Raw genomic sequence first — 57,671 nt, forward strand, 5'->3', positions numbered from 1 at the left:
CTTTTTTGAGAGAGAGTTGATTTATGCTTCCGTACGCGAAATTTCACGTGCGGAAGTTTTTTTGAAAAGAGATTCCGTAATTCGCTCAAAAAATTTGTCCTTGTATTGATAACGGCTATTCGGAAGATTTTTTAATTCCCTCACTTGGGAGGGGTGCGGTGGAAAGTGTTGTGGCGGGGAGGGGTTTGTAGGCTTTGCTAATGAATATGCATGGTGATTAACCCCTCCCTACACCCTCCAGAGGGAGGGAATCGCGCAATCCCCGTTTTAAATTTCTTTGAGTACCGATAATACTGTATTGATTTGAAAATAAAGTCCCCCAATAATAAATGAAAAAATTACTTCTCCTGGCGTTTGCCTTTTTACCGGCAGCACTTTCGGCACAAGAAAAGGTGCCGTCACCTGTCGATCTCATCAACCCGCTTATGGGTACACAATCAAAGCCGTCGTTATCCAACGGTAATACTTACCCGGCAGTAGCCCTGCCATGGGGTATGAACTTCTGGACTCCGCAAACCGGTAAAATGGGCGATGGGTGGCAGTACACTTATGATGCCGATAAGATCCTCGGTTTTAAACAAACCCATCAGCCATCGCCCTGGATGAATGATTATGGTATGTTTTCTGTGTTCCCCGAAACAGGTAAGTTAAAACTGGATGAAAAAGATCGCGCCAGCTGGTTCTCGCATAAAGCTGAAACAGCGAAACCATACTATTACAGCGTTTACCTGGCCGACTATGACGTAACAACTGAAATAACGCCAACCGAACGCGCTGCCAGCTTCCAATTCACTTTCCCTAAAAGTGACAACTCTCATATCGTGATCGACGCTTTTGACAAAGGCTCATACGTAAAGATCATGCCCGGCGAGCAAAAGATTATTGGCTACAGCACTAAAAATAGCGGCGCTGTACCTGCCAACTTCAAAAACTATTTTGTTATTTATGTAGATAAACCATTCGCGCTGGCCTCTGCATGGCACGATTGGAAACAGGATGCCGGGCAACTGGAATACACCGGCGATCATGCTGGTGCGGTGATCACACTGAAAACCGCTAAAGGTGAAAAAGTTCATCTTAAAGTAGCCTCATCATTCATCAGCATTGAGCAGGCCGAACTTAACCTGAAACGCGAGTTGGGCAACGATGATTTTGCTGCTACCTGCCAAAAAGCAAAAGATACCTGGAACAAAACGTTAAGTCGTTTAAATGTTGAAGGTGGTACTATTGACCAAACCCGTACTTTTTACAGCAGCCTTTACCGTATGCTGTTTTTCCCAAACAAGATGTATGAGGTTGATGCCAATGGGCAAAATGTACATTACAGCCCTTTCAACGGTAAAGTTGCACCGGGATACCTTTTTGCCGGTACAGGTTTCTGGGATACCTTCAGGGCATTGTATCCTTTCCTGAATTTGGTTTACCCATCTATCAACAAAGAAATGCAGGAAGGCCTCATCAATGATTACAAAGAAGGTGGCTGGCTGCCAGAGTGGTCGAGCCCGGGCTACGCTGATTGTATGATCGGTAATAACTCTGCGTCGGTAGTTTCTGAAGCTTATCTGAAAGGTTTGCGTGGTTATGATATCGAAACTTTGTATCAAGCTCTTAAACACGGTGCTAATAATGAAGGCCCGAATGCTACCGGTCGCCGGGGTGTGCAGTATTATAACACTTTAGGCTATGTGCCATACAACGTAAAGATCAACGAAAACGCAGCACGTACGTTAGAGTATGCTTATGACGATTTTGCTATTTACCAGTTGGGTAAGGCTTTGGGCAAACCTAAAAAGGAAATAGAGATCTACAAAAAACGCAGCCAGAACTACCGTAATATTTTTGATCCGCAAACTAAACTGATGCGCGGTAAAAATCAGGATGGCACTTTTGAAACACCATTCAATCCGTTTAAATGGGGCGATGCCTTTACCGAAGGTAACAGCTGGCACTATAGCTGGGGCGTGTTCCATGATATTCAGGGTTTAATAAACCTGATGGGCGGCAAGCAGCAATTTGCAGCCAAACTGGATTCCGTATTTGAAATGCCGCCGGTATTTGATGACAGCTACTATGGTGGTGTGATCCACGAGATCCGCGAAATGCAGATTGCAGGTATGGGCCAATACGCTCATGGTAACCAGCCTATCCAGCACATGATCTATCTTTACAATCACGCAAATCAACCATGGAAAACCCAGTACTGGGTTCGTGAAGCAATGAACAGGCTTTACCGGGCAACTCCTGATGGTTACTGCGGCGACGAGGATAACGGTCAAACATCTGCATGGTATATCTTCTCAGCAATGGGCTTTTACCCGGTAACCCCGGCCAGCGACCAGTATGTTTTAGGTGCCCCGCTGTTTAAAAAAGTAACTGTTAATTTAGAGAATGGCAAAACCATCACCATCAACGCGCCAAAAAACAGCGCAGATAACAAGTATGTAAACACACTTACAGTTGATGGCAAACCATACACTAATAACTGGTTAAGCCATAAAGGTTTACTAAATGGTGCAGTACTTGATTTTGATATGCAGGCCACTCCGAATAAAGACCGCGGTACCAAAGATGCCGATGTGCCTTATTCAATGAGTAACGAGAAATAAACACCCCTCCTTAAAAATTCCCTCTTGAGAGGGAGCGCGGCGGGAATGAGCGAGAGCAGGGGTGTGTTTGTGCGATTTGATTATCAAAGCAGAAACACACCCCTCCGCCCCTCTCAAGAGGGGAATCGCACATTCCCGTCCTTTTTTTATTTTTTGCAGAGACGCATCACATGCCGTCTCCCGCTATGCAGATCAAACATGCATGATGGGAGATGCGGGTTATGCGTTTTTTGTTTTAGATATGCCATCTAAAAGTTTTGTTTTACCTACATTTAGCAATCAACGCTAAACCATGAAATATCTTTTACTTTTCGTACTTATCACAACTACCTGTATTGTTAAAGCGCAGGATTTTGCGGCTTTAAAGGCGGGACAATCAAAGGCCGAACAGATCATATTGAATGATGAAGACGGGAAGGTGATGATGGCATTTTATGATCCCAGCGCCAACAAAACTCAAAATAAACTTATTGCCTCTGTGCAGGCCAACGCCAATAAACATATCCCTCCGGTATTATTTACTATGGCTATGGTTTTATTTGGGCAGGAAAAATATAGCGATGCCTGTTTTTGGTTTTATGTAGCGCAATTAAGATCAAGATACGATGTAAACCGCAGTGTAGATAAAACGGTATCGGCAGCCAACTGGAACGGCCCAATCGGGATGTCGATAAACCAATATGCCTTTGAGCATCTGGATACCTTAGAAAAGGTTGTTCCCCAGGTTGTAGCTTATGTAACTGCAAATGACGAGTTATATGATCAGCGATGGATCAACGTTTTAACAGCACATGATAAGGTAAAAGACGAAGACATAGATAGGTTAAGCGTTGATAAAAGCCTTTGGCCAGGTATCAAGAAAGAAACAATAGATTCTTATTATGCCGATTTTAAAGAGGTTGTGAATAAAGCCAGGCAAAAGCAATAAGAATATGGTTTTTAAGCAGATATTCGGGGTTGTTTACGTTTAATTGGTAATTTACTTTTATCTTTTTTGTAACTTGCCTTATCAATGAAAAGCCAAAAAACAAACGTTTCGGTCTTACTCGTATGTCTTTTGGCGCTGCCTGCGATATTAGCTTTTTCCCTACACCCCTCCGGCAAATACAACCTCGATTTTTTCACTACCCATAACCAATTTTACCTCTGCGATTCGGCCTTTACCGGTACCACCGGTGATACTACCTTTTGGAACACCGACGCCCAAAATGCGCGCTTAGGGACTACCGAAGATATCATCGGCATAAAAATAGCCAGCTATGGCCACGTACGGGCCGAACTTAATGTACTCAACACTGCAGATCCCGAAAAAGATTTCAGCAAATACGACCATGTTGTTGAGGGCAGCGTAAAACTAAGTTCGGGCATTATGGAGGTCCTGAATTTTCCGGATACTAAAATTATCTTAAAAGCCATTGTTACCCCGGCAAGATATCGCATACGCATTTATTCGTATGCTGTAAAAAACGTAAATCCCGATGAGGACGAAGGTACCGATCACTATAAGATTACCCTTTGGCCCGGGGAAGGCAGGGAAAGGAAAGTATTGAAAGCCTACAGGGCGGACTAATCCATTTATGCCCGCCCGAAACAAGGTACATTAATCACGCACTATTTATCGCTGATCATTATCGGGTTGCCTCCCTTTCCGCCGCCAATAATAATCACCTTGGCATTGGGCGAAAGCGCTATTTCCTTTTGTGCTTTTATGGCTTCGTATTGCAGTTGCTTATCCGATAACCCGGTTGAAAGGATACGCTGATAATCGGCAATACCCTGCGCTTCCACCCGCTTACGTTCGGCTTCCTGGCGTTCCTTTTGCAGTACGAACTCCATCTTCTGGGCATCCTGCTCGGCGTTGATCTTTGATTCAATGCTGGCCCGTACCGAGGCAGGCAGGGTGATGTTGCGCACCAGGATCTGCTGCAGTTCAAGTCCGCGTTTTTCAAAACTGGCGGTAATGTAACGGTTTATTTTATCCTGAAACTCCTGTCGTTTGGTCGAATACAGGTCGACGGCAGCATAAGCAACCGCGTTATCGCGGATGGCCGTGCGCGAAACCGGGCGAACGATCTTATCCACATAGTTTTCGCCGATGTTCTGCATAATGTAAGGGGCTTTGTCGGGCTTTACTTTGTATAGCACAGAAAGATCAATGGTAACCTCCAATCCATCTGATGAAAGCACGCGGATAGCATCATCGCCTTCCTTTTGGCCTTCATTATTAACCGCACTCATGGTATAGGTTTGGGTCTGCACATCGAAAGTTGTGATCTCTACAACAGGGTTTATAATGTGTAAACCACTTTCAAGCACCTGGTCCTGCACCTTGCCAAAAAGGGTTTGAACCCCCACTTTACCAGGTTCAATAACTTTAAAAATATTGAGTAACAGACCAAGTACAACCATGGCGATACCCACCGCGGTTACCACGCCGCTAAAGCGGCCGGCCGGTTCGGGCGAACGTTTGAGCACTATACCCACAATGAGTACAATCACTCCTAATACTGCTATAAACATGCAATGAAGTTAAGCTTTTTTTGCATGCTACAAGCTTATTATAAAAGAATGTTTTTTAGGGAATTAAGGCTGTTATTGCCGGGAATTAGATGGATGCGAAAGGGGGGTATTTTTTTTGCCGACTTAGCATAACGACACAAGTTAGCCGGCGCTTGTTCCCTTTACACAAAACTTGCGCCATTAGAAGTAGAGAAGACTTACGAAGTTTTGAAAACTTCGTAAGTCTGGAACCTAATTAATATCGGGTTACTTAGTCCCTTTGCCTTTTTTATTTTGCGGGGCTTGCTGGGTCTCTTTAACCTGTTTCAAAAGCCTCAGCTTCATGAAAATCACAACTACGCCAACAACCATGGCACCGGCCATGATCAGGTAGTTTTTTTCGGTAAACATTTTATAAGCTACAATAAAGCACAAAGCTACACCCATGGTGTAAAGCACATTGAGCACCAGTTTAAAGCCCATTATTAGTATACGTTTAATTCAGGGTCAATTTCGGCCTGCCATGCGAGGATCCCGCCCCTCAAATTTGACAGATTGGTGAAACCCTGCTGCTCCAGTTGCATAATAGCAGCCGCGCTGCGTTTACCGCTGCGGCACATTACTACTACCGGCTTGTCTTTACTTATCTTTTCCGATTCTATCAGCACTCCGCCAAGCGGTATAAGCTGCCCGCCAAGGTTTGAAGTTTCGTATTCGAAATCTTCCCTAACATCAATCAGTTGAAAGTCTTCGCCTTTGTCAATTTTCTCTTTTAGTTCCTGTACGGTTATCTCGTTCATGTTAAATGTAATTATAATTCAAAGGTAGTTTTTTTCTTAATCAAATATTTAGGCTTGTTATTTGTAACAATCAAAGTATATAAGCGTTTCATATATGTTTACACAATAATTACTTAATGAAAAAAGTTACACGCTTTTTCTGGTTCTGTTCAGGAGCACATATCGATACCCTAAAAAAGTACCCCATTGAGCATAATAAGTATGTTGGTATTGGGGCTACCATATTTTTTACGGCACTGTTCGCCGCATTATCCGGCGGTTATGCCATGTACTTTGTTTTTAATGGCGATGCCTTTGCTGTAGGTTTTGCTATACTATTCGGTTTACTATGGGGAACGGCCATTTTTAACATGGACCGCTACATTGTATCCAGTATCAACAAAGAAGGCACAACCAACCAGCAGATCCTGCAGGCATCGCCCCGTATTTTGCTGGCCATTATGATCGGTATCGTAATCTCGCGCCCGCTTGAACTCAAGATCTTTGATAAAGAAATTCGCCAGAAACTAAAAACTGCCTATTTAAAAGGGCAACGCAGTAAAATTGATACCCTCGAAAAAACCTACATGCAGAAGTATGCCATGGAACTGGGTAAAAACACCGATTTGAAAAAGGAAAAAGATTCATTGGAGCGGGATATCAACCGCTCACGTTACCAGCTTAACCAGGAAGTTTTCGGTGATAAAACCAACCAAACATCGGGCATTACCGGTTATGGCACTTATGCCAAGCAAAAGCAGGCCATACTGGAAGAAAAGGAAGCCCGGCTTAAATCCGTTACTGATAATTTAGGGCAGATGGACCAGTACCTGAGCGCCCGGAAAGATTATGAAGGCTTAAACAGTACGCGCTTGTTCACCGAGCATCAGCTGGACAGTTTGGCCAGCATTGCCGGCTTCTCCGACCGTAACTGGGCATTAGGCCAGCTCACCTACACCGAAAACGGTAAGCGCGACCTCGATACGTATCTCGCTATTTCGTTTATCGGCTACCTGTTTATTTTGTTTGAATGTTTGCCGGTATTTGTAAAGCTGATGTCGCCCAAAGGGCCTTATGATACGGCTATCGCCAAAACAGCCGAAGCCAATATCTACCTTGCCGAACGTGATAAAGAACGTGATATAGCGGTTACCGATAATATTTACGATCACAACCTGGATACGGATATCGAGCGGCGAAAAAAGATCATTACCTCGCAATCTGATTATGATTTTGAGCGGCATAGTTACGAGTAAAATGCTTTCCTATAGAGACGCATAATTTAATAAGCTAAAAGCATGGGAGTTGTGCGATTCCCCTCTTGAGAGGGGTGGAGGGGTGTGTTTCTGTTTGGGTATTCTAATCGCAGAAACACACCCCTGCTATCGCTCTTTCCTCCGCGCCCCCTCTCGAGAGGGGATTTTTAAAATCCTGTCACTTGATAGCTTAAGGGCTACGTTCTATATCCATAATTTGCAATTGCCAACACAATCTCCCATCTTGCAAAACATAATATCAACCTATGTTTGAGCAATTTTCACATTCAAACTTCCATACTATTTGCGATAAGCTCGCCGCGGGCGATCCGGAGCTGGCCCTGATCATCAAAAACCATGGTTATCCGCATTTATGGTCACGCCCAAATAGCTTTGAAACGCTGGTTCATATTATACTGGAACAGCAGGTATCGCTGGCTTCAGCATTATCGGCCTTAAATAAATTGCGCGAGCGGGTACAGCAAATTACCCCTGCACGGGTACTACTGCTTACCGATGAAGAATTTAGGGCATGTTATGTAAGTCGCCAAAAAACCATCTATATAAAATACCTTGCAGAAGCCATTGTAAGCGGGCAGATCAACCTCGCCGAAATGGAACAAATGCCGGATGATGTTATCCGTACCAAACTAACCGCCCTCAAAGGCATTGGCAACTGGACGGTTGATGTTTACCTGATGTTTGTACTGCAGCACACCGATGTTTTCCCTATCGGGGATCTGGCCGCAGTGAATGCCCTTAAACGGGTAAAAAATCTGCCAAAAGATATTACCAAAGAAGAGTTGTTAGCGGTGACCGAACAATGGGAACCATACCGTACGGTAGCCGCGATGATTTTGTGGCATTATTATCTGAGCCAAAGAGTACCGGCACTACCCAAACCCTCCAGGCAAGGCGTTAAAAAATAAAGATCTTCGGAGGCTCAAGTGATAACACCGAATACAAGCCGAATATTTTTATCAGATCCTTCGCGCAACCCTTTCATTTTATTAAATAATTGATATTCAGATTATTACACTTAAACATTCGAATTGTGTTAACCCTGTTAACCCCTGTTGGTGCTGTCCATGGTAGGTGTTATTACACTTGAACCTGCAAAAGCATATAAACAAAAAATGCGCTGGCTTAGCCAACGCATTAAAAATATGCTTATCAAAGGCAGCCACCTTTAGGGGCTGTCAAACATTAAATAGGCCATTCCTCTCCTGCTCCTGGTAATCCTGTACGGTTTCAATGGCATTATCAACCACATCGCTCAGGGCCGTAATGAATGTTCCGGGGCGGGCCAGGCTCATGGCGTGTTTAATAGCGTCAACTTCCTTAGGCACTACTTCAACCTGCTTGTTAGGATCAACTGATTCAATTCCCCCCCTGAGTAAACCAATAATATTTTCGGCGGTGCGGCCGCGCAGGTGTTTTTCCTGGCGCAGGATGATATAATCAAACATTTCGGCCGATATTTTACCCAGTTCGCGGATATCGTCATCCCTCCTGTCTCCCGTGCCGGCTATGATACCAATTTTAAGTGGCGAATCGATATGTCTTAAAAACTCCTTGATGCCAGTGTATCCATCCGGATTGTGGGCAAAATCAATCATGAAACGGAAATCTTTAAACTCAAAAATATTCATGCGGCCAGGCGTTTGTGAGGCCGATGGAATAAAAGTTTCGAGCGAGATCTTGATGTCTTCTGTTTTAAATCCCCATAAAAACGTAGCCAGTGTTGCGGCAAGCACATTCTCGATCATAAAGGGCACAGTACCGCCAAACGTAAGCGGGATCAGGATGGTACGCTGTACGCGGATCTTCCAGTCGCCTTTTAAAATGGTGATAAACCCGTTTTCACAGATAGCGGCAATGCCCCCTTTTTTGCAATGTGATTTAATGATTGGGTTATTTTCGTTCCGGCTGAAATAAGCGATATTACATTCGGCCTTTTTGCCAATGCGTACGCAATACTCGTTATCGGCATTTAAAACGCCCCAGCCATCCTTCTTAACCGAGTTAAGCACTACGCTTTTCACGCGTGAAAGGTCTTCCAATGAATGAATGTCCGATAAGCCAAGGTGATCTTCCTGGATATTGGTAACTACCCCTATATCGCAAAAGCCAAAACCGAGGCCCGAGCGCAGGATACCCCCGCGGGCTGTTTCCAATACCGCGAAATCAACTGTTGGGTCTTTCAGTATAAACTCCGAGCTTACCGGGCCGGTTGTATCGCCCTTCAGCATCATATTGTTTTGTACGTAAATCCCATCCGAGGTGGTGAAACCTACCCGGTGACCGTTATTTTTAACAATGTGTGCTATCAAACGGGTGGTAGTGGTTTTACCGTTAGTCCCGGTAATAGCTATGATAGGGATGCGGGCCGATTTACCGGCCGGGTAAAGCATATCAATCACATGTCCGGCTACGTTGCGGGGCAGGCCTTCGCTCGGCGCAATATGCATCCTGAAGCCCGGTGCGGCATTAACTTCCAGTATCACTCCACCTGTATCAGTAAGCGGCTCGGTAAGGTTTTGCGCCATGATGTCGATGCCGCAAATATCCAAACCAATGATTTTAGAGATACGTTCGCAAATAAAAATATTTTGGGGGTGCACATGGTCGGTAACATCAACAGAGGTGCCGCCGGTGCTTAGGTTAGCAGTTGACTTTACATAAACCACCTCATCTTTTTTGGGCACGGTTTCAAGCGTGTAGTCATTTTTTGCCAGCAGATCAAGAGTATCCCTATCTATTGTTATCTCTGTAAGCACATTTTCATGTCCATAGCCCCTGCGGGGGTCGGCGTTTTCCAGGTCTATCAATTCCTGGATATTTAGCTTGCCATCACCGGTAACATGGGCCGGTTTACGAAGGGCGGCAGCAACCATTTTATTATCGATCACCAACACCCTGAAGTCGAAGCCCGTAACATAACGCTCTACAATTACCCGGCGCGATATTTTGGCGGCGTGCTCATAGGCCTCAATAGCTTCTTCTTCGGTTTTTATGTTGATAGAAATGCCACGGCCGTGGTTGCCATCAAGCGGTTTAAACACCAGCGGGAAGCCCACTTTGCGGATAGCATCCGGCACAGCCGATGCTGATGAAATAGTTACGCCTTTTGCAACGGGGATGGCCTGCTCCTGTAAAAGTCGTTTGGTTTCTTCCTTGTTGCTGGCAATATCAACGGCAATACTGCTGGTTTTTTCGGTCATGGTAGCGCGGAAACGTACCTGGTTTTTGCCGTAACCTAATTGCACCAATGATTGGTTGTTAAGCCTGATCCATGGGATATCCCTCGCGATCGCTTCTTCTACAATTGACCCGGTACTTGGCCCCAGGCGGGTATTTTCCCTGATCTCGCGCATTTGCTGAATATCAGCATCCAGGTTGTAATCCTCACCTTTTATCAGCGCTTCGGTTATGCGCACGGCCGATTCGGCTGCAAAAACGCCAACTTTTTCTTCCAGGTAGGCAAATACTACGTTGTATACTCCTTTTGTTTTGGTTTCGCGGGTGCGGCCAAAGCCGGTATCCATACCTGCAAGGGTCTGGATCTCTAAGGCAATGTGCTCAACAACGTGTCCCATCCAGGTGCCGGCAATCACCCGCTGAAAAAAACCGCCGGGTACACCGGGCGAGCAGCGGTGGCTGTATAACGATGGCAACAGCTTTTCAAGCCGTTCGTAAAATCCATCTATTTCGTTGGAGGGGCGGTGCTCCATCTCCTGCAGATCAAGCCGCATTTGTATTAATTTTTTGCGTCTGATGCTCCAAATGTTGGGTCCGCGTAGTACCTGGATATTCTCGATCTTCATTATGTAGGATGCTATTTTTTTGTCAGTCTAATTTCCCCTTAAAACTATAAAACATAACACGGGAATAAAATTTTTGATGGCAAAAAGCCATTATTTATTATTAGTTCCTGTGTTTGTGCATGTTTTTATCGTAATTTGTATATAGTTGTATTAAGATAGTGTGAAATAATCATGATTGTCCCGAAAGGTAAGCTAATAATTATAGGCGGCGCGGTTGATATGGGGAGCAATGTTACCCTCCAGGAGCATATTTTGCAGCCCGATTATATCAAATTTTTTGAACAAGGCATATTAAGGCGCATAATTAACGAATCTGCTAAGCACGAAGGCTCACAAATTGAAGTGATCACCACCGCCTCTCAAATCCCCGAGCTTGTCGGCGCCGAGTATATCAAGGCGTTTGGCCAGCTCAACGTTACCAATGTTAACGTACTGCACATCAAAAGCCGCGAAGATGCGGGGAACAAGGCATACTTAGACAGGATCCGTAAAGCCGATGTAGTGATGTTCAGCGGCGGCGACCAGCTCAGGCTAACAGCCATTTTTGGCGGCACCGAATTTTTACAGATCCTTAAACAGCGTTACCAAAAAGAGAATTTCGTTATTGCCGGAACATCGGCAGGCGCTGCAGCGGCTTCAACACACATGATCTACCGCGGGCAAAGTAACGAAGCCCTGGTTAAAGGCGAAGTGCAGATAACCGCCGGCCTTGGCTTTATCGATTCGGTGATTGTTGATACTCACTTTGTACAGCGTGGCCGCATAGGCCGGTTAATGTATGCCGTGGCAACTAATCCTGGTATTTTAGGGATAGGTTTAGGCGAGGATACAGGTTTACTTATTACCGAAGGTTATATGATGGAAGCTATCGGCTCGGGCCTGATTATTTTGGTTGACGGACGCAACATCGTATCAACTAATATATACGATGTGGAGCTTGGTTCGCCAATATCTATCGAAAACCTGAGGGTACACGTCATGTCGATATTTGATAAGTACGATCTGGTGCAGCACCGTTTAATCATAAAAAAGAGCGTAAAAGTTGAAGAAGGTGTTTTTATAAATGCACCAGGCAGCAAAATTCTACAATAATTTAAACTGCATAAAGTTCTTATAAATAGCCTGGCCTTATTTATGCAGGGACATCTACTTTAATTTATAATTATGAAAATAATTATTCACGGCGGTTTTTTTAGCGAATCGCATACCAACCAGGAAGTAAAGCTGGCCAAACAGGAAGCCCTGAACGGCATAGTGCAGTTAGGATACAAACACCTGCAACATCACACTGCTGCCGAAACGGCCGTTTATACCGTAAGGCTGCTTGAAGATTGCGAACTTTTTAATGCCGGAACGGGATCACAGATCCAGAGCGATGGCAAGATCCGCCTCAGTGCCTCTTTGATGGATGGCAAAACCCAACGCTTTTCGGGCGTCATCAACATTGAAGATGTTAAAAACCCTATCTGTGTAGCCGAAAAACTTCAAGCCTATGATGATCGTGTATTGAGCGGCAAAGGAGCATGCGATTTTGCTATAGAAAACGGTCATAAATATTATAACCCCGAAATCCCGCAGCGCCGTCACGAATACGAACAGAAACTAAGCGATTCCATCAGGCTTGGCACCGTGGGCTGCGTTGCATTGGATGTGCATGGAAACCTGGCAGCCGCAACGAGTACCGGGGGCAAAGGTTTTGAAATTCCCGGCCGTGTTAGTGATTCGGCCACTACTGCAGGAAATTATGCCAATGAGTTTGCCGGCGTTTCATGTACCGGCGTAGGTGAAGATATTGTAAGTGGCTCGGTAGCTGTTAAAATTGTTACACGAGTAACCGATGGCATGCCCCTTATGGCCGCTACCGAAAAAACCCTCGATGAAATGAAACCTTACGATGGCTTTGCCGGTGTGATAGGCATTACTACTGATGGGCAGATCTATCACTCAGACACCCACCCTTACATGGTATGGGCCCTGCATGACGGAGATATTGAAGTTTTTAACTAAAACCTAAATTTATTTTTCCCGTAGAAAGGGTATAAGTTAAGCACCTGTAAAATAACGGTGGCCTTTAGGCGTTTACGTATTTACTGCTTTTTACAGGTATTGTTTTCCCGTTAACAAATAATTACATTTGTTAAGCTGATTAATTTAAAATAAACAGTTTAAACCCAGGAAAAGATTAAATGAGATATTTCCTACTTATTATTTTATGCGCTGTTGGGTTCGATGCATCAGCGCAATGGTATTACAAGCCATTCAATAAGCGTACCCGGTCTCCGCAAATGGCTTATGCACAAAGCCACTCTATTAAAAGGCTGCCCGCTCCTGCATTGGCTAAAGTAAAGATCCGCCCGTTTACTATTGAACATACCCCATATGTACTGGCCATGATCGAGGAATCGGTTATGAAAACCGCGCAGCACAATATGCGTTTTCATGTGTACAATGCCGCCAGCTACAACTTTAGCGACCTGGCCCAGATGTATATGAAACAAAACCGCCTGGCTGAGGCAAAATGGTTCCTGCTGCAAAGTATCACCATATCGCGCCAGCAAAACGACGACAGGCATACCATAGCCAACCTGCTTGACCTTGCGACTGTAAAAGCTGATTACGGCGATTATACACAGGCTAAACAAGACCTGGCCGAAGCCCGACAACTGGCTGTTGCCCGCGGTTTGACTTTTGACCTGGCTACTGTAGAGAAAAAAACGCGCTATTTACAGGACAATAAATTCAACACCCTGCATACCGAAACCCATTTTGCCGAAACCGCCGATGCCGGTACAAAAACAGTTAACAAATAATATTTTTTTGTAACAAAAACGTAAAATGGTGCTGCCTGCATACTATTAGTAAAACATAATCGTATTATTGTTATTAGTAATTAAGAGACAGCATATTGACTGTCTCTTTTTTATTTTACATTAGCAAATTAATAATAGGCACAAGTATTGATGTTTTACACCAACCCCGATTTAACTACAGTAAAAGATATGTTTAAGAAAGTATATTTGTTATTGGTGCTGGGCGCAGCCCTCGCCTGTAAAGCATCACCATCCAAACCTGTTAAAGTAGCAGGTTCAAATGATTTACAGCCCGATGAACAGCAAACCCTTGTTTGTAAGCAGGTAGCATCATTAATCTCTAACTACAACTATAAAAAAGTTCCGCTGAACGATTCAGTATCCGCCATCATTTACGACCGGTATATCAAATCGCTCGACGAGAACCACAGCTATTTTTTAGCATCTGATATCAAGGATTTTGAAAAATATAAAACCGTACTTGATGATGATATTAAAGCCGGCAACCTGGCCGATGCTTTTTATATCTTCAACGTTTTTCAGAAAAGATATATCGAGCATGTAAAATATTCGCTTGAGCAGATCAATAAAAATTTCGATTTCAATAAAACTGAAACCTTTGTTTATGATCGCGATAAACTGCCATGGATTGCTTCGCAAAGCGAAATGGATGCCATGTGGACCAAGCGCGTAAAATACGATTTGCTAAACCTGAAACTGGCCAATGCAGATATGGCCAAAAACAAGGAAACACTTAAGAAACGTTACGAAAACCTGTTAACACAAACCAACAAGCTATCAAACCAGGACGTTTTTCAATACTTTATGGACGCCTTTACAGAGGCTATCGATCCGCATACTAATTACTTTAACCCGTCAAACGCAGCTAATTTCAATATCGAAATGTCGCGCCAGGTTGAGGGGATCGGTGCTTCACTACAGGTGGAAAACGAGTATGTAACCATTAAAACCATTGTACCAGGCGGCCCTGCAGATAAAAGCCACCAGATAAGCGTCGATGACCGTATTGTTGCAGTAGCACAGGGTAAAACCGGCGAATTCCAGAACGTGGTGGGATGGCGTGTTGATAATGCCATCGCTATCATCCGCGGTACTAAAGGCACAACGGTAAGGCTTGAAATATTGCCTGCCGGTGCAAATGCATCAAGCAAACCCAAAGTGGTTGAAATGGTACGTGAGAAGATCATCCTGAAAGACCAATCGGCCAAAAAAGAGATCCGCACTTACAACAGCAATGGTAAAACGGTTAGGATAGGTGTAATATCTATCCCTGCCTTCTACATTGATTTTAATGATTATAAAGCAGGTAATCCTAACTATAAAAGCACCACTCACGATGTTAAGGCGATCCTTGACTCGTTAAAGAAAGAAAATGTAGACGGCCTGGTGATCGACCTGCGTGAAAACGGTGGTGGTTCATTGATGGAAGCTATTGAGCTTACCGGTCTGTTTATTAAAACCGGCCCTGTAGTACAGGTACGTGACACTAAAGACCAGGTGGAAATTGATAAAGACGAAGATGCGGACATCACCTATAGCGGCCCTATGGCGGTACTGGTTGACCGTTTCAGCGCTTCGGCCTCTGAAATCTTCTCAGGCGCTATCCAGGATTACGGCCGCGGGTTAATATTGGGAACCCAAACTTATGGTAAAGGCTCGGTACAAAGCGCTATCGATCTTGACAGGGTGATTGGTTCTTCACTTCGTGAAAAAATTGCAGGCGTTGTTGGCGGCGGTAAAAAAACAACCTCAACGGGCAGCCAAAGTACTTACGGACAACTTAATCTTACCATAGCTAAATTCTATCGTATCAGCGGTAATTCAACCCAGCACAAAGGGGTAACACCTGATATTTCATTCCCATCGGTTATTCCATTGGATAAATATGGCGAAGATACCGAACCATCAGCAATGCCTTTTGACATCATTGCCAAAACAGATTATACCAAAACAGGCGATTTTACCGGCGTACTGCCACAGCTAAAAAAACTGCACGACCAACGCATGGCCGGCAGCGACAGCTATAAATACCTGCTTGAAGATATTGCTGATTTCAAAAAACATGATGCCGATGACAGCGTATCGTTAAAAGAATCTGATTTGAAGAAACAACGTGACGATGATGAAGCGAAATCATTTGAGCGTAACAACCTGCGTCGGGTAGCATTAGGTTTGCCAGCCCTTAAAAAGGGTCAAACCAAACCTAAAAACGAAGACCTTGACTTTGTAAAACGCGAAGCCGGCCAAATCATGACCGATTATATCAGCCTTGATAATAAGTATACAAGCGTATCGCAACCGGCTAACTAAGCAAATTATTAATAATATTGAGCGCCCGGAATTGAAAGATGCCGGGCGTTTTTATTTATACACAAATGCATTACTGGTTAAGAAGGATTTTATCGAATTTCACGAATTGATATACTTAGATGCCTTACATCAAAAAATAAAATTCGTGTAATTCGATTTAATTCGGGGAATTAGTGTCATATTCTTAAAAATCACCTCCCTGTTATAAAACCCTGCCGGCTAATACCCCGGCATTTTGTAAATTTGGCCTCTTATAAAAATCGATACAACGTTGAAAAATAATATTCTTATTGTTGATGATGTGCATGCCATTTTCATGGAGATGGCCGAGGCCAAGGGTTACACCTGCGATTACCGTCCGCTGATTAAGCCTGACGAAGCCATGCAAATCATAGGCGACTATGCAGGGTTGGTGATCCGCTCAAAATTCAGGGTGGATAAAGCCGTGCTTGATGCAGCTACCAACCTACAATTCATAGCCCGCGCCGGCGCTGGTATGGATAATATTGATGAAGATTATGCTACTCAAAAAGGTATAAAACTCATCAACGCACCCGAAGGCAACTCAGATGCCGTAGGCGAACATGCCATAGGTTTACTGCTGTCATTAATGAACAACCTAAACCGCGGCGACGCCGAAATTCGCGGGGGGAAGTGGCTGCGCGAGGCTAACCGGGGTTACGAGCTAAAAGGTAAAACAGTAGGTATTATCGGCTACGGCCATATGGGCAGCAGCTTTGCCAGGAAACTTTCGGGCTTCCAGGTAAATGTTATTGCTTACGATAAATACAAAACCGGCTTCAGTGATAAATATGCGCGCGAGGTAAGCATGGAAGAAATTGTAAAGCACAGCGATGTACTGAGCCTGCATATCCCCCTAACTGCAGAAACCGACGGGCTGGTGGATGATGAATACCTGTTCCATTTTAAAAAACCTATCTTTTTCTTAAACACCTCACGCGGCAAAACTGCTAAAGTAAGTGCCGTGCTAAACGCCATACGCGAAGGCAAAATTTTAGGGGCAGGGTTGGATGTATTGGAGGTTGAAAAATTCCCGGCCCTTGCCGAGCAACAATGGTTTGAGGAATTAAAACGAAGCGGCAAAGTGCTGTTAAGCCCTCACGTTGCCGGCTGGACATTTGATTCATACCGGAAGATCAGCGAGGTAATGGCCGAAAAGCTGGCCGATTTGAAAGGATAGGCAGATTATCGGAACCACACATATCTTTAATAATTGCGACAGTGTAAGGAATGCCCCTTGTAAGTCACATGAAAGAGAAATCTCCTGCACCATGCATACTTTATAAGGCATGGTGCAGGAGATTTCTGTTTAGATACATTTCCGGGCCGGGTTGGCAGAAATGATAACTGATTTAATATATTCGTTATGCCGTTTCCTTGTACAATACCATGCCGGCATGGTAAAACACCCCGTCCCTGAAATCGCCTTCGGCAGTAAAGCCGGTATCGTCAAGATATTCAACGTGGTTCCCTAATACACTGTAGTAACCTGTGTAGGCATTTTGTTTGTCGCCTCGGGCCTCAGTGTAGCGCCCGTTAGGCAAAAATTCGTGACGTATAAACCCATCGCGGGTAACCCATACACCTATATAATGATGAGCATTTATTGTTGTATTGCTGTTGAAAGCGTTAGTTCTTTCCATGTTGCTAATTCGTTTTGAACGAAGGCAAGCTTCTTTTCAACCAGACCGTAAGCATCCTCGCCCAAAAATAAATTTAGCGGTGGGTTAGCTTCGTTAGTTATGCTGATCATAGCCTCGGCTGCTTTTTCAGGGTCGCCGGCTTGTTGCTTGTCCATGTCGTTTTGGTGAAAATTTACTGTATCGCGAACGTTTTGATAGTCGGCTATCTGGTTTTGAGGTACCGCCAATGAACCGGCCGACAGGAAATTGGTCCTGAAATAACCCGGCTGTACAATGGTAACCTTTATGCCAAACGGTGCAACTTCGGCCGATAGGGTTTCAGAAAAACCATTAACGGCAAACTTGGTGGCGCAATAAATACCTCCGCCTGCAAACGCGCCGGTGAAACCACCTATCGACGATACATTTAAAATATGACCTGATTTTTGAGCACGCAGATAAGGCAACGCCTTACGGATCACATTCAATGATCCAAATACGTTAACCTCAAAGTTATCACGGGCCTCGCGGTCGGTAAGCTCTTCAATACCGCCTAATAATCCGTAACCGGCGTTGTTGACAATAACGTCAATTTTTCCGAAGGTTTTTACCGTAAGCTCAACGGCTTCCTGCACACTGTCTTCGCTGGTCAAGTTAACGGCGAGGGGTAAAAACTGCTCGTTTTGCGAGTCAACTGCTTTGGTCAAATCGCTTAAATTGCGCGATGTAGCGGCTACTTTATAGCCTTCATTCAATAGTTTTTTTACTAAGGCAAGTCCCAGTCCTTTTGAGGCACCAGTTACAAACCATACTTTGTTGTTTTCCATATGTTGTATTTGATAGATTTTGATTTTACTTGTTACTATTTCAATGATTGTTTATGATTTTCACCTATTTTGTCTTTTGGGATTTCACCGATAGGCTATGATTCCACCGATTTATGATGAATTCAACCTGCTCTATCGTGTTTGTCCGAGCGGCCGTACCACCACCTCGTTAACGGAGATATTATCCGGCTGGCTTATAGCGTAAATCACCGCGTTGGCTATAGCCTCCTCATCAAGTTTTGGCATGTTGGCAAGGTTGCCGTACAAGCCCTTAATCTTAGGACTGGTAATATCATGTCCTAATTCGGATTTAGTCGCGCCGGGGTAAATGGTGGTTACCTTAATGTTTTGGGCAACTTCCTCGCGAAGGGTTTCCATAATAGCCTTAACCGCGAACTTGGTGCCGCTGTAAACGCCGATGCCCGGCGACGTTTTTAAACCACCAACCGATGACGTGGAGAGGATATGCCCCTGGCCGCGTTCAAGCATGTGGGGCAGCACAGCATTAATCCCGTACAATACACCCTTAATATTAATGTCGATCATTTTGTCCCATTCATCAACATGACCTTCTTCAAAAAAAGAGATGGGCATGATGCCCGCATTGTTCCACATTACGTCAACTCGGCCAAATTTGGCTATGGTCTGCAGAATGAGGTTATCCAGATCAGTTCGCCTGGCAACATCGGTTAGTACATAAATTGCATTTTCGCCAATTTCCTGTGCCAGGTTTTTCAATTGATCTTCCCGGCGGGCAGCCAAAACCACTTTAGCGCCAAGTTGTGCCAGTTTGCGGGCAGCAGATGCGCCGATGCCACTGCTGGCACCGGTTATTACAATCACTTTATCCTTGATACTTTCCATTTGGTGTTTATATAGGTAGATATAGGGTAAACGGAATAAAATTTAGAAATCAGTTGAGCAGGTGACATCCTCCCACTGCCTGATTTCATTGTGTAAAGTATCAAGCTTTGCCAAAGCGCGATTGTAGGCATCGCCACCTAATAAAAGGTACAATGGCGGGTTCTCTTCATAAACTGTGTTGATAATAGCAGTAGCAGCCTTTTCCGGGTCACCGGCTTGCTTGCCGTCCATTTTGAGGTATTTGTTATGAATGGCGCGCACTTCTGTATAATCATCAATTTGGTTGCCAGTAATTGAAAGCGATCCTGCAGTAAGAAAACTGGTGCGGAAAGCGCCGGGAGCAACCACGGTTACCTTAATGCCCAATTCCTTAACATCAGCAGCAAGCACTTCCGAAATACCGATCACCGCATATTTGGCCCCTGCATAAATTGCCCAGCCGGTATTAGCTGTAATACCTGCGATAGATGAAATATTGATGATATGGCCTGAGCGCTGTTTGCGCAGGTATGGCATTGCCGCACGGATCACGTTCAGCATACCAAATACGTTTACATCAAATGCCATACGGGTTTCGGCATCACTAAGTTCCTCAATAGCTCCACCAATGCCATAGCCGGCATTGTTGATCACTACATCGATACGGCCAAAAGCTTCATAGGTGTGTTGTAATGCAAGCGATACACTGCTATCGTTTACCAGATCGACTTGTAGGGGTAAAAAATTATTGCTTGTTATATTAACCGCAGCGGTTAATTCCTGTAAATTTCTGGAAGTAGCGGCAACAAGCTGTCCTGCATCCAGTAGTTGTTTTACTAAGCTGAGGCCAAAACCTTTCGAAGCCCCGGTAATAAACCATACTTTGTTGTTGTCCATAAAAATTGTTTGCTTTGTTTATTTGAGATAAAACAAAGTTACAGCAGCAACAAAGGGGCACATTACATTAATCAAACCAAAGGTTACAAAATTCAAACATTTCGGAACGAGCTTGGTGTTTGTTGGGTTTGTTTCTTGAAAAAGTTATTAAAATGTGTCGGCTCCTCAAAGCCCAGGCAATAACCAATTTCAGAAATGTTCCAGTCTGTATGCCTTAATAATGATTTGGCTTCGCTCAGCAGCCTGTCGGCAATATGATCGGTAGTGGTTTTGCCGGTAGTTTCGCGAATTGCCCTGTTCAGATGGTTTACATGCACCGAAAGCCGTTGTGCAAAATCATTGGCCGATCGCAATACAAACCGCTGTGAAGGGGTTTCAATAGGGAACTGCCTTTCAAGCAGCTCGGTAAATACTGATGTTATGCGCGATTTAGCGTCTACATGCTTATAAACATTTTCGGATGGTTCCGTTTTAAGCGCATAATAAATTACTTCCGTAACATAATTACGGAGCAGATCATATTTAAAAGCATACTCGGTATTAATCTCAGACAGCATTTTCTGAAAAAGAGCGGTTACATAAGCGTCCTGTTCATCATTTAAGGCATAAACCGGCTTGGCATTAAGCCCAAACATCGGAAACTCGCTTAAGCCTGTCCTGAATTTCTCCAGAAAAAACTCTTCGGTAAATATGCAGAAGAAACCAGTGCGGTCATCAGACATGTGCTCAAATGTATAAGGTACCATGGCACTGAAGAACATCAGCGTTGAACCCGAAAGCTTGATACTTTTATCGGCATAATGAATAATGTTATCGCCGCGCATCAGGCTGATCTTATAAAAAGTACGGCGGCTGTAGGTTACCTGCTTTGCATTAGGGCCAATACAATCCTCAATCCTGAACACATTAAAGTGACCGATGCTTTGCTGAAGGTTACCGGGCAACCAGTTAACCTTTCTTTGATAAAAATCTTGAAGTGTTTCTGCTTTCGACATAAAACAAAGTTACAAAAATCAAACCAAGGCTTCAAAACAGGGATAATTTAATATTTTGAGGTAAATAAAAAGCCTTTAAATCGCATGATTTAAAGGCTTTGAACATTTTTAAAATGTTTTTTAGCGGAATGGACGGGACATGAACTACGTTCACTAATCGCTCATTCTCAATATTTTACTAACTCTTATAAAAGCAACTCTCTTAAAACTCACTTTTATTTTTAAGCTGTTTGATTTCAAATGACTAATACAAAAGTAAGAAATGAGGAGGTTATTACAAAGGAAATAGGTTTCAATATTCTTCAAATAAACATTGTTTGTCAATCAACAGATAGATAATGTTCAGTTATCCTTTATCGATAGCAGAAAATGAAAAAACACTGAAGCGTTAATGTTGATAGCTATTATTTCGATATTTATTCGTGATCAGTCATGTCAGTATAGTCGGTAGCTGCTATTTGATCTGCAATACTTCCGGGGAGAATATTGTCGTATAAAATTTTAGAGATTATTCCCCCGTAAATCGTGATTTTAGTGCCGTCTTCTTTGGATACAGAAATTGCCCGGCCATTTACTTCAAAAAGCCCCTCAATGTTCTTATTGGTCTGTTTTAATTGCATAGTTTCTTTTTGCGAAAGCCACTTGGCGTTTAATCCGTATCTATAAAATTCGGCGATTAGTTCATCGCAATCCAAGCCTATAATAACTCTTACCCTGCCACTTAAAATATCGATAATAAAATCGGGAGAAAGAGGCTTTGAAAATAATGGCTCTGATAACTGATCAATGATGCTCTGCCAGTCGACTAATATATAATTTGGGGTTTTTTCTTTTACAATATGTTCAATCGCAAATTTAGCCATCAAAAGCGCGTCGTTCTTATAGATACCGATGTGCACCCCACCAGGTAGATATTGATAGACCCAATTCTTCGTTTTAAGCGATTCTTCCATCTCGGCTAACACATCATTGTAGTAAACAGCATCAATGGTTGGGGTTGGCATGTGTATGTATTCACCAGTCGCCGGGTCAATCCCTTTATCATTATTAACTACCTCTTCAAATTGCATTCCCCGCTTCCGCTGTCTAACATTTCTTTTAATTTGTTTTGCAGTATGCTTATCAAATTTTTCTGCTAATTCTGCATCGTCAAGCGTATCCTGTTTAATGTTGACATTTTCCAAGAAATCGGAAACTTCCTTATTAGTTTTACCCTCTTTCAGCTCCACGATTTTTACTTCCCCATTGGAAAAAACAAGTAAATCACCGATATGTATAAAACTGCTTAAATCGGAGATAAATGCAAAGTCATCAGGATTCTTATTGATCTGATCTACGATTGCCTTAGTGTGAGAAAAATTTGAAAATTCTAAAAAACTAGTGCCTTGTTTTCCGATATGTAATCTTCGCATTACATGTATTCGCCCGCCGAGCAATTGATAAGCTATACCGTCAGCAATATGCGACAGAGCAGATAGCCGGGTTTCAACTATTTGGAGATCATTTTCAAGTTTTTTCTGCTTCTCTTTGTCCCGTTCAGTCCGGCTAACTTTCAAATCTTGATTGAATGTGCGATAAAGGGATTGATAATACTGAATTTCCTCAATCAAAAGTTCTTGCGCCAATTTGAAACCTTCATGGCATTTTTGAAAGAATATTTTTTTGACTTTTGCACTCGCTGTCCTATTAGCAATTCTTAGCATTTTTTCGACGCCAACGAATTCCTGACCATATGAAAAGGCGTAGTCGCTTATCTTTTTTAATTGAATTCTATGTTCTTCAAGTGTTTTCAATCAGCGTAAATGGTATTCATTAAAATTAGGAAATATTATTATCGTGATCGCCGCGTAGGCTTTTTGCCAGGTAATCCGCTTTGCCTATCATAAAAATAGGCATCAATTTCCTGTAAGTAACTATTCAGCATAAACTTGTCAAGCTTCTTATGCCGCTGTTCAAAATTTAACTGGTCGCTAAGGAAGTGTCCAAGTAAATTAATTTCATCACCGGTGGAAAACTCTTTCCAGCTGTTGAGGTCAAGCCGGAGTTTCAGGTAATCCGTAAAGTCTTCTTCAGATTCAATGATCTCTGCAAAAATCATTAGGTCATAGATGTTAATAATCCAGGGGTATCCATTTTTTGTATCGATCAAAGCAGCATTCTCCAATACCGATGCGCCTGCCAGTAAGCCTGCAAAAGTGTCTAACGTAACAACTATGCGAAAAATTGGCAGTGATTTATCTATATGTATTTCCTTATCGCCCTCTTTGAAAACAGGGTCGGCATTGTCTTGAATATAATTTGTGCGCGATTGCTTTGAAAGTCTCCTTCAGAAACATTTCTTTTTAAGCGGTTCACCAGGCTATCAATGGCACCCCGTTTACCGGCAGCATTTAATTCACCAGCTTTGACCTCGATTAAGTAGGTATAGCTTTTTCCGACACCGAGTAAATCCAATTCGGTGTATTCGATGTTTTTCGCATTCGGTTTTTGATCCGGTAACGGATACGCTGTGTTTGGCGCGAACTGAACAGATAGTAAAAAATTCTTGAATAGACGCTCGACTTTTTCCTCTAAAAATCGATCCCGCGAACCTGAATGCTGCTTGTTTTGATAATATTTTTTAAAGTATTTTTTATCATCGTTTGGAGCATGTTCAAGCAAATATTGGCCAATGGTCAGATAATTTCTTGACAATAATGGTAATGCGAAATGATAAAAATGGTCATCCCCCGATTGCAGGAATAGCTTTACCCGCGTTCCGCTATCAGCTAGCATATGGGCATTTGCCGGCGGCAATAAATAAGCGGCATTGTCGCCAAACTTCATGGCCAGTGTGCGTACTACTTTTTCCTGCACTGGTTTTGTAAAACGAACTCGGAAAAGCCCTTCAAAATCTTTAGGGTCATTAGTGGCATAGGTTACTATCCGGCCATTCTCAACGACGTATTCGGGATGATCAATTTGAAATGCCGCAAGGTTAGCTTCATTCATAACGGGTAGACGCATTTTATTAAAGGCCCAATCGGCGAAAACCATCATCACATTAGGATGCGGAAAATCGCTATCAAATCCCAATCTTGCTTTCCAGGCATCTTCCAATTCCTTCTCGGTATTTACAATATCAGTTGCTGCAAACCCATAATGTTCCAGCATAAAGGCATCATGCCCTGAAAATAGTTCGAGGAACAAATCACGTACATGGAAAAAGTAGCCATTGCCCCGGATGGCCAGTGTTTCCAACATGGCCTGGAAACGCAGTTCGATCATCTTATCATCTTCCGGACGTAAATTCCTGCTATTAACCGATTCTGCAATAACGCGTTGATGGTAAACCATTTTGAGGTTTCTTAAATTGAAGATCAATTCTTCAATATCCTCCCAACTGGGGAGTGGCTTACTTTTAACAGGTAATGCCGCGCAAATATTGATAGCATATTCCAATATGGTTTCAGCCATACCGTCATCATCTTTGTCTGTTTGATTTTCGTGATGATTTATGGCCAGCCCTCCTAATAACGCGATGTTATCAAATGCTTCAAAATAGGCGAGAATAGCTTCAGCACCTTCTTTTATACTCAGGTCTATTTCGGTTAAAATGGCCGGAAGGCTTTCTAGATACGCTTGATGCTCTGCTTCGGTACGCGTATTATGCAAATAAGTCACTTTACCCCGCCGCTCCATTCTCATTCCATCTCTTTCAAATACCTCGTCAGACGCTGGTTTCTGATGATGAACAGGCTTTGTTTTTTTATGTTTCTTCTTTCGTCCTTTGCTGACCGGCATATACTTAAATTATAGTTAAAGATAAGAAAATGTGTAAAGTCCGGCGCTTAAAGAATGTGTTGTGCATAACTAAAAGTAGCGATTTCGTTACTTTTAGTTATTTTTACGAATATGAAACCAACAAAAATAGAGGTGCAGATCAGGCATAACGGACAGGCTTATTTTGGCTTTTTCAGGTATGGAGAATATGGTGATGAAATTGCTGCGGAAAATATCAGCCGCCTGGATGAAAAGGTAAGGGCTGCCTGCAAAAAATATTGCAGTTTGGATAGTATTATTATTGAGCATACTTATGACGTGACCGCCGTTTTTGAAGAATTTGACTTTATCAATAAAACCGGCTTTGCACGGTTTATTGACCTTAACCCGAGCCTGATCCGACAGTATGCTTCAGGCGTTAAAAACCCGTCAAAGAAACAAATGAACAAAATACTCAACGGATTTTTTGCGGTTGCCAGCCAAATGAATAAGATCGCTTTAGCGGTTGATGGAAAGCCTTTAATTGATTAAAGATAACACTACGCAAATAGATTGCGCACTGCGTGAGTTTCTTTGTGAAAAAAGATAGTTATTAATGGGAACTACAAATGAAATTTTAAAAAATGAGGACCGCTCCATACCGGTAACGCTTTCCCACGAGTTTTGGTGCTGCAAACAACAGCTTCACCAATTTGGGTCAAGTGCCAGCTTGCTATTGATGGCAAATAATAATAAAGAAATGCGGCTGGCTGCATTTACAGCCTATGGAAATTTTATCCGCCACCTCTATGCTTTTTATGAAGGAGTAATCAAATACCGAAACGCAGATCAATTGGAGGGTGCAAAGGGCGCAGCAATTGGCCCGAAGATCAGCAATTTACTTTTTAAGGAAGTAAAGAAATTGATCCGAAACAAACGCATGGTATATAATGCCAGGCCGGAGCTGGACAAGAGGGAAATCCAGCACCTGATCGAAAGTGAAGTTCCGGCTGACTTCGGTAAAGATTTCCGGCAAATGCGAAATCGGTTTTCTCACCCTGCAATCAGTAGGGTCAATAAAAGCCAGATTACCTTGCAAGAGTTTTATGTTAGGTACCATAAATATATGCTGCTGCTTTATTATACCTGCGCATTTAGCTGGGATATCAAAAACCCCGATGTATACGATTGGCAGGAAATCGATTGCTTTTTTAATTATGTAAATAAAACAAGTTGTACCGCTATCTAAATAATCTGCTTATGGACTTTCCTTTATTGACAGACGCGAAAGCAATCATTGTAAAATACCTGAATAGCTTTGGGTTGGAGCCTGTGGGTAATGCTACACAGCAGATTTTACAAAGTTACTTCAATTTCAAGCATAAGTATATCAAGACCCGACCCAGAGCAGTAGTGATAAGCGCGGGTTTGGAAAAGAAAGCTCAACAGCTTGGATTAGAAATAGTGTTAAATATGATCAATCAGAAGTGTGTTGCGGGAGAGGATATTAATCCTTTTTTAAGCAAGGGCACTTTTCGGTTAGGCGTTCATGATCACCTGCTTAACGATTGGAAAATCCACCACTTGCACCTTAACCTCAATAAAGCCAAACCAACGGATTATTTTAATGACCGGTCAGCTTATTTGCTGTTTGCACATGTTACTGACGAAAGTATTTACTTCATTGATATCAGGCCGCATCAGGAAGATGATGTTTTTGCACAACGGGAGTTATTGAGAATTGTCCGGGATAACTGGCCGCAACTCGACCAGCAGTTTCGGGTGCAACAGGAGGAAATAGAAATATTCCCGAAATTCAATGAACAAGAGATTGCGATCATGCGAAAAAAAGGACATATGTTCTTGACCCAGGTGGACGATCACGTATACGCCCCTGGTTTAGGATCAGCGGTTAGCGGCTTTAGTTTAGAGGCGGGAATGGAAATGGATGAATTTTTAAGACAGCTCTATAAAATTCATAGCTATATTACAGATCATCACGATGATTTAAAAGCTAATTTATCGGCGAAGATCGGACGGCAGCTCTCCAAACTCCACTTTACATTAGCCTTTAAGGATTGGCTTTTTTATGTTTACGAAGTCAACAGCAATCAATTTGTCAATTTTGAATTATCGGGTTACCAACCGCGTTACCCGGATATGCAAACTCAACCTTTAACTTAAGATCGCCATGGAGCAAAGCTTAAATATAGTTGGAGAAACGTTGGAAACGTCCGTGGCAAAAGAAGATTTGCTGGAAATTGTCGGTGAGCTATCGGATTATACGATAGAACAATTAATGAATGTAGGCGAAAATATTCCGATCATTTCTCATTTGGTCAAAGGCATCAAAGCTACTCAAGCGATCCGGGACGCTATTTTCTTAGAAAAAGTCGTGGTCTTTTTGCAAACTATTGGTAAAACACCAAACGATAAAAGACAGCAGATGATCGCTAAAATACAGAGTGATGAAAAATACCGCACCAAGTTTGGCAAGTTCTCTATCAAAGCACTGGATAGGTATGATGATGAACAAAAAGCAAAATATCTTGCAATGGCGGCGCAATATTTGGCAAGGGAGGAAATTACCTTTGATTTCTACCAACGCTTTAGCCATATCATTGACAGTTTGACCGTTGCTGACCTGGAAAGCCTGACTGATAAAACGTTCCTCAACTTTGGCCGGAATACTTTTTATGCATTCGAATCGCTTGGTTTGATTTCCATTACTTTAAAACTACCCACGGAAAGCGATCGAAAACTAGCCTGGAAGCAAGACCCTAATATCATTCAGGTAAGCCATCGTCGTTTGACCGATTGGGGTGACACCGTTAAGAGTATATTGTTAAGCTTGCCCGTACCCGGAAAAATTTGAAGATCAGACTGATATGAAAGCAAAATTTCAATTACCGCCGCCGGAGGACTGGGCTATTTTTGAACAGATATGTTTACGCGCATTCGGTTTATTGTGGGAAATTCCGGATCAAATAGATTTTAACTCGACTAACGCACAAGGCCAGGACGGAGTTGATATTGTCGGTGTTCCCAAAGGGAAAGTAACGCCGTATGGGGTTCAGTGCAAAAACAAACGGCTGCATTTCAAAAGCGGGGCTTTCAATAAATTGGCAAAAACTGAAATTGATTCAGAAATTGAAAAGGCCATAAAATTTAGGCCAGCTTTGGGGCACCTGGTTATTGCAACATCATTGTATCGGGGCAAGGAAATTGAGGAATATGTTAGGGAATGTTCCCAGGCAAGTCAAGAAAAAGGTTTGTTCTCCATACAAATTTGTTTTTGGGAGTTTATTTCAGATGTGATACAGCAAAATTCATTGTTGCTCAATTGGTACCTGAATAACCAGGATTTGATAGGGCAATTTGCGGTCGCTGTAACGCTGGACAATGGCGAAACCTCCAAGGTATTTCATCCGGAATTTTTGATGGATGTGCAGATTCACAGACAACAAACCCCACAAGAGTACGAAGAGGAAACCGCAGGTTTTGGAGAGGCTTTTAGGAAAGCATATAAGGAAATTAATAAATCGTTACCCTTTTATCATCGGGTCAAGAACAACCTGCGGTCGCTGATCCCACAAAGGAATTTCAAAAAAGGTGATGTGACGATTTTAATCAACGGGCAGCCACCTAAGCTTTTTCCGCGAAAAAAAGAGATGGATAAAATGGATCTCTTTAACGAAACATACGATTACAAACCGGTGTGCCCCTTTAAGATCTTTATCAAAAACACTGGGGCAAAGGTAATTGAAAATTATAAATTGGAATTTGAACTTACAGGTTCTTTCCAGGACTTTGATATCGAAGGCCCCACCATTACACAAGGGATCAATAAAACTTACCAAACCCACAGCAGGAAAACCGGGACAAATAAGGGCAGAATAAAGTCGTTTGATGACACTTTGGTTCAGCAGGATAGCTTTGAATCCTATACTTTCTTTATTCATCCCCAAATGATCGGCGAATCTACAGTGACAATCAACTGGAGACTGATTGCGCGCGATTTCCACACTAAGGGTGAATTAATTATGGTTATACAACCGCACTATGAGAAAAAAGAATCAATATGGTATATCGCACCTGGCGATAAGGCAATGACCAGATGTGTGTTTACCTACATCAAACAAAAAGGGGGCTTTCATGTAAATATATAGTGCTAAATATTCCATAGTGCAGGATCGGCTATCCAGCTATTCAAAATTTCAATAATTCTTTCAAAGGACAACTTCCCCAAATCGCGGTTAAATGGTGATCCGTTTTTGTCAATTGCAATTATCAAGCTGTTGCTTTTTCCTCCAAAGTGTGCTTGAAATTGAAAAAAGAATGGGTTTTCTCCCGCCGCAAACCAATCATACATAAAGCTGCTATAAAAGTTCAATGTAAAATATACATTCTCCTCAGCGACTATCCTGTAGATGCGGGTTGTTTGCAACTGGTTATGGCCTTTCTGCCCGTTCTTGCATTTCGTAACAAATGGACCTGGCGTGAGACCATCGCTCTGCACTACAAAACTACTTAAGTTTACTTTTTTAAGTTCATTAAGTAATGATTGTATTACGGTAAGTAATTCATCATGAAATTTGATATATAACGTCGAATAACCATCAATCAACTGTAGCTTTTCTAATCGTTCAGTTGTGTCGTTGGCAGTTTTGATCGTGTGGTTTAATTTTACGTTTTCAACCGCAACCTTAATAGTATCCAGGTTCTCGGTGGATAGATTGTGTTTAGGGAAATAAAACAGGCTGTCGAGTAATTCAATAGCGTTTCCCGCAGCCTTGGGAGCGATGGACTCATCGGCACAACTACCTGTAAAAGCATACAGGGAGTTGATATATTGTGTTTCGATATTTGGCAGATACCTTACATACCTGTAATCCAACGGTCTTTGCCAGTTTTTTACCGGGTCTTGAGATAGCATCCAAATTAAAACCTGTGAAAGCTGGAATATATCTAACCACGGTGAGACTTCATCTAAACGGTACATCATACTGTCATGGCTAAATCTTCTATTACCAATGGCATCATCCGTATGCGTCAATCTGGTGTCATCAGGTAAAAACACGGTCCCAAAATCGATAAGTACTGGTTGCTTACCGATAACCACAATGTTACCGGGTTTAATATCACGGTGAACAATCGGGCTGGTCTTTGAGTGTAAATTTGTTAATCCATTTAAAATTTCTTTTACAATAAAAACCGCCCTATTTACCAACTCTCCAGGCTGATCGTTATGTTTTTGCTTAAAATCAACCCAATATTTATCTAATGGGATGCCTAGTTCTGATATATACCACAGGTTGTTGGGATCATCAGAATGAGCCAGAATTTTTACGATGTTTTGATGATGATATTTGCTATCTGATAAAAAGCCAATCTCTCTCATAAACCGCTGGCGACTTAAGTCATTGTCGGCTTTTAGCAATTTGAATACACCTTTTTGATCATCATGAGTATTGATGACTTCAAAAGTAAAGCCCTGCCCGCCAGGTTTTAATATCCGTGTTACTTTCCAAAACGGTGCACCTAATCTATTTAGCAATTTTTGAGCTTCGGAAGCTGATCTCATATTTTAACAATGACTTAACTGGTAATATCCGTAATTTGCAATATAAATAAAATGAGCAGTCACCAAAAATACTGGCCGGAGGATATAACGCATTGGGATAAAATATCTCAAAAGAGCGCAGAATTGACACTGGCACAAACAGAAAAGTTGCTTGTACATTCCATAGAATCGGCAAAATCTATCAGAGACAAAGCTGATAAACTTACTTCTCTATTAGTGCCTGTAATAACCGGCTTAGGGGTTTATATATTAACGGACCTGAAAAAGATCACGGATTTCCAGCATTTCACCGCCGTTTGCTGTTTGCTAACGCTTCTGACGGCATTCATTTTACTTTTTAAGAACTTGACCGCTTACACGATTAGAATTCCAGGTAATAACCCCGAGACGCTGATCAACAACAATATGATCAATGCGGAAGATTCTGCTGACGAACAATATCTTCAACTCATATTGCATATATGCAAAGAGAATAAAGTCCGCAGTGAAAAGAATGATACGTTAAACCTTAAAATGTCCGCCAGAAACCAGCGGGCATTAAAGATTACTGTAATCGGACTAATTTTATCCCCGACTATCGGATTCCTTCTGGACGTTTATGCGCACCATTCATAACTTTTACTACGTCAGTTACCGGCTGTGTCTTAATAGCTTTGACTTGTATATTCGCCGCAACGACTTTAGTTTGTTCCTTAGCCATAATCTCTTACAATTTAATATCAGGTATAAAGGTATCACCTCTTACATTCGTAATGTCTGTAGGTGGTTGTACCTTGATTGGTTTAGTAGTAGAAACAACTTGTGCCTTGACCACTTTCACCACATCTTTTACATTTATATTTTGGTTAGCCATTGTCTAATAATAATATAGGTAAAGATACGTACATATCGACTTTCAGAAAAAGCTATTTTTCCACATGGCAATGTCGAGTATAAAATGTGTATCTCATCAGTGACAGCCAACGAATATTTAAAACAATCCTACCTATACATTGCACGGATTAAGTTTTAGTAGCCGATTACTTAATTTAATAGGATATTAAAATTTCCCTTGTTTTTATAAATGCGCTTTCCTATTTTCGTTATAGGAATCGAGCGCCCCAGTTGTGAATGACTGAAACGCGAGGCCAATAAATTATTCACAAGTCAAAAGCAAATTTTTTGTTAACCATTGGCTTGGTTGTCTTTAAACATTCACGGTAGCCGTATGAGCCAAAATATTAACAAAAGTTGCTATGAAACTTGAGATCACAAAACTTTGCGCAGATTCGTTACGCGCTTTCACTCAAAACAATTACGGAATTCAGTTAAAATCGTCCCACGCGCATGAACTTGTGGCGGCGTACTTTGGCTATTCCTCTCGTGCCTCTTTACTGGCAGACAAAGATTGTTCAATGATTAACCTGAACGAGGCGGAGATCATCATTCTGAACCCTCCCACACTGTTCGTCGATGAACGGAGGAAAACCTTGGAAAACCTGCCACCGGAGCTCCCGGCCAGCAATGTACTTGCACAAGGTGTCTACGCGCCAATTGTCGCCGGTAAAGAGTTTGATGGTAAAATATGGCCAGGTTTTCACGAGGTGGCACTGGCCTTTGCAGAAAATCGCGCCTATGAAAATATTCGCATGATGGGAATGGACCCAAAAGAATTAACCTGGGTTATCGATGTAGACATCAAAACGACAGAGTTGGAGGTCTTGATGACTGTCATATTCGATTACCCGGCAGGCGCAAAAAAGCCCGTACGGCATTCCAAAGTCCAAATAAGGCTTCCGCGTGTTGCAGGTGATATCGGTTATAGCGAGCCAGAGGTGATGCCAACTTTTTATCACGGAGATATGACCGACCCGGACTTCCGGCTAAAACATGGTATCGATTGATTATCGTCGCGAGATTTAAACATTAACTACCTCCTTAAAGCCAAAATTTTTGGCTTTAAGGTTGGTCTTACACACTTATATCGTAGCGTATATTTACAGTTTATCTAAGCTTATCTAATGGATATAATAGCCCGTATTAAACCACTTTATGACGACCTTATCGCCATTGGATTTCCAGCCTTGATGGAGGATAGTGAATTTATTCGTATCGCTAACGACACCGGCTATTGATTTTTAATAAACAGAAATCACTCACCATTTTTACTTCGCTTGATATTGCCGCAAATACTTATAATCAAGTATATAAAATTTCAATTATTCTGAACATTAGATTGCTTTAACTTGCAAAAGTTGGAACTTAAGAATTCTGTCGAACATATTATTATAAGCCTTAAATTTTATAACTTTACTATAATCAATTTAGAATTCATTCAATGGTGTATTTATTTAATTCGGGGTATAGACTTGGTTATCAGGTTAATTTGCTAAATACCTTGTTTTATCCATCGGGGTGGATTAATGAGTACAGATACACTTATTCAGACACTGAGCATTACTTTGATGGGACTCAATTAGATACATACTTAAAATTGAAGAATGAAAAGGCTGTAATAATAGCTGTTGATCGTTTTTATGTGGCAGGCTATTCGTATCATCCTGTTCGCGAGGGAATTTTGAAAGGATGCTATCAAGATGGCAATAGATTATTGTTTATGGTTGAGTTAGGAAACTACATTTACCCAAAAGACAACAACAATTTCACTAATGAACTTATCAACAACTTTCCATTTAGGCCTAAGCTGACAAATGGCAATCCTGAATCTACAAATGATGGATTTTATGCCTTTGCTGGAAAAGATATTATAGGTGATAGCGGAAAGTTTATATATGGGGTAGAGGCATGGGAAAAAGTTACTGATCAACTTGCTTCGACGCATACTTATGTTGCGAAGCAGGGAGATGAAACAGTCTTCGCAAGAATAGAAATGGACGTTTCTCCAGCTATTCAAAATTCAGGCACAGCTGATCAACCAATTTATAAATCATATTACAAACTTGTCAAGGGTACAACCTACACGATCGATTTTAGCTTCAAATATCCTGGTCAAAAAGGAAATGCAACAGTTGAAACCATTTTAAAAGGCAAGGATTCATTACGTTTTGATTCTAACGATAGGATAGAATTGACTACAAGATCCGATTATCGGATTATCAAGTTCACCCCTAAGCGTTACACCGATGAGAAAACCGAAAACCTAGGCTTCGTATTCTCACGTATTACTACCTCACTCCCATTCAACTTTAACAGCCCGCGCATCAATATGGACTTAAAGCTTGAAGATGGTTCATATTTTTGGCTTCAAGTTGTCCTTACCACACTGCTGTGGGTTATATGCACGCTTTTGGTTGGCCTGGATTATTCCAAACTAAAGCAACAAAACTTACAACAGATAATATTTGCCATCACTTATTGGAAAATTGCGGCTGCTTTTTTAAATGCAGCTATTTTGATCTGGATATTCCGACTTTGGGGGGGGAAAAAGCCGTACTGATGTTAAAAAGCCACCAAAGGATTATTAGAGATAAGAAAGCAGAACAAGATATTGATTGTAAGCCATTTGATGATCTTGGAGATTGTTTTGTTCGTAGAATCACTCGAGACGAGTCGAAACGAATAATTTTAGAATACGAATGGTTAGGGACTATGGGCAGGGCTTTTGCTTGCTACGGACTTTTTAAGAACGGCGTTTTGCTTGGCGCGATTAACTTTGGTGTTCCCTCAAGTCATGAAAGCAGAAATATATGTGGTTTAGCATTATCACCAAAAAGTATTTGCTTGGAAAGGGGCGCATGTTCTCATCTAGCACCACCCAATGCGGCGAGTTTTTTTATTTCGAAGGCCGTAGCCATGGCACAAAAAGAATTTGGATGGGAAATATTTTATGCCTACTCTGATCCAGAAGCTGGCGAAATTGGAACAGTATATCAGGCATGTAATTGGTATTACATTGGACAAGGAGTTGGTAGGGAACCAGGAAGACTTAGAGAATATTTTGAAGACTTGGCAGGAAATGTTATTTCTGAACGATCTTTGAGAAGGCGAAAATTAAAGAAAAAAGATTTGGTTGCTCACGGATGGAAAGTTCACTATAGGCAACCCAAACATAAATATGTTTGGTTTCAAGGTTCTAAAAGTAGAAAAGCGAAATTAATTTCGCTTTGTCGTTACACAATTAGACCATATCCTAAAAGGGCAAATCCGTCTTTAGACCAAAATCAAACCGATCTCAATAACTTAAATATTGCATTTCAAAAGTCGAATATTAAACAAAAAGTTGCATAACCAGCAATTTCATTAGCAGGCAACTCACGGGTGATACAGACCGTTGAAAGGTGAAAAACTCTGTTAATTTTTCTCTTTCTTAACCCCTTCCTCAAAAGTCTTTTTAACAAAGAAAAAAGGATAAAAAAGAAAGCATCAGAAGCCAGGGAGGCAGGCCCGGAGCAACATAAGTCCCGCAGGTGGCCGGGAGGCCATTATGGTTGCGCAGGGGCTGCCGGACAGTAGTTTCGCTTTTCTTTTTTATCCTTTTTGCGAAAAGCCTGTTTTAAATGAGTGTGAAAGCAGGGGTATGGAGGGCGGTAAGCGCCAAAGTGCCTGGATGTAGCAACGCGAAATCGTGGCAGGGGTAAAGCGTGGGGTAACCGCCAGCCATACTCCCTGCTTTATTGTCGTACAGGTGGGTGAAGTAATGAATGAAGCGATAGCGTAATGAATGGATAAACCTGCCTGTACTAATCCGCCTTGCCGATCAGTAGCTAATCACAATAACAGATTTCATTGAACAGATTAAGTTATATTTATCAGGTAAAACATATGTTATTATGAAAGTGGTAGCGAGCACGATAAAAGATTGTTATTGGAAAATTTTATTAACAGAGTGGCGGCTTAAGGGAGGCGATGGGCTCACGATTCCCTTCCTTATTGGGGCGCAGAAATACTTTGCCAATTGTGAAAACCCACAGGAGATTAAAGACCTGATTGTAGATATTGCAACGAATAAGGATTTGGATGTGTATATCGGTTATTGCATGACTATCAAGGAATTGATTTTAGGTGTTCGATCCGGTTCAAAATTGAATATCGCTGGCAATCATGTCATCCTTGGTAATGGAACCGTTTCTTGCTTTTTCTTAACTAAATTTGTGGATGATCTCGGAACCTGTTTAAGTGAAATTACAAATACCTTAACCGAAAAATACCAGCCATTCATTGCGGCAAAACAGTATTCGGTCAATCAAACAATATGGGGTTCATATACTGCTGACGAATTGGATTTTATTCAAGATTGCTCAAATAAATAACAACTGTCTAATAATTTTAATCTTTGCGCGTTACGGATAGGAGCGGCATCCCGCGCAGCGGATATAGCGGATAGCCGGGCCCCGGCAGGAACCGGAGAACGCCCAACTATTAATTACGCTTTAATAAGCCCGCAAAGAAATTCTTTATTATTGTAAAGACACTAACTTTTTTCGGTGCCGGAGAAATCAAATAATTCGCCCGATGGCGCTCTGCAATCTCATGCACCCTCGTCAGCCCCTGCGTAGCTATATCTCCTAAACCTAACATCAACAAGTATTCACATTTATCATTACACACAAAAGGGAAATCGCTATCAATCGTACCAGAATTAAAATCAAATTCTTTAGGGCCATAATACTGCCCCCTGGGTTGCAGGCAAAAAGATAAAAATTGTTGCATCTCCATCGCTGCTACCCCTACGCTAAAAGCAAACACATTTTCACCCCGATGAACAAAGTGATCTTTAGGCAAAGACTTAATATAATTCTGATCTTCCAATAATCCCGATTGTTCCAAAGCAACATCTTCGGGCGAATACTGTCCCAAGCAGCACATACAACGGCGCTCAGGGCCGACTACATGAGTTTTCCATCTCGCCTGATCGAGATTGGTTACCGACTTATTTGGATTCGTATCTATGCCACCATCAATTACTGGGATCATATGGGCATACGCTATACAGTTAAGAATAAATCTTGGCCACGGTCGGTCTACGCAGGAAAATAAAATATCACAATCCAGCGCACTTAAAAAACCCTCGTTTTCGACTATGCTATACGGCAACGCCAGCACTTTTACATTCTGATCAACTTTCACCCGGTCTAAATGAGCCTTTAATTCATAGGCCTTGGCTTTACCTACTGAAGCCGGGCCTATACCTTGCAGCCGGTCAAGATTTTTCATTTCTACTGTATCGAAATCAATTAAAACAAGGTGCTGTATGCCTGTCTTTATCAAGGCTTCAGCGATGACAGAGCCAACACTACCACAGCCAATAATTCCAATTTTTAATCTTGCGATATTCGACTGTTTATTATCCCCCCAGGCTGATATTGTTCTTGAAAAGGCTTCGTTGAAATATGGTTTAGGTATTAACTTATCGTAATAAGTTAACCTCAACCCTTTACCAATCACCCGCACAGATTCACAAAAAAAACGATCATAGGTCTTTGGTGCTGATTTTATCCAAAAACGCGCGCTCCACGCCTCATCTGTACCTATTGTCATCCCAACTAAAGGTTTCCCTGTAACCGCTTTAACTCTCGGGGATAACATTTCTTCGGCTTTTATATCGTCATTACTCATAGGCTGCCAGCCGCTTGACGGGTGACTATGAATAAAAACGATACCACAGCCTCTTTTTAACGCTACTGAGCTGATGCGGTCAAAATATTCGGCATTGAAACTTACATTACCGTGTACGTTACGATCTCCAACATCGGGGAGTAAGACTTCGGTTATCAAAGCTGTGGTTCGCTCCAAACCGGTAGACAAATTAAACAAAGCAAAACACAGGTCTTCCTGGCCGTCAGCCCTTATCAAATGTCTTTTTAATTTAACTTGCAGTTCTTCACTTATTACTACACTGTATTTCATCAGAAATCAAATAAAGTTCTTAAAAAGCATATATAATCTTTAACCGTCTTACCCGATTCATTCCAACCGTGAAATGGCCTGCTCCAATATTGAAAATCATTTGTCGGCACCATGCGGGCATGAATGCCATCAAAAGGAGGTTGCGGCCCAAACGGTTTGATCGGCAGTAAATGTGGTTTAATATAGGGCCCCGAAGGTGGAATCATTGGAAATTGAGGCGCGTTTAACGCGACCTCAACCTCCTGGCCAATAAATCTACCGTGTGGCACCTTAAATTTGAACGACACAAAACCTCCAGGGTAATTGGGTGATTCGGGATAAATCTGAGGTTCATAGCCTAATTCGATAAGCTGCTGAACGATGTCCTGTATGCCCATCTTAATTACGAAACAGTGGTGTTAGCAATTTTACAGCTGCTGAATTTCATGCAATCAACGATACCAATAACGTGGTCAGGGTCATTTTTGTAGGTAATATCGGTATGCCCAATGATCTGTTTCAGGTAATGCTTCTGCGGGTCAAGGCCGGCAAGTACCATAATCTCCTTTGGGGTCATCAAAACTTCTGTCACCGGGTACTTTTCGTCATCCACTTCGATAGATACATGATGGTAAGGCTTAACTAAAAAAGCTTCTATCCCCGGTTTTTTCAAATCAACATCTTCTTTTAATTCAATTGGCTCAAACTCGCGGTCTGTCAGCTTCATTAGAATTTCGTAGTCAGTGGAATGGCGTAACCCCAGCAATTCCAGAACAAATTCGCCGTTGATAATTGCACGTTCTGTGCGGTACTGTTTACCATTAATGGTCAGATCAAAAACTTTATTTTCCATGATTTTTAAATTTATTTGTTTAAACTGGCCGGACATCCGGGCCCTCTGTAAGTAAATGCTAAGTCATAGAGTGTTTTTGCCATCAACGCTATGAAAAATAAATTTCATTCAGCACGGCAAAAAATGCGAAGTTTATAGCATAAGTATATATGAAGGACACAGAAAATACAGGGACAATTTCGAGTGAAGCTTTATTGGAGAGATTAAGGGGGGCAAATTGGGAGAAGCTTATCAAACTGCTACATCTTTATTCATTAAACAGGTTAAAAAGCTTTCCGCAGCTTGCTGAACGTTTTGATATTAAAAACCTGGCGTACCAGTTTGCTGATGAAGCGATACGACAATTATGGATGGAAGAACGGGTTTGGAACATTGTGGAATATCCCGACCTGTATGACTTTTTGAAAGGAGCAGTGGATAGTATCAGGTATAACTTCTTGAAAAAGAAAGAGGTTAACGCAACAACTTATATAGACGAAGTTATTGAAGATACAGTCCCTAACCAGTCGCCTGACCCGCAACAGTTATTAGAAGCGCAGGAACTGGAGGCACAAATAAAAGAGATATTCAGTGATGATCTGGAGGCCTATCAAATATTCGATTGCCTGCTGAATAAAATACCACCGAGAGATATAGCCGCTGAAATGAATATGCCGGTAAACCAGGTTTACAACACAACCAAGCGGATAGATAGAAAATTAACAGAATTACGGAAACAACTTAGCAATTAATATGGACAGGGTTAAAAAAATTCATGACTTATATCTGAAATCGATTTTAGATATAGGTGAAAATGATGAGGAAAGCGCCTCACAGCTATTGCAAAACGAGGGGATAAATCCAGACCGCCTGGTCAATGATACTTTAAGAAAAATAAATGGATATGAATTTGAATTAATGAAAAAGGCGGCGTCCCGTGAGCAGGAAAACCTATTCAATGCGGTAACTGAAAAAATCGCTTGGTTGATGCAAAAAGCACCGGAACGCATTATTACATTGGTTAATTCATTTGTGCAACAAAGAGTTCCAGCGTTCAATTTCAAAGGCACAACTGCCGATTCAGATATTGCCGCTATTTTCGATCAAATAGATGTCGTGGCCTTGTTGGAGCGGCTGGATGCTATAGAACGGGAACTTGCTTAAAAAGGCAAATTTTTTTTAAGACAGGCGCACTTTGTTGCGCCTTTTTTATTTATATTCGTTCTATACAAGTTATTAACAACGTTCTTTTTGGCATAACATCCTATTAATCAGAATTTTATTCTGATTTTTTATTTTGATGTTGGCAAAAATTTGTAATTATTTTTTAATATACTTGAACCTTTGTCGTGAATGATTGTTAAATTTATGTATCAAATTAATTAATGCTAACGTTAGTCTATGTTAAGATCACATAACCAGCAGTACGTTGAGCTTGATTTTTTTACCTCGTTTCTAAATCATGCGATCAATGGAAATCAAGCCTATTTCCGTATCGTGGAACCTATCATCCTTGATGCCGCCAGCTTAGCTCGTCATGAAAAGAATATCGCTGATATTGACCGCACTGGTTTAAATATTAAGTTATTCCTATTTGATTGGGGTTCGACCAACCTACAACCTATCAATGCCGATAATTTGAATGATAATTTGCCACTGATACTTAATATCATCAATGATCACCGAAATACGGTAATGGCATAAACGCTTTGTTCTTTCAATGGAATATACTCAATTATTAGATCTTCATCTATCGCAGTGCGAAATATTCCTGAATAAAGCCAAAAACAACAGCTACTCGGATACTGATAAACAGACTTATCAGAATACCTTGTTTACCCTTTTTGATGCTATAAAAGCCAGCATTCCTGATCCGCTGGATGATTCAGACTTGTTCGTTCTACAGGAACAACTGAATTTTATCGCAAAAAGCTTAGAGTTTCTGATGGATAGTACGTTGAATACAATCCCATTTGAGGTTGTATCATGTTTAAACCTGGCCATGGAAGACTGGATCGAAACAAAATCATTCATTATCGTTACCAGCCTGAACAACGATATAGATGCCTATAGTTTCGACGAAAAGCTGGCGAGTGAAGATTACATTTACAGCTCTATGCAGGCGAGTTATGGAATTACTTTTAATAAGCGCCTTGTTCAAATAAACCTACCCGAAATTTTAGCGAGGGATTATTTTTCCTCGGTAATACTTTACCATGAGTTAGGGCATTTTATAGACCTTTACTTTGGCATTTCGAAAAGGATGGCAACCGAAATGATCAAATATCAGCCGCTCGAATGGACGGCTATCCAGCCATTCTTCGACTTTTCGCAAAATCAAATACACGTAGAAAAATTGCGTAACCATTTATGCGAATATTTCTGTGATCTTTTTGCAGCACAATACATCGGGCAAACTTCAAATCATTACCTGAAATATCTCGAATCAAAAGGTGCTAACCGTACTTCGTATAGCCACCCGTCCAGCGAAAATCGTTTGAAAATTGTTAATGATTTTCTCGACGGCACGACAAACGCGTTGGGAGATAAAATAAAAACGTACACAAAGAACATTACCAAGCAAGAACTAATAAAGCGGTTTAAACCCATTAGTTCCGACGATTTTTACAATTTTCTTCCTTTGGAAATTGCTGATTCCGCTGAACTACATGGTGTTTTTCCATATGCCTGGAAAATTTGGCTTAAAGGGGCCGAAAGCTTCAAAACAAATGCTGGTATTGCAGGCGACTTGCCAAGTAAAGTGATCTATAAATCACTGAACAATCTTATTGAGAAATCGATTGGCAACTATTTTATATTAAAAGATTGGAAGGAGATGAGCGGTAGATGAGTGGTTTTGCCTCGAAAAAGAAAATAAAGGAACTTTTGGGCACTCAAAAAATGGTCATCAGGCCATTATTGGATGAAGCCCAAATCTCTCATATCGGGGTAGATTTTCGCCTCGGCTGTAATTTTTTAGTGTCAGTGCATGGGCGCGAAGCATTTATCAATACTTCATTAAATGAAGAAACGGGTACAGGCCAACGAGATGTAAGACTCTTTTTTCAGGAATCGCGCCGCCAAATCGGTGAAACATTTATTCTATACCCACATCAAACGGTACTTGCCAGCAGTCTTGAATATGTCAAGATGCCTAAAGATCATTTACTGACGCTTTATATGCGCAGTTCCTATTCAAGGTTAGGTTTAACCGTATCTACAATTGTGCAACCCGGTTATTGCGGCTGCTTGTCGATAGAGTTAACCAACAACAATAACAACCCCATCAAGCTTGTGGTAGGCGCACGGGTATTTCAAGGGGTTTTAGTTCCCTCGGATGAAGAAAGCGATTATTTCAGCAACCCGCGAAAATACGTTTGCAGCGTTCGCCCAGAACCTTCTGCGGCAATTTCAGATGAAGATATAAAAACGCTTTCCGAACTTTGGCGGCTTAAAAACAATCGATAGCATCTCATTGAACGAAAACGCTTACCGATAAATGCAATGCCTCTATCCTAAATTCAGATTTTCCAAAAACCCTTTGACTTCGGACGTGCTTTTGGCTTCGCCGACTTCTCCTACCCGAAAGTGCCAAATTGTATTGCAGGATTGCTATAGGAATTGTCCGACACGGTCAGATAAACTTAAGGGTATAGACGGTGTATTTCATAGTGGCAACGGCAGTTATGACTCCAACTTTGACGAATATCTGAATATTACAATCCGCCGACCAGCGATAGACGTGAAGTTTGTGCGATATTAGTAACATCAAATGCTACAAAATTGGTGCATCAAAGGTTTGAAAGTGACACATCTCCCTGATCGAAAATAAATTTTATCGCTGAGCAAGGGTCATTTACAGCCTGATCGGATTGGATGAACGTTACAGATTGGCAGGTATGGAAACGAAAAGGCAGATCGTGTGTTCGTTATTCCCCGGAAAACTCGTCTTCGATGGCGTTTCATATCGAACACCCCAACCCAATCTTACAGCAGAGGCTATCTTACTGATTAACAAAGAATTAGTAGGCAATAAAAAAGGAAAAGAAGCTTACTGTAAGCATCTTTCCCTTGTGGTAGCCCATAAAGGCATCGAAGACCTTTTATAGATTACTCCAATTCCGTCCAATAAGGCATAACACTGTCAATAAAAACCTAATTTTTAAGATACTGTATTATTTCGTTTTGGAAATGCGAATTTTACTTAAATTATTAACTTGTGGTTAAAGTCCAATCTATGCGAGAACAATATTTTAAACACCGGGCACCGTTCGATTTTAATAACGATTCTCTTGATATAGGCCGCCCATTTTTTTGGAATAAAAAAGTTGAGGATAACCACTTTCTTAACCTGCTTTACCGAAAGAGGGAACAGGAATTTGATGAACTATATAAGTACCATCTGCAATTCTTTTTATCCAAATACAATGATGCAACCGAGCAGGAGTTCTTCAGGTATGTGTGGGAAGTCATACAGGATGCTATTGCACAGTTAAGACAAAAAGATAGGTATACTTCAAGTCATGCCCAAAACTTTCGATACAAGTTTCACCTTAATCGGTTTGCAGAATATCTTCAAAGCATCGATGAGTGGAACCTTGGTCGTACCCAGGCGGAGATCATTGCAGAGAAGGAAGGCCAGATCAAAATACTCAAAGAACAAGTGCAACGCTTGATGGATGAGCGTAGAGAGGCTGAGAAATTGGATACCGACTATCCGATCAACATTGCCAGCGGTTATTTCCTCACCGTAGTTGACCTGTTCAAAAAGATCGAGGCACTAAAAGTAGGCGATAAGGAACTGGTATTCTCGCAGATGCCTATCACCTGGGCCAAACTGATCTGCCGGTACTTTCAGGAAGACGGTGAACCGATAAAGTTTGACCGTGTACGGCGCTATTATCCGCGTGACGCAGGTAACCCGAGCGGCAGGTCATCTGCTATCCCCGCCGAAAATCAGCATTTTAATATCACTCCGGCAAAACGCAGGGCAAATTAAGTTCGGGTTTTAAGTTCATTTTCTTTTTGCAGGCAAACGTTAACAATTGCTTCAAAACTATTCAGCAAGCTCTTTTTCAGCACTAAGCTTTGGCTGCCATTACCATGGCTTGGTTTATGGTAATGAATGATATCGCTTTGCTCACACCTTTGCTCGTACCCGTTATCGGCGGTACAAGTATTAAGTAATGATTTAACGAAGGAGGCGATTATGCAAGCAAGTGAACTGATCACTAAAGGCGATCTCAATGAATTTAAAAGCGAACTGTTAACAGAAATCAAAAGGCTGGTTCAACTGGATGGCCAGGGCCAGTCCAAAAAATGGCTTAAAAGTAACGAAGTACGAAAGCTGCTGAAAATATCACCAGGCACTTTACAGAATCTGCGAATCAACGGGACATTGAGTTATACCCGTATCGGCAGCATCATGTATTACAAGCTCGACGACATCAACAAGCTACTGGAAGGGGGACTGCAATGAGTGATCCTAAAATTGCGGCAAGTGAACTTGCCGGTTACAGTAAGCTGCTCAAACGCATGAGCACGGATGGGCGGCTGAATACGACACACATCAGCTTGTTCAGCGCATTATTTGTCCAATGGAAACGCGGTGCGTTCAAAAGCCCGTTTTCTGTCACCAGGAAAACGCTGATGGCTTTTAGCCGGATAGCGTCAATTGCAACGTATCACAAGTGTATTAAAGAACTCGACGAATATGGTTACATCCGTTATCAGCCGTCTTACCATCCCAAACTCGGCAGCCAGGTTTACTGGCCTGCCGATTGGGAAGTGTAGCCCGATAGTTTATATCGGCATAGTTGCATATCGGGCTATACTGATAGCTGCATATCTGAATAACTTGTTATTCAGATATAGGTAAAGAAAGATATCCAGCTATATAATCTATAAACCCGGTGCAGCCAATAGCTGCACCGGTAATGATTTGCTTCGCAAATCAGCAAGAAAAGCGGCGGTCGCTTCGCGAAAGCGGAGGGAGCAAGCGGAAGTTGGGCAGAGCCCTACTTTGCTTGCCCTCCGCTTCGCTACGGGGGATTTACGTATCCTCCGGGGATACTTTAAGGCGTTTCCGCTTGTGAAATAAAAGAAAACAGGATACTTGGGAGTATTCTGTATATAGAAATTATGGCATAACTGTATAAGAGCTATGCTATCAATATGGAATATATGAGTGTAGAAGATATTAATGTAAGATCAGTTCGATACCCGGTTGCCGTAGACCAAAAGTTCGAAAAGATCGCCCTTAAATTGGGCAGGACTAAGCGGCAGGTGTTTATTCAGATGGTAGATTACTTTTATAAAAGCAAGAAAGATCCACTGGACCTGAATGATGAATTATTAAAAAATGCTTTAATGAAGAATCACCAGCAGTATATCGGTTTTATCAGAAACCAGGAGAATATGTTGCTCATTCCGATCAAAACGGAAATGGACAGGATATTTGTGTCGCAAGGCAAGATCATAGAAAGTTTCAATACCCAGGTTCTCAAGGCAAATACTGATTTACTGAACAATCAGTATGCTTTGGCGCAAAAGCTAACTGGAATCGATGGGCTGATGGATACGATCTCGAAAAGCCAAAAAAGTAAGGAACATCTAAAAAAGCAGTTCCTGTTTATTCTGGACAGTTACATCAAAGCCAGGGATGCTTTCGGGATGATGACCTCTGGTCGGGAAAAAGATGAACTTATCGCTCTCTCCAGATCGCAGGTCAGTTTGCTTTAATCATTATCTACATTAATTCCTCTTAAGGGGACAAGGAGATGTTATGTTTATCAATATCACGGACAGCAAGGAAGCGGCAAATAAAGGCAGCAGCGCTGGGCTGGTAAATTACCTCGAAAAAGAAAACCGGATTCATCAAAAGCAGGAGCCTGAATACTGGTTCAATGGCCAGCAGATCAGGATTGAACCTTATCAGGTCATGCACAGTGTCGATGGCAATGTTGCCAAGTTGGGTAAAGATGATGCTAAGTTTTTCCTGGTCAATATCAGTCCGAGCCAGAAAGAGATCAGGTTTTTAAAAGAGCAGTATGGCGAACAGGGCGCTAAAGAACAGATGAAGGGATTCGCGGTCAGGGTTATGGATGCTTATGCAAAAAACTTTAACCGGGATGGTGTGCATAGTAATGAAGATTTATTATGGTTCGCCAAGCTGGAAAACTATCGGTACTACAGTCAAAATGATCCGGAAGTAAAACAGGGCTTGAAAGAGCGGGGTGACCGTAAGGAGGGAGAGCAGATGCATGTGCAGGTTATTGTCAGCCGTAAGGATATAATCAATAAGATCAAGCTTAGTCCGATGAACACTTCAAGAGGCAGAAACGCGGCGCATTCCAAAAAGATGGGCCAATTTGACCGTGTGGCATTTAAGCAAAGTGGGGAGTCTCTTTTTGACAGTATGTTTGGATTTGACAGGCAGCTTAAAGATACGATGGCATACGCTAACGTGCAGAAGAACGGGGAGTTATCACAGCGGGAACAGCTGGGCATGTTAGCAGAAGGTGCTTCGCAGAATTATGAAAGCAGGTCGGTAGCTAATGAGCTTGCTCAAAGGGTAGCTAATGGTATGTTTACTACGACGGGTGACATGTTCTCCGCAGTAGGGAAGACAGCAGCAAGCTTCCTGGAAGTAATGCTGGAACCAATGTATACAGGAGGAGTTAACAGTGTTTCAGAAAGTGAGATCGAGGAAAAGAAAAAACGAAAGAAGAAATCCAAGAGCAGACAGATTTCACGTTGACATAAGCATTATTATAAACAGATGATTTTATTTACCAGGTGATCGGCCATGCGGCTGCGGCAGGCGGCTTTATTACACCCTGCGCTTCGCTACGGTTTTCATTGCGCCGCCAGCCTCGCCGCCGCACGTGCAGGAGTGTATTCGTTCCTAATACACACCTGCCTTTCCCTGCCCGCAGAATAACGATTAGTCACAGCACCGCAGCCACAAAGGTAGCTACGCAGGAAAACAGTCAAGGGCATGTAAACCACGGCTATCGCCGTGGCCCTTGACAGTTTTCCTGCTAACAGCTCCGGTTGTTTAAGCGGTGATATGACTGGGTGTGCGCAGATGATATTTGCGTGTGAGATAAACTTCTGCTCAACAAGTCGTTACCATAGTTAAGCACCATTCGCCTCTTTCTTGTCTTGATCATCAAACAGAAATACGCTGCGTTGGTTCAAAGTGTTGCGGGAGGATTGGTTGGAGGTTCTTTATATTTCATGTATTTCAGAATGGCATAATCTTTCAAGTATTCAAATGGATTGACGTGTTCATACCAATGCGAATTACGAATGATTATTTTCCCGTTCTCTTCTTCTTCCACGAGTCCACCGATCCGCATCATCGCAATAGGCGGCAGAAAGGTAGAGTGATCACTAACTAGGAAAACCTGATAATGCTTGCCCTTGCCGTCTGACCTTGGTATAACTCTGGGTTTTAACAAGCCTTTTTTGATCCAGTCTTTGAGATCTTTCCCTTTTAAGCCAAAATAGTGGTCCAAGTTAAATTCAGTGTAAAACAAGCTATGATTGGAGACAATCTCACCAGAAACTATGCCTTTATTAACCGCGCTCTGGCAGGCCATACATTTCAAACCGAAGCGGTCATACCAGCGTTGATTCTCATCGCTGCCATTGCCGCAAAGTTGGCATGAATATTTTTTGCCTTTGATGGCAAAACCATTCGGATGATCTCGAAGTTTTTGCTGCCATTTAATCTCCCGCACGGCTATACTGATCGCGATCGGTGCCATTTTATAGATGAAATCCAATACTTTTTCTGCTTCCTCTTCATTTATTTCCGTCCCCTTCTTCTTCAAAATTGCTATGGCCTGTTTTGCGCTGATCTTACGCTTGGATCGGTCAAGGTCATATTTAGGGGGATAGTCATGCCCGTCATCTTCTTCACCGTCGGATATGGTAATAACTTCATGTACGAGATCATGCTTATTATCAGCTAAGGGCTCTGCTGGTTTTCCGGGTTCTTTTTCAGGATTAGATTTTAATTCATCTGGTTTGATCCCGTAAAACCGGCAAAGTTTTATCATTAGCTTTAATGGCAATTCGGAAATGCCATTTTCCATATCCGCGTAATTGGATACGGGTATTTCCAACATGAAAGCTACATCCTCGTATTCGAGATCATTTTGCTGCCGATAATAACGTAGTTGATCCTTCATAAACTTTAGTTGAGTGCATGAAGTAACAATGTGGTAACCAGAAAGCTTTAAATCAATTAAGTTACATTGCCTAAGAAAGTTTTATTGGCTATTAACCTTTGTTCTTAAGAATTTCAATCTTTTCTCGCTCACTCTCTAGCAGCCGTTCGTAAAGCTTCTTGTTTTCCTCAATAACTTCAAGCCATTTTTCGATAGGGTTAAAATTATAGATTCCATAATTGCCCATAAATGGACCGTGATTGACACTGGTATCGTTAAAAGTGTTAAAATATGTTACTGCTGCCTGCTCATCAAAATTTTTAATAGCTTCAACGGGCACTTTAAGTATAGCGGCTACTTGCGCAAGAATATCATCTTCTATAGTGTCCTTAGCTTCTAACAACGAAATACGCCTTTGACTCCAGTCTTCTCCTAATTCCAAAGCCAAAGCCTCCTGTTTGATACCCAACATTTCCCTGAAACGCTTGATGTTACGGCCGTGATGGATTTGAGTTGGTTTTTCGCTGGTAGTACTCATAGGATGTTGTTTTGGTCAAAAATAGCAAAATAATATATAGGTGCAGTTATGCTAAAATAGAAATAATAACTGGTAAAATATCGCTTGGCGTGTTTAAGATAAACCTTTTGCAGATGGTTTAGCATGTTATGCTTAATCAATTTTGTACTACCGGTCAATGTAGATCGGTATCAAATTGTATGCTTATGTATTGTGGTGTTTATGCTCCCTGGGACCATGCCCCGAAGTTCCTTCGTTTTTCAGAAGTGATGGATCCAATGATACCGGTGAAATATTTCTTTGATGCCGATGACGTAGAGGGGCACCAGGAAACCTTGAAAACCTGGCGTCACCATGTTGTTAATGATGGATTCTATAGTGATAAACGCTTTGGTCCCGGAGTTTTGTTCCATGATTATGAGCTTAATATTCGGCTTATAGAAGGACTTTACCTGCTTTTTTTAGAGCATCAGGAGTTTTCCTATGAGAAAAAGAAAGTTGATGTGGAGCAGCTTAGCGCAGAGAAAGAGGAATGGCTTTGGTTTCCTGCTGAGCTTTCGGAAAAAGAATTATTAAATCCATACGTCATACTTGAAGCTGCATTTGATGAGGTAAAGCCGCAAGAGTTTCGCGATCACCTTGTCGAATGGCTCGCTGCTGCATTGTCCACCCATGCCATCGATGAATCCATGTCGCCGGGAGAGATTATTACGGTATACGAACATCTCAAAAAAATGTACTCCGCAGCCTGGTTGATTTTTCAGCGGGATACAGAGCATGCATTTTTCAAGTTTAAAGCTACTAAGGTTAAACCTCAACAGGAGGATATTAACCATACAACCGAAACAGATACAAATACGGCACCCCCGGCGATAGAACAATCTCCGGCATCAAAACTTGCTCTGAAAGAAGTTGTAAAGGCAATCTTGAATATTGAGCCCGCCGTAAGGGCAATCATACAGATCGGCACATTGGAAAATCCGTTCGGTTATATACTATATATCATGATCGATGAACCACGACATGAATTGGACTACCTTGTCAATGAGTTGATCGAGAACAGCCTTAAACCATTAATTGATATTTCTACGATTGTTGCAAGTGTATCAAGTATTAAAAATGGAAATACTTCAGAAAGAAAATTTTTGACATGGGTACTTACTAACGGTATAATTATTTACGAGACGGATGGGCTTGGTTTAGATAACCTGAATGCCGGGAATAATAAATTAACCTTAAATACCCTGCAACATGAATCACGGCTCAAATTTGCAAGACTGTATTATACTGAAATAAGCTATCACTTTAGAAAAAAGGACTTTAGGGATGCACTTCAGGCCGTGCATAGGTCTATTGAGGCAACGTTAATGGAATATCTTGATGTTAAAGTTGGCTTTGAGACCACCATACCCAATCTTAACAGGTTGGTCACGATGACTTTGATTATCGATTCAAAGGTATCAGATTGGTTTCTTGAACTAAAGTCTGCGCGCCCGGAATTATATGATCTTTTGCAAAGCGTGTATCCCGAGACGATTAGAAACAGCTTAAACATTTCAGAACAAGAGATAATGGATCTGATGGGTAAAGCAGCAGATTTAATGATACTCATCCTCAGTCTTTTAAATGAATAACCCGGTCTTAAAAAGATTTAACAATGAAGAATAATCCCATTAAATTGACTGAATACCAAAATAAAGAATTGCAGGCAATAGCTGATGCATTAAACACTCAATACCAAATTGAAAAAATCATTTGTTTTGCCGCATTAAGTTCATATAGTTCGCATGAAACTGTCTTTTGTCCAGCACAAACTAATTCAACAAATGATTATTACTTACTGGTATTGACCACTGAAATCACACGCATTGAACATGTGATGCAAGATTATATCAGTAAGCTGTTTCCAGGTGTATTTGTAATCGCTCATGGACTTGAAACGGTAATGAACCTGGTATATAACTATGATACCTTTTTTCTGAATGCCTGTTTGAACGGAGTTCTCATTTATACATCCGATGGTTTTACAATGATCCCTGATTATGAAGAATCAAAAGCGAAAGAGGCAGTATTGAAAGACAATGAGGCGTTTGAAAGAATTTACAAACTTGCTTCTGGGTTTTTGGAGAGCGCCTTCATTTGCCTCGAAAACAACTTTGATAATAACGTTATTTTCTTACTTCATCAGGCAGTAGAACAGGGTTGCCGCGCGCTGATCCGGTTATTTACAGGTTACCGTTCCGATATTCATAATATTAGCCGTTTGATTGACTTTAGCAGATCCTTTTCGCCGGAGCCATCAGCGTTATTCCGAAGGCATTTTTCAAAGGAAAAACATCTTTTTCGTGTACTGTCTACAAGTTACTCAGACGCCCGCTATAAAGATAACTATCATGTAATTGACCATGAAGCTGACCTGCTGTGTACACAGGTAAAAGCTTTTCTTGATCTTGTTGCCGAACTGGCAAAAAAAGAGACCGCACAGGGCACCGCTAGGACCACAGTTGAAGTTCGGGCAGAGGTCGTGGATTATTCCCCGGCCCTGCCAGCTTCGCTGTGATGCCGTTTTGACTGTCGGTGAAAGACTTTTGCTTAATGAACGAAAAAATAAAAAATGATGCAATTGGCCTGCTATTCCAGCAGGCCTTGAATAAAAAGCTCGAATCCGATCTAAGCAAGCACCACAAAAACAATTTACGCTACGCTTTTAACCATTTTATGGAATTTCTCGGAGCAGAAGGACGTGAAATGTCGATCCGGGAATTGACCACCTCTAGGATCGAAGAGTTCTTACAGCTTTTCAGTTCCTCCGCAACGTATTATATGAACAGGCGGCGGGAGCTGAACATACTTTTTAACCTCGCTTCAAGAATGATCGACGAGGATTTGATGGCTGCGAAAAGAACAGAGTCCAGGAGAATCAAGGCAACACTCCATTTAGCTTACGAAAAAGAACAGTTAGAGCCTGTGTTTACTTTCCTGAAGGCTAACCATACAAATCTTTACCGGTGCTGCCTGATGACTTACGGTTGCTTATTACGCCCGCATGAAGAGATCAGGTTGTTAACCAAGAAACACTTCAGGAAAGACAATACAGAAATTCATTTGGATGGCTCAGAAAACAAAGGCGGCAAGATCCGTGTCGTTTACGTGCCAGATTACGTCAGGGAAGAACTGGATCCGGTATTACAGGCGTTAAAAAGGGAAGACAATATCTTTAGCGGTGTTAGCGAACCTTTTAATCAAACCTATTTCGGAAAGCAATGGAACCGCGAAAAAAAGAAAATGCTAAGCCACGGCCTGATCTATCCCAAACAAACCCTTTATTCTTTCCGGCATACTGCTGCAATTGACGTGTTTCGCCGAACAAAGGATGTTTATATGGTGCAAAAGATCATGGGACATTCCTCAGTGGTCATCACATTGAAATACTTGCGCAGCCTGGGTGAGTTCGATACGGAGGAATTAAAAGCAGCAGCCCCGGTATTATGATCACATTTACACGTGAAGAGTTGTACCGGCTTGTTTGGGAAACACCCATGACGCTGATCGCGAAGAAATATATCATATCTGATGTGGGCTTTCGTAAGTTATGTATCCGCATGGACGTTCCTGTTCCCAAGCGGGGACAATGGGCTAAGATCCAGGCAGGGCATAAACTGAAACAGCCTGTGCTGCCCGTAACCGGCAAAATCTATAAACCAGCTGTATTTGAAGAAAGACCCGCCGGTGCACCTGTGAAAAAGGCTTGTCAACTAAAAATTCATACCAGGAAAATAGCATCCGAAAAGCTGCCTTTCAGAGTGCCTGATCGTCTCGTCAGGCCCGAGCCGGTCACGCTCGCTGCCAGGGAGAGCTTGAAAAGGCTGACCGATCCGAATTTTCCGGGCATGGTAATCACGGCAAAGCGGGAACTGGATATCAAAGTCTCACCTGCTAACGTAGGGCGTGCACTCCGCTTTATGGATACGCTGATCAAATGCGTGAGGGTATGCGGCTATTTCTTTGAACTGCATGACGATGGGAATTATGTTGTGATACGCGATATCAGGTTAAAAGTGACATTTCGGGAGCGGACGACCAAGGTGAGGGTATATGATAAATCCTATCGTGATTATGAATGGCACCCGAACGGGAAAGTCGTTTTCAGAATTGATACGAGGCTAAAATCGGAATGGCAGGATCTCAAAGCTGTTTTGCTGGAAGAGCAATTACCCAAAATACTGGCAAAGTTGGAACTGGCTGCAAAAGAGGAAGAACTTTACCTGGAGAAAGCGCGGATCTGGCAGGCAAACTGGGAACGTGAAAGAAAAGAAAAAGCTGAATTTGAAGCCAGAAAGAAACAGGAAAAAGAAGCTTTTAAAGAATTGATGAGGGATGCCGAACGCTGGAAGCAGTCTCAGCTCATCCGGGAATATACATTGGCTATGCCGGATCCCGATCCGCAATGGTTTGCCTGGGCGAATGCTAAAGCAGACTGGCTGGATCCTTATAATCCGGCCAACGATGAATGGTTAAAAGATGCGGATAAGAATGATTTCTGAAGCTTGAGTGTGCCATCGTTAAATAAATACTAAATACATTTACAATTATGCAACTACAGATAGCCTCAGACCTTCACCTGGAGTTTCCGGAAAACCGGAATTATATGGCTTCAAACCCTTTGCAGGTAAATGGAGATATCCTTTTATTGGCGGGCGATATAATACCATTGAAAGATATTGACCGCCATAGCGATTTCTTTAGTTTACTTGCCGACAATTATGAGCATACGTATTGGGTTCCCGGCAATCACGAATTTTACCATTTCGATCTAGCTAACAGGTCAGGCGCTTTTCAGGAGTCGATAAAATCCAACGTGACGCTGCTTAATAATTCTACTATTGAATTGAACCGGGTCAAGATCCATTTTACGACACTATGGTCGAAAATATCGAAATATAAAGCCCGTTATATTGAACGCGGGATGATGGATTTCAGGGTGATCAGAGATGAGGGCAGGTTGTTCTCGGTCGAAAAATACAACCAAATGCATTCAGATTCCCTGGCATTTCTCGAAACTGCATTGAAGGCTGGAGCGGATAACCGGAATGAGGATGTCAGGACCATCGTTGTATCTCATCATGTGCCCACATTTCAGCATTATCCCAGGCAATATTTAGACAGCGTTTTAAATGAAGCTTTTGCTACAGATTTAGATGTTTTTATCGAAGACAGCGGTGCTGACTACTGGATATACGGCCATCATCACGACGGTACTCCTGAGTTTAATATCGGGAAAACTAAGCTGCTGACTAATCAACTCGGATATGTACACCAGGATGAGCATAGCAATTTTGATCGCGGCAAGACAATAACAATTGATGCACAGATAGCGTAAAGGATTCACTGGCATGGAATCCATGCCAGTGTTCCTGAAATACGTAGAGCTAAAATAGGATGCCTGTTTTTTAAAAGCTATCGGTATCCGGCATATAGCCGATTCTTTTTCTGTCCATTGGCTGCGATTTTTTTTCGATCAGTTCATCGAGATAGCCGAATAGCAAGTCAATATTTTTATCCTGGCTTTCCAGTTTTGTTCTGATACGTTCTATTTCCAGCTTCAACTCTGTGTTATCTAAGAGTATTTGGCGTAAGCGAATAAAAATTCGCATAATCCTGATGTTTACCTGAATTGCAGATGCACTGTTTAAAACACTTGAGAGCATGCTGATACCTAATTCAGTGAAAACCATCGGGGCATATTTAATATTATAACCTTGTTTCATGGTGCCATTTTGGCTCCTTGAAATTAAACTATACTCATCTGGTGTAAGTTCAAACATAAAATCTTCGCCTGGAAACCTTTCGATATTCCTTCTGACCTGTCTCTTCAATTGTTTAGTCTCTACCTGATAGAGCGTTGCCAGATCGCTGTCCAACATTACTTTTTGGCCTCTTATGTAGTAAATCTGTTTTACTACGATCTCCTCGGGTATTAAGTCATTATTTACCATTGTTATCTTCATTTTTAAATTACCAGAATCTTCTTATGAGTTAGGAAACACGGGATAGCAGACTATCCCGTATTCGATATAGATCAACTTGCAGCTAACTTTTGCTTCAGCAGACTCATATCCTCACTGATCTTATGATCCATCACCTTAGCATAGATTTGTGTGGTTTTGATATTGGTATGCCCCATCATTTTAGCAACGCTTTCTATCGGCACCCCATTATTCAGCGTGATGGTGGTGGCAAATGTGTGCCTGGCAATATGGAAAGTAAGTACTTTAGTGATCCCAGACAAATCGGCGATTTCTTTAAGATAGGCGTTCATCTTCTGATTGCTTAATACCGGCAATACCCTGTCATCGCATTGACATTGCGGGTTTTCCTGGTATCGTTCCATAATTTCGAGCGCAGCAGGGAGCAAGGGAATCCGGGATAATGTATCGGTTTTTTTCCTGTTCGTATATATCCAGTTTTCACCATCGATTCCCCTTAGTACTTCAGAACGTTTAAGCTTACTCACATCTACGTAAGCAAGACCGGTATAACAACTAAACAGAAAAATATCCTTAACCAGTTTCAGCCGCTCTACTGGCATTTCTCTCTCCAAAATGGCTTTGAGTTCGTCTTTCGTTAGTGCTACTCGGTTAACCTTTGAAGTTTTTGGTTTATAGTTGAGATAAGGGTCGACGGTTAACCATCCGTTACCAAGACAAATTCTAACAATCTTTCCAAAGTTTTTAATGTATTTGATAGCTGAGTTGTTACCGCATCTGCGAATACTTCTTAGATAGTATTCGAAATCATTTAAAAAGGAAAAGCTAATCTTGGTAACAGGCAGGTCCGATACGTTGAACTGCCATTGCATAAAATCCTTGATGTGCATCAAGCAAGTTTCGTAGCGCTGCAAAGTGCTTTTCTCAAATTCCTGCCCTACCAGGTTTTTCATTTTTTTGTTATGATCGGCGAAGACAGCTGTAATTGTTCTTACGTTATCTGTCTTTCCGATAAACTTGTTTCTTAAGGTTTCGGCAGTGATTAGTTCATCATGCAGGGTCATGATCCGGTGGCAATCAAATGCTTTAGATTGTAATCCATCGAGATAATTGTTTAAAGCACGGACATCTTCTTTCATTCCGGTAAGTCTTCCGGCTTTGTTGTTCCAGCGGGAGGGCTCACAGGTTCTTCCGCTGGCGGTTTCTGATCGTTTACCATCAACAGTAAATCGGAGGTAAACGGGCATGGGGCCTGATTGGTAGTGCTTTGGCTTTTTTAAATAGAAAAGCAGACTGACGTTTGTTCTCATAATAATGAGGATTAATAGTGAAACAAAATTAATTTTCTCATCACTTGAGCGCAAGATGTTCATTTACCGAACATGCTGCATATCAAACAGTTGCAACAGAATTGGTGAGTCATTGAGCTACTTTAATTGACTCACCGGATTACTCACCTGAATTATGGTTTCAGATGAATAATTTGGAGTAGTCTAAAAACAAAAAACCCTTCAAATGATATCATTTGAAGGGTTTTGCTCAATTTCAATATTGATTTTGCGGAATGGACGGGACTCGAACCCGCGACCCCATGCGTGACAGGCATGTATTCTAACCAGCTGAACTACCACTCCTCCCGTTTGGGGTTGCAAATATACAAACCTTTTTGATCTACACAAATTGTAGAACTTAAAATAAAAAAAGCTTAAAACACAAAAAAGCCTTACTTTTCAGTAAGGCTTTTAGCGGAATGGACGGGACATGAACTACGTTCACTAATCGCTCATTCTCAATATTTTACTAACTCTTATAAAAGCAACTCTCTTAAAACTCACTTTTATTTTTAAGCTGTTTGATTTCAAATGACTAATACAAAAGTAAGAAATGAGGAGGTTATTACAAAGGAAATAGGTTTCAATATTCTTCAAATAAACATTGTTTGTCAATCAACAGATAGATAATGTTCAGTTATCCTTTATCGATAGCAGAAAATGAAAAAACACTGAAGCGTTAATGTTGATAGCTATTATTTCGATATTTATTCGTGATCAGTCATGTCAGTATAGTCGGTAGCTGCTATTTGATCTGCAATACTTCCGGGGAGAATATTGTCGTATAAAATTTTAGAGATTATTCCCCCGTAAATCGTGATTTTAGTGCCGTCTTCTTTGGATACAGAAATTGCCCGGCCATTTACTTCAAAAAGCCCCTCAATGTTCTTATTGGTCTGTTTTAATTGCATAGTTTCTTTTTGCGAAAGCCACTTGGCGTTTAATCCGTATCTATAAAATTCGGCGATTAGTTCATCGCAATCCAAGCCTATAATAACTCTTACCCTGCCACTTAAAATATCGATAATAAAATCGGGAGAAAGAGGCTTTGAAAATAATGGCTCTGATAACTGATCAATGATGCTCTGCCAGTCGACTAATATATAATTTGGGGTTTTTTCTTTTACAATATGTTCAATCGCAAATTTAGCCATCAAAAGCGCGTCGTTCTTATAGATACCGATGTGCACCCCACCAGGTAGATATTGATAGACCCAATTCTTCGTTTTAAGCGATTCTTCCATCTCGGCTAACACATCATTGTAGTAAACAGCATCAATGGTTGGGGTTGGCATGTGTATGTATTCACCAGTCGCCGGGTCAATCCCTTTATCATTATTAACTACCTCTTCAAATTGCATTCCCCGCTTCCGCTGTCTAACATTTCTTTTAATTTGTTTTGCAGTATGCTTATCAAATTTTTCTGCTAATTCTGCATCGTCAAGCGTATCCTGTTTAATGTTGACATTTTCCAAGAAATCGGAAACTTCCTTATTAGTTTTACCCTCTTTCAGCTCCACGATTTTTACTTCCCCATTGGAAAAAACAAGTAAATCACCGATATGTATAAAACTGCTTAAATCGGAGATAAATGCAAAGTCATCAGGATTCTTATTGATCTGATCTACGATTGCCTTAGTGTGAGAAAAATTTGAAAATTCTAAAAAACTAGTGCCTTGTTTTCCGATATGTAATCTTCGCATTACATGTATTCGCCCGCCGAGCAATTGATAAGCTATACCGTCAGCAATATGCGACAGAGCAGATAGCCGGGTTTCAACTATTTGGAGATCATTTTCAAGTTTTTTCTGCTTCTCTTTGTCCCGTTCAGTCCGGCTAACTTTCAAATCTTGATTGAATGTGCGATAAAGGGATTGATAATACTGAATTTCCTCAATCAAAAGTTCTTGCGCCAATTTGAAACCTTCATGGCATTTTTGAAAGAATATTTTTTTGACTTTTGCACTCGCTGTCCTATTAGCAATTCTTAGCATTTTTTCGACGCCAACGAATTCCTGACCATATGAAAAGGCGTAGTCGCTTATCTTTTTTAATTGAATTCTATGTTCTTCAAGTGTTTTCAATCAGCGTAAATGGTATTCATTAAAATTAGGAAATATTATTATCGTGATCGCCGCGTAGGCTTTTTGCCAGGTAATCCGCTTTGCCTATCATAAAAATAGGCATCAATTTCCTGTAAGTAACTATTCAGCATAAACTTGTCAAGCTTCTTATGCCGCTGTTCAAAATTTAACTGGTCGCTAAGGAAGTGTCCAAGTAAATTAATTTCATCACCGGTGGAAAACTCTTTCCAGCTGTTGAGGTCAAGCCGGAGTTTCAGGTAATCCGTAAAGTCTTCTTC

General features: G+C 41.6%; 58 protein-coding genes and 1 tRNA gene (1 of these 59 running past the window's edge). 35 read left to right on the forward strand and 24 right to left on the reverse strand.

Translation table 11 applies throughout. The features are described 5' to 3' along the window. Positions 1–329: 329 nt before the first annotated feature. The 3 genes from FHW88_RS11840 to FHW88_RS11850 all read left to right on the forward strand — a co-directional run bounded on the left by FHW88_RS11840 (position 330) and on the right by FHW88_RS11850 (position 4,176). A complete protein-coding gene (locus tag FHW88_RS11840; RefSeq protein WP_090531085.1) occupies positions 330–2,606 on the forward strand; it encodes a GH92 family glycosyl hydrolase in 2,277 nt (758 codons plus the stop codon). A gap of 292 nt (positions 2,607–2,898) precedes the next feature. Further along, on the forward strand, positions 2,899–3,534 hold the full coding sequence (locus FHW88_RS11845) for a hypothetical protein (protein WP_176625602.1): 636 nt from the start codon (positions 2,899–2,901) through the stop codon (positions 3,532–3,534). Between the two features lie 84 nt (positions 3,535–3,618). After that, positions 3,619–4,176, forward strand: coding sequence for a hypothetical protein (locus FHW88_RS11850; protein ID WP_176625604.1), 558 nt, complete (start codon positions 3,619–3,621; stop codon positions 4,174–4,176). 41 nt (positions 4,177–4,217) lie between these two features. On the opposite strand, the gene FHW88_RS11855 is transcribed toward FHW88_RS11850, so the two are convergent. The 3 genes from FHW88_RS11855 to FHW88_RS11865 all read right to left on the reverse strand — a co-directional run bounded on the left by FHW88_RS11855 (position 4,218) and on the right by FHW88_RS11865 (position 5,905). Beyond that, positions 4,218–5,126, reverse strand: coding sequence for a prohibitin family protein (locus FHW88_RS11855; RefSeq protein WP_176625606.1), 909 nt, complete (start codon positions 5,124–5,126; stop codon positions 4,218–4,220). A gap of 246 nt (positions 5,127–5,372) precedes the next feature. After that, positions 5,373–5,588 carry a DUF6358 family protein gene (locus FHW88_RS11860; RefSeq protein ID WP_176625608.1) on the reverse strand — a complete coding sequence of 72 codons (216 nt, stop codon included), beginning with the start codon at positions 5,586–5,588 and terminating at the stop codon, positions 5,373–5,375. A gap of 2 nt (positions 5,589–5,590) precedes the next feature. Next, a complete protein-coding gene (locus FHW88_RS11865; protein WP_090531100.1) occupies positions 5,591–5,905 on the reverse strand; it encodes a rhodanese-like domain-containing protein in 315 nt (104 codons plus the stop codon). A gap of 116 nt (positions 5,906–6,021) precedes the next feature. Here FHW88_RS11865 and FHW88_RS11870 point away from each other — a divergent pair, with 116 nt between their 5' ends. Next, on the forward strand, positions 6,022–7,140 hold the full coding sequence (locus FHW88_RS11870; protein ID WP_176625610.1) for a DUF4407 domain-containing protein: 1,119 nt from the start codon (positions 6,022–6,024) through the stop codon (positions 7,138–7,140). Between the two features lie 266 nt (positions 7,141–7,406). Further along, complete coding sequence (locus FHW88_RS11875; protein ID WP_176625612.1) at positions 7,407–8,069, forward strand: DNA-3-methyladenine glycosylase family protein; 663 nt, start codon at positions 7,407–7,409, stop codon at positions 8,067–8,069. Positions 8,070–8,339: 270 nt separating this feature from the next. Here FHW88_RS11875 and cphA read toward each other — a convergent pair whose 3' ends face one another. Next, positions 8,340–10,967, reverse strand: coding sequence for a cyanophycin synthetase (gene cphA, locus FHW88_RS11880; RefSeq protein ID WP_090531108.1), 2,628 nt, complete (start codon positions 10,965–10,967; stop codon positions 8,340–8,342). A gap of 171 nt (positions 10,968–11,138) precedes the next feature. Here cphA and FHW88_RS11885 point away from each other — a divergent pair, with 171 nt between their 5' ends. The 5 genes from FHW88_RS11885 (at position 11,139) to FHW88_RS11905 (ending at position 17,309) form a co-directional block, all read left to right on the forward strand. Continuing rightward, positions 11,139–12,059: a cyanophycinase gene (locus tag FHW88_RS11885; RefSeq protein WP_176625614.1), complete on the forward strand. Its 921-nt coding sequence runs from the start codon at positions 11,139–11,141 to the stop codon at positions 12,057–12,059. A 72-nt stretch (positions 12,060–12,131) separates the two neighbouring features. Further along, on the forward strand, positions 12,132–12,974 hold the full coding sequence (locus FHW88_RS11890; RefSeq protein ID WP_091172868.1) for an isoaspartyl peptidase/L-asparaginase: 843 nt from the start codon (positions 12,132–12,134) through the stop codon (positions 12,972–12,974). 179 nt (positions 12,975–13,153) lie between these two features. Beyond that, complete coding sequence (locus tag FHW88_RS11895; RefSeq protein WP_176625616.1) at positions 13,154–13,777, forward strand: hypothetical protein; 624 nt, start codon at positions 13,154–13,156, stop codon at positions 13,775–13,777. Positions 13,778–13,966: 189 nt separating this feature from the next. Next, the gene (locus FHW88_RS11900) at positions 13,967–16,108 is read left to right on the forward strand and encodes a carboxy terminal-processing peptidase (protein WP_176625618.1); all 2,142 of its coding nucleotides are present in this window, start codon (positions 13,967–13,969) and stop codon (positions 16,106–16,108) included. Between the two features lie 271 nt (positions 16,109–16,379). Next, positions 16,380–17,309 (forward strand): NAD(P)-dependent oxidoreductase, encoded by a 930-nt coding sequence (locus FHW88_RS11905; protein ID WP_090531120.1) that lies wholly within the window; start codon positions 16,380–16,382, stop codon positions 17,307–17,309. Positions 17,310–17,493: 184 nt separating this feature from the next. Here the strand turns inward: FHW88_RS11905 and FHW88_RS11910 are convergent, their stop codons facing one another. The 8 genes from FHW88_RS11910 to FHW88_RS11945 form a co-directional block, all read right to left on the reverse strand. Further along, complete coding sequence (locus FHW88_RS11910) at positions 17,494–17,772, reverse strand: Atu4866 domain-containing protein (RefSeq protein ID WP_090531122.1); 279 nt, start codon at positions 17,770–17,772, stop codon at positions 17,494–17,496. Continuing rightward, entirely contained in the window at positions 17,733–18,578 is an 846-nt protein-coding gene (locus FHW88_RS11915; RefSeq protein WP_176625621.1) for an oxidoreductase, read from the reverse strand. The genes FHW88_RS11910 and FHW88_RS11915 overlap by 40 nt, the downstream gene beginning before the upstream one ends. Positions 18,579–18,710: 132 nt before the next feature. Then, on the reverse strand, positions 18,711–19,442 hold the full coding sequence (locus FHW88_RS11920) for an SDR family oxidoreductase (RefSeq protein ID WP_176625623.1): 732 nt from the start codon (positions 19,440–19,442) through the stop codon (positions 18,711–18,713). A gap of 42 nt (positions 19,443–19,484) precedes the next feature. Beyond that, positions 19,485–20,318 carry an oxidoreductase gene (locus FHW88_RS11925; RefSeq protein ID WP_176625625.1) on the reverse strand — a complete coding sequence of 278 codons (834 nt, stop codon included), beginning with the start codon at positions 20,316–20,318 and terminating at the stop codon, positions 19,485–19,487. Between the two features lie 92 nt (positions 20,319–20,410). Next, positions 20,411–21,313, reverse strand: coding sequence for a helix-turn-helix domain-containing protein (locus FHW88_RS11930; protein WP_090531134.1), 903 nt, complete (start codon positions 21,311–21,313; stop codon positions 20,411–20,413). A 416-nt stretch (positions 21,314–21,729) separates the two neighbouring features. Beyond that, the gene (locus tag FHW88_RS11935; protein ID WP_176625627.1) at positions 21,730–23,106 is read right to left on the reverse strand and encodes a hypothetical protein; all 1,377 of its coding nucleotides are present in this window, start codon (positions 23,104–23,106) and stop codon (positions 21,730–21,732) included. 38 nt (positions 23,107–23,144) lie between these two features. Further along, positions 23,145–23,411 carry a hypothetical protein gene (locus tag FHW88_RS11940; protein WP_176625629.1) on the reverse strand — a complete coding sequence of 89 codons (267 nt, stop codon included), beginning with the start codon at positions 23,409–23,411 and terminating at the stop codon, positions 23,145–23,147. Between the two features lie 140 nt (positions 23,412–23,551). Then, positions 23,552–25,096: a hypothetical protein gene (locus tag FHW88_RS11945; protein ID WP_176625631.1), complete on the reverse strand. Its 1,545-nt coding sequence runs from the start codon at positions 25,094–25,096 to the stop codon at positions 23,552–23,554. Positions 25,097–25,207: 111 nt separating this feature from the next. On the opposite strand from FHW88_RS11945, the gene FHW88_RS11950 reads away from it, so the two are divergent. The 5 genes from FHW88_RS11950 to FHW88_RS11970 all read left to right on the forward strand — a co-directional run bounded on the left by FHW88_RS11950 (position 25,208) and on the right by FHW88_RS11970 (position 29,223). After that, complete coding sequence (locus FHW88_RS11950; protein ID WP_176625633.1) at positions 25,208–25,606, forward strand: hypothetical protein; 399 nt, start codon at positions 25,208–25,210, stop codon at positions 25,604–25,606. A gap of 64 nt (positions 25,607–25,670) precedes the next feature. After that, a complete protein-coding gene (locus tag FHW88_RS11955; protein WP_176625635.1) occupies positions 25,671–26,303 on the forward strand; it encodes a hypothetical protein in 633 nt (210 codons plus the stop codon). 83 nt (positions 26,304–26,386) lie between these two features. Continuing rightward, entirely contained in the window at positions 26,387–27,238 is an 852-nt protein-coding gene (locus tag FHW88_RS11960; protein ID WP_176625636.1) for a hypothetical protein, read from the forward strand. 7 nt (positions 27,239–27,245) lie between these two features. Continuing rightward, positions 27,246–27,929, forward strand: coding sequence for a hypothetical protein (locus tag FHW88_RS11965; protein ID WP_176625638.1), 684 nt, complete (start codon positions 27,246–27,248; stop codon positions 27,927–27,929). Positions 27,930–27,942: 13 nt separating this feature from the next. Then, positions 27,943–29,223: a hypothetical protein gene (locus FHW88_RS11970; RefSeq protein WP_176625640.1), complete on the forward strand. Its 1,281-nt coding sequence runs from the start codon at positions 27,943–27,945 to the stop codon at positions 29,221–29,223. A 2-nt stretch (positions 29,224–29,225) separates the two neighbouring features. Here the strand turns inward: FHW88_RS11970 and FHW88_RS11975 are convergent, their stop codons facing one another. Next, entirely contained in the window at positions 29,226–30,638 is a 1,413-nt protein-coding gene (locus FHW88_RS11975) for a protein kinase domain-containing protein (RefSeq protein ID WP_176625642.1), read from the reverse strand. Between the two features lie 51 nt (positions 30,639–30,689). Here FHW88_RS11975 and FHW88_RS11980 point away from each other — a divergent pair, with 51 nt between their 5' ends. Then, positions 30,690–31,253: a hypothetical protein gene (locus FHW88_RS11980; protein ID WP_176625644.1), complete on the forward strand. Its 564-nt coding sequence runs from the start codon at positions 30,690–30,692 to the stop codon at positions 31,251–31,253. A 91-nt stretch (positions 31,254–31,344) separates the two neighbouring features. Here FHW88_RS11980 and FHW88_RS11985 read toward each other — a convergent pair whose 3' ends face one another. Then, positions 31,345–31,491 carry a hypothetical protein gene (locus tag FHW88_RS11985; protein WP_176625646.1) on the reverse strand — a complete coding sequence of 49 codons (147 nt, stop codon included), beginning with the start codon at positions 31,489–31,491 and terminating at the stop codon, positions 31,345–31,347. A 382-nt stretch (positions 31,492–31,873) separates the two neighbouring features. Between FHW88_RS11985 and FHW88_RS11990 the strand changes: the two genes are divergently transcribed. From FHW88_RS11990 to FHW88_RS12005, 4 genes are all read left to right on the forward strand, one after another. Further along, on the forward strand, positions 31,874–32,521 hold the full coding sequence (locus FHW88_RS11990) for a hypothetical protein (protein WP_176625648.1): 648 nt from the start codon (positions 31,874–31,876) through the stop codon (positions 32,519–32,521). 434 nt (positions 32,522–32,955) lie between these two features. Beyond that, positions 32,956–34,074 carry a hypothetical protein gene (locus tag FHW88_RS11995; protein ID WP_176625650.1) on the forward strand — a complete coding sequence of 373 codons (1,119 nt, stop codon included), beginning with the start codon at positions 32,956–32,958 and terminating at the stop codon, positions 34,072–34,074. Next, complete coding sequence (locus tag FHW88_RS12000) at positions 34,074–34,865, forward strand: hypothetical protein (RefSeq protein WP_176625652.1); 792 nt, start codon at positions 34,074–34,076, stop codon at positions 34,863–34,865. The genes FHW88_RS11995 and FHW88_RS12000 overlap by 1 nt, the downstream gene beginning before the upstream one ends. A gap of 542 nt (positions 34,866–35,407) precedes the next feature. After that, positions 35,408–35,887, forward strand: a complete 480-nt coding sequence (locus tag FHW88_RS12005) for a hypothetical protein (RefSeq protein WP_176625654.1) — start codon at positions 35,408–35,410, stop codon at positions 35,885–35,887. Between the two features lie 109 nt (positions 35,888–35,996). On the opposite strand, the gene FHW88_RS12010 is transcribed toward FHW88_RS12005, so the two are convergent. The 3 genes from FHW88_RS12010 to FHW88_RS12020 are packed head-to-tail and all read right to left on the reverse strand — an operon-like array spanning position 35,997 to position 38,316. Further along, positions 35,997–37,484 (reverse strand): ThiF family adenylyltransferase, encoded by a 1,488-nt coding sequence (locus FHW88_RS12010; RefSeq protein WP_176625656.1) that lies wholly within the window; start codon positions 37,482–37,484, stop codon positions 35,997–35,999. After that, entirely contained in the window at positions 37,484–37,861 is a 378-nt protein-coding gene (locus FHW88_RS12015; protein ID WP_176625658.1) for a hypothetical protein, read from the reverse strand. The genes FHW88_RS12010 and FHW88_RS12015 overlap by 1 nt, the downstream gene beginning before the upstream one ends. A 5-nt stretch (positions 37,862–37,866) precedes the next feature. Then, positions 37,867–38,316: a multiubiquitin domain-containing protein gene (locus FHW88_RS12020; protein ID WP_176625660.1), complete on the reverse strand. Its 450-nt coding sequence runs from the start codon at positions 38,314–38,316 to the stop codon at positions 37,867–37,869. Between the two features lie 149 nt (positions 38,317–38,465). Between FHW88_RS12020 and FHW88_RS12025 the strand changes: the two genes are divergently transcribed. From FHW88_RS12025 to FHW88_RS12070, 10 genes are all read left to right on the forward strand, one after another. Further along, on the forward strand, positions 38,466–39,047 hold the full coding sequence (locus FHW88_RS12025; RefSeq protein WP_176625662.1) for a hypothetical protein: 582 nt from the start codon (positions 38,466–38,468) through the stop codon (positions 39,045–39,047). A 1-nt stretch (position 39,048) separates the two neighbouring features. Next, positions 39,049–39,459 (forward strand): hypothetical protein, encoded by a 411-nt coding sequence (locus FHW88_RS12030; RefSeq protein WP_176625664.1) that lies wholly within the window; start codon positions 39,049–39,051, stop codon positions 39,457–39,459. Between the two features lie 237 nt (positions 39,460–39,696). After that, a complete protein-coding gene (locus tag FHW88_RS12035; protein ID WP_176625665.1) occupies positions 39,697–39,999 on the forward strand; it encodes a hypothetical protein in 303 nt (100 codons plus the stop codon). Positions 40,000–40,015: 16 nt separating this feature from the next. Beyond that, complete coding sequence (locus FHW88_RS12040; RefSeq protein WP_176625667.1) at positions 40,016–41,146, forward strand: hypothetical protein; 1,131 nt, start codon at positions 40,016–40,018, stop codon at positions 41,144–41,146. Then, positions 41,143–41,763, forward strand: coding sequence for a dCTP deaminase (gene dcd, locus FHW88_RS12045; protein WP_176625669.1), 621 nt, complete (start codon positions 41,143–41,145; stop codon positions 41,761–41,763). Before FHW88_RS12040 ends, dcd begins: the two co-directional genes overlap by 4 nt. 769 nt (positions 41,764–42,532) lie before the next feature. Beyond that, complete coding sequence (locus tag FHW88_RS12050) at positions 42,533–43,294, forward strand: hypothetical protein (protein WP_176625691.1); 762 nt, start codon at positions 42,533–42,535, stop codon at positions 43,292–43,294. A 210-nt stretch (positions 43,295–43,504) separates the two neighbouring features. Beyond that, positions 43,505–43,774, forward strand: a complete 270-nt coding sequence (locus FHW88_RS12055) for a helix-turn-helix domain-containing protein (protein WP_176625693.1) — start codon at positions 43,505–43,507, stop codon at positions 43,772–43,774. Beyond that, positions 43,771–44,088, forward strand: coding sequence for a hypothetical protein (locus tag FHW88_RS12060; RefSeq protein ID WP_176625695.1), 318 nt, complete (start codon positions 43,771–43,773; stop codon positions 44,086–44,088). Before FHW88_RS12055 ends, FHW88_RS12060 begins: the two co-directional genes overlap by 4 nt. A gap of 381 nt (positions 44,089–44,469) precedes the next feature. Beyond that, a complete protein-coding gene (locus tag FHW88_RS12065; RefSeq protein WP_176625697.1) occupies positions 44,470–45,036 on the forward strand; it encodes a BfmA/BtgA family mobilization protein in 567 nt (188 codons plus the stop codon). Between the two features lie 43 nt (positions 45,037–45,079). Further along, on the forward strand, positions 45,080–46,054 hold the full coding sequence (locus tag FHW88_RS12070; RefSeq protein ID WP_176625699.1) for a DUF5712 family protein: 975 nt from the start codon (positions 45,080–45,082) through the stop codon (positions 46,052–46,054). A gap of 439 nt (positions 46,055–46,493) precedes the next feature. Here FHW88_RS12070 and FHW88_RS12075 read toward each other — a convergent pair whose 3' ends face one another. Further along, positions 46,494–47,495 carry a helix-turn-helix domain-containing protein gene (locus FHW88_RS12075; protein ID WP_176625701.1) on the reverse strand — a complete coding sequence of 334 codons (1,002 nt, stop codon included), beginning with the start codon at positions 47,493–47,495 and terminating at the stop codon, positions 46,494–46,496. 91 nt (positions 47,496–47,586) lie between these two features. Further along, positions 47,587–48,012, reverse strand: a complete 426-nt coding sequence (locus tag FHW88_RS12080) for a helix-turn-helix transcriptional regulator (protein WP_176625703.1) — start codon at positions 48,010–48,012, stop codon at positions 47,587–47,589. A gap of 185 nt (positions 48,013–48,197) precedes the next feature. Here FHW88_RS12080 and FHW88_RS12085 point away from each other — a divergent pair, with 185 nt between their 5' ends. From FHW88_RS12085 to FHW88_RS12105, 5 genes are read left to right on the forward strand one after another with little or no spacing between them, the layout of a single operon-like run. Continuing rightward, on the forward strand, positions 48,198–49,625 hold the full coding sequence (locus FHW88_RS12085; protein ID WP_176625705.1) for a hypothetical protein: 1,428 nt from the start codon (positions 48,198–48,200) through the stop codon (positions 49,623–49,625). A 23-nt stretch (positions 49,626–49,648) separates the two neighbouring features. Then, entirely contained in the window at positions 49,649–50,551 is a 903-nt protein-coding gene (locus FHW88_RS12090) for a HEPN domain-containing protein (protein ID WP_176625707.1), read from the forward strand. Positions 50,552–50,586: 35 nt separating this feature from the next. Next, complete coding sequence (locus FHW88_RS12095; protein ID WP_176625709.1) at positions 50,587–51,483, forward strand: tyrosine-type recombinase/integrase; 897 nt, start codon at positions 50,587–50,589, stop codon at positions 51,481–51,483. Further along, positions 51,480–52,535: a hypothetical protein gene (locus FHW88_RS12100; RefSeq protein ID WP_176625711.1), complete on the forward strand. Its 1,056-nt coding sequence runs from the start codon at positions 51,480–51,482 to the stop codon at positions 52,533–52,535. The genes FHW88_RS12095 and FHW88_RS12100 overlap by 4 nt, the downstream gene beginning before the upstream one ends. Before the next feature lie 47 nt (positions 52,536–52,582). Beyond that, positions 52,583–53,371, forward strand: coding sequence for a metallophosphoesterase (locus FHW88_RS12105; RefSeq protein ID WP_176625713.1), 789 nt, complete (start codon positions 52,583–52,585; stop codon positions 53,369–53,371). 70 nt (positions 53,372–53,441) lie between these two features. Here FHW88_RS12105 and FHW88_RS12110 read toward each other — a convergent pair whose 3' ends face one another. The 5 genes from FHW88_RS12110 to FHW88_RS12130 form a co-directional block, all read right to left on the reverse strand. After that, positions 53,442–53,999 carry an ORF6N domain-containing protein gene (locus FHW88_RS12110; protein ID WP_255485322.1) on the reverse strand — a complete coding sequence of 186 codons (558 nt, stop codon included), beginning with the start codon at positions 53,997–53,999 and terminating at the stop codon, positions 53,442–53,444. 71 nt (positions 54,000–54,070) lie between these two features. Continuing rightward, the gene (locus tag FHW88_RS12115) at positions 54,071–55,288 is read right to left on the reverse strand and encodes a site-specific integrase (protein WP_176625715.1); all 1,218 of its coding nucleotides are present in this window, start codon (positions 55,286–55,288) and stop codon (positions 54,071–54,073) included. 250 nt (positions 55,289–55,538) lie between these two features. Beyond that, positions 55,539–55,612: transfer RNA gene (locus FHW88_RS12120), tRNA-Asp, on the reverse strand. Between the two features lie 404 nt (positions 55,613–56,016). After that, positions 56,017–57,393, reverse strand: coding sequence for a hypothetical protein (locus tag FHW88_RS12125; RefSeq protein ID WP_176625627.1), 1,377 nt, complete (start codon positions 57,391–57,393; stop codon positions 56,017–56,019). 38 nt (positions 57,394–57,431) lie between these two features. After that, positions 57,432–57,671, reverse strand: the 3' portion of a protein-coding gene (locus FHW88_RS12130) for a hypothetical protein (protein ID WP_176625629.1). It continues 27 nt past the right edge of the window; only the last 240 of its 267 coding nucleotides appear in the window; its start codon lies off the right edge, out of view; the stop codon is at positions 57,432–57,434.

Origin of the sequence: Mucilaginibacter sp. SG538B, from assembly GCF_013376065.1 — a bacterium.
GTDB classification, from domain to species: Bacteria; Bacteroidota; Bacteroidia; order Sphingobacteriales; family Sphingobacteriaceae; genus Mucilaginibacter; species Mucilaginibacter rubeus.

What these genes read in the sequence shown, in the direction of transcription:
- FHW88_RS11840 (WP_090531085.1), top strand. Translation starts at nt 330, where the DNA reads ATGAAAAAATTACTTCTCCTGGCGTTTGCCTTTTTACCGGCAGCACTT.
- FHW88_RS11845 (WP_176625602.1), top strand. Translation starts at nt 2,899, where the DNA reads ATGAAATATCTTTTACTTTTCGTACTTATCACAACTACCTGTATTGTT.
- FHW88_RS11850 (WP_176625604.1), top strand. Translation starts at nt 3,619, where the DNA reads ATGAAAAGCCAAAAAACAAACGTTTCGGTCTTACTCGTATGTCTTTTG.
- FHW88_RS11855 (WP_176625606.1), bottom strand. Translation starts at nt 5,126, where the DNA reads ATGTTTATAGCAGTATTAGGAGTGATTGTACTCATTGTGGGTATAGTG.
- FHW88_RS11860 (WP_176625608.1), bottom strand. Translation starts at nt 5,588, where the DNA reads ATGGGCTTTAAACTGGTGCTCAATGTGCTTTACACCATGGGTGTAGCT.
- FHW88_RS11865 (WP_090531100.1), bottom strand. Translation starts at nt 5,905, where the DNA reads ATGAACGAGATAACCGTACAGGAACTAAAAGAGAAAATTGACAAAGGC.
- FHW88_RS11870 (WP_176625610.1), top strand. Translation starts at nt 6,022, where the DNA reads ATGAAAAAAGTTACACGCTTTTTCTGGTTCTGTTCAGGAGCACATATC.
- FHW88_RS11875 (WP_176625612.1), top strand. Translation starts at nt 7,407, where the DNA reads ATGTTTGAGCAATTTTCACATTCAAACTTCCATACTATTTGCGATAAG.
- cphA (WP_090531108.1), bottom strand. Translation starts at nt 10,967, where the DNA reads ATGAAGATCGAGAATATCCAGGTACTACGCGGACCCAACATTTGGAGC.
- FHW88_RS11885 (WP_176625614.1), top strand. Translation starts at nt 11,139, where the DNA reads ATGATTGTCCCGAAAGGTAAGCTAATAATTATAGGCGGCGCGGTTGAT.
- FHW88_RS11890 (WP_091172868.1), top strand. Translation starts at nt 12,132, where the DNA reads ATGAAAATAATTATTCACGGCGGTTTTTTTAGCGAATCGCATACCAAC.
- FHW88_RS11895 (WP_176625616.1), top strand. Translation starts at nt 13,154, where the DNA reads ATGAGATATTTCCTACTTATTATTTTATGCGCTGTTGGGTTCGATGCA.
- FHW88_RS11900 (WP_176625618.1), top strand. Translation starts at nt 13,967, where the DNA reads ATGTTTAAGAAAGTATATTTGTTATTGGTGCTGGGCGCAGCCCTCGCC.
- FHW88_RS11910 (WP_090531122.1), bottom strand. Translation starts at nt 17,772, where the DNA reads ATGGAAAGAACTAACGCTTTCAACAGCAATACAACAATAAATGCTCAT.
- FHW88_RS11915 (WP_176625621.1), bottom strand. Translation starts at nt 18,578, where the DNA reads ATGGAAAACAACAAAGTATGGTTTGTAACTGGTGCCTCAAAAGGACTG.
- FHW88_RS11920 (WP_176625623.1), bottom strand. Translation starts at nt 19,442, where the DNA reads ATGGAAAGTATCAAGGATAAAGTGATTGTAATAACCGGTGCCAGCAGT.
- FHW88_RS11925 (WP_176625625.1), bottom strand. Translation starts at nt 20,318, where the DNA reads ATGGACAACAACAAAGTATGGTTTATTACCGGGGCTTCGAAAGGTTTT.
- FHW88_RS11930 (WP_090531134.1), bottom strand. Translation starts at nt 21,313, where the DNA reads ATGTCGAAAGCAGAAACACTTCAAGATTTTTATCAAAGAAAGGTTAAC.
- FHW88_RS11940 (WP_176625629.1), bottom strand. Translation starts at nt 23,411, where the DNA reads ATGATTTTTGCAGAGATCATTGAATCTGAAGAAGACTTTACGGATTAC.
- FHW88_RS11945 (WP_176625631.1), bottom strand. Translation starts at nt 25,096, where the DNA reads ATGCCGGTCAGCAAAGGACGAAAGAAGAAACATAAAAAAACAAAGCCT.
- FHW88_RS11950 (WP_176625633.1), top strand. Translation starts at nt 25,208, where the DNA reads ATGAAACCAACAAAAATAGAGGTGCAGATCAGGCATAACGGACAGGCT.
- FHW88_RS11955 (WP_176625635.1), top strand. Translation starts at nt 25,671, where the DNA reads ATGGGAACTACAAATGAAATTTTAAAAAATGAGGACCGCTCCATACCG.
- FHW88_RS11965 (WP_176625638.1), top strand. Translation starts at nt 27,246, where the DNA reads ATGGAGCAAAGCTTAAATATAGTTGGAGAAACGTTGGAAACGTCCGTG.
- FHW88_RS11970 (WP_176625640.1), top strand. Translation starts at nt 27,943, where the DNA reads ATGAAAGCAAAATTTCAATTACCGCCGCCGGAGGACTGGGCTATTTTT.
- FHW88_RS11975 (WP_176625642.1), bottom strand. Translation starts at nt 30,638, where the DNA reads ATGAGATCAGCTTCCGAAGCTCAAAAATTGCTAAATAGATTAGGTGCA.
- FHW88_RS11980 (WP_176625644.1), top strand. Translation starts at nt 30,690, where the DNA reads ATGAGCAGTCACCAAAAATACTGGCCGGAGGATATAACGCATTGGGAT.
- FHW88_RS11985 (WP_176625646.1), bottom strand. Translation starts at nt 31,491, where the DNA reads ATGGCTAACCAAAATATAAATGTAAAAGATGTGGTGAAAGTGGTCAAG.
- FHW88_RS11990 (WP_176625648.1), top strand. Translation starts at nt 31,874, where the DNA reads ATGAAACTTGAGATCACAAAACTTTGCGCAGATTCGTTACGCGCTTTC.
- FHW88_RS11995 (WP_176625650.1), top strand. Translation starts at nt 32,956, where the DNA reads ATGGTGTATTTATTTAATTCGGGGTATAGACTTGGTTATCAGGTTAAT.
- FHW88_RS12000 (WP_176625652.1), top strand. Translation starts at nt 34,074, where the DNA reads ATGTTAAAAAGCCACCAAAGGATTATTAGAGATAAGAAAGCAGAACAA.
- FHW88_RS12005 (WP_176625654.1), top strand. Translation starts at nt 35,408, where the DNA reads ATGAAAGTGGTAGCGAGCACGATAAAAGATTGTTATTGGAAAATTTTA.
- FHW88_RS12010 (WP_176625656.1), bottom strand. Translation starts at nt 37,484, where the DNA reads ATGAAATACAGTGTAGTAATAAGTGAAGAACTGCAAGTTAAATTAAAA.
- FHW88_RS12015 (WP_176625658.1), bottom strand. Translation starts at nt 37,861, where the DNA reads ATGGGCATACAGGACATCGTTCAGCAGCTTATCGAATTAGGCTATGAA.
- FHW88_RS12020 (WP_176625660.1), bottom strand. Translation starts at nt 38,316, where the DNA reads ATGGAAAATAAAGTTTTTGATCTGACCATTAATGGTAAACAGTACCGC.
- FHW88_RS12025 (WP_176625662.1), top strand. Translation starts at nt 38,466, where the DNA reads ATGAAGGACACAGAAAATACAGGGACAATTTCGAGTGAAGCTTTATTG.
- FHW88_RS12030 (WP_176625664.1), top strand. Translation starts at nt 39,049, where the DNA reads ATGGACAGGGTTAAAAAAATTCATGACTTATATCTGAAATCGATTTTA.
- FHW88_RS12035 (WP_176625665.1), top strand. Translation starts at nt 39,697, where the DNA reads ATGTTAAGATCACATAACCAGCAGTACGTTGAGCTTGATTTTTTTACC.
- FHW88_RS12040 (WP_176625667.1), top strand. Translation starts at nt 40,016, where the DNA reads ATGGAATATACTCAATTATTAGATCTTCATCTATCGCAGTGCGAAATA.
- dcd (WP_176625669.1), top strand. Translation starts at nt 41,143, where the DNA reads ATGAGTGGTTTTGCCTCGAAAAAGAAAATAAAGGAACTTTTGGGCACT.
- FHW88_RS12050 (WP_176625691.1), top strand. Translation starts at nt 42,533, where the DNA reads ATGCGAGAACAATATTTTAAACACCGGGCACCGTTCGATTTTAATAAC.
- FHW88_RS12055 (WP_176625693.1), top strand. Translation starts at nt 43,505, where the DNA reads ATGCAAGCAAGTGAACTGATCACTAAAGGCGATCTCAATGAATTTAAA.
- FHW88_RS12060 (WP_176625695.1), top strand. Translation starts at nt 43,771, where the DNA reads ATGAGTGATCCTAAAATTGCGGCAAGTGAACTTGCCGGTTACAGTAAG.
- FHW88_RS12065 (WP_176625697.1), top strand. Translation starts at nt 44,470, where the DNA reads ATGGAATATATGAGTGTAGAAGATATTAATGTAAGATCAGTTCGATAC.
- FHW88_RS12070 (WP_176625699.1), top strand. Translation starts at nt 45,080, where the DNA reads ATGTTTATCAATATCACGGACAGCAAGGAAGCGGCAAATAAAGGCAGC.
- FHW88_RS12075 (WP_176625701.1), bottom strand. Translation starts at nt 47,495, where the DNA reads ATGAAGGATCAACTACGTTATTATCGGCAGCAAAATGATCTCGAATAC.
- FHW88_RS12080 (WP_176625703.1), bottom strand. Translation starts at nt 48,012, where the DNA reads ATGAGTACTACCAGCGAAAAACCAACTCAAATCCATCACGGCCGTAAC.
- FHW88_RS12085 (WP_176625705.1), top strand. Translation starts at nt 48,198, where the DNA reads ATGTATTGTGGTGTTTATGCTCCCTGGGACCATGCCCCGAAGTTCCTT.
- FHW88_RS12090 (WP_176625707.1), top strand. Translation starts at nt 49,649, where the DNA reads ATGAAGAATAATCCCATTAAATTGACTGAATACCAAAATAAAGAATTG.
- FHW88_RS12095 (WP_176625709.1), top strand. Translation starts at nt 50,587, where the DNA reads ATGAACGAAAAAATAAAAAATGATGCAATTGGCCTGCTATTCCAGCAG.
- FHW88_RS12100 (WP_176625711.1), top strand. Translation starts at nt 51,480, where the DNA reads ATGATCACATTTACACGTGAAGAGTTGTACCGGCTTGTTTGGGAAACA.
- FHW88_RS12105 (WP_176625713.1), top strand. Translation starts at nt 52,583, where the DNA reads ATGCAACTACAGATAGCCTCAGACCTTCACCTGGAGTTTCCGGAAAAC.
- FHW88_RS12110 (WP_255485322.1), bottom strand. Translation starts at nt 53,999, where the DNA reads ATGAAGATAACAATGGTAAATAATGACTTAATACCCGAGGAGATCGTA.
- FHW88_RS12115 (WP_176625715.1), bottom strand. Translation starts at nt 55,288, where the DNA reads ATGAGAACAAACGTCAGTCTGCTTTTCTATTTAAAAAAGCCAAAGCAC.